Annotated in this window: 49 protein-coding genes, 4 tRNA genes and 1 pseudogene (1 of these 54 only partly in view); 33 read left to right on the forward strand and 21 right to left on the reverse strand. The window is 61.9% G+C overall.

All coding sequences use genetic code 11. The features are described 5' to 3' along the window. Positions 1–127 precede the first annotated feature (127 nt). Together PG887_RS10315 and PG887_RS10320 are read left to right on the forward strand one after the other, a co-directional pair. Positions 128–799: pseudogene (locus PG887_RS10315) on the forward strand (hypothetical protein); the annotation flags it as partial. 14 nt (positions 800–813) lie between these two features. Then, positions 814–1,488, forward strand: coding sequence for a fimbria/pilus periplasmic chaperone (locus tag PG887_RS10320; protein ID WP_234916892.1), 675 nt, complete (start codon positions 814–816; stop codon positions 1,486–1,488). Positions 1,489–1,522: 34 nt separating this feature from the next. On the opposite strand, the gene leuE is transcribed toward PG887_RS10320, so the two are convergent. Then, positions 1,523–2,161, reverse strand: coding sequence for a leucine efflux protein LeuE (gene leuE, locus PG887_RS10325; protein WP_010672336.1), 639 nt, complete (start codon positions 2,159–2,161; stop codon positions 1,523–1,525). A gap of 211 nt (positions 2,162–2,372) precedes the next feature. On the opposite strand from leuE, the gene PG887_RS10330 reads away from it, so the two are divergent. After that, positions 2,373–3,593 (forward strand): MFS transporter, encoded by a 1,221-nt coding sequence (locus PG887_RS10330; RefSeq protein WP_041214206.1) that lies wholly within the window; start codon positions 2,373–2,375, stop codon positions 3,591–3,593. A gap of 228 nt (positions 3,594–3,821) precedes the next feature. On the opposite strand, the gene PG887_RS10335 is transcribed toward PG887_RS10330, so the two are convergent. After that, a complete protein-coding gene (locus tag PG887_RS10335) occupies positions 3,822–5,006 on the reverse strand; it encodes an NAD(P)/FAD-dependent oxidoreductase (protein ID WP_053287975.1) in 1,185 nt (394 codons plus the stop codon). Positions 5,007–5,168: 162 nt separating this feature from the next. Then, positions 5,169–5,693 carry a non-heme ferritin gene (ftnA, locus tag PG887_RS10340; protein ID WP_010672333.1) on the reverse strand — a complete coding sequence of 175 codons (525 nt, stop codon included), beginning with the start codon at positions 5,691–5,693 and terminating at the stop codon, positions 5,169–5,171. A gap of 209 nt (positions 5,694–5,902) precedes the next feature. Between ftnA and PG887_RS10345 the strand changes: the two genes are divergently transcribed. Beyond that, positions 5,903–7,687, forward strand: a complete 1,785-nt coding sequence (locus PG887_RS10345) for a diguanylate cyclase domain-containing protein (RefSeq protein WP_319882320.1) — start codon at positions 5,903–5,905, stop codon at positions 7,685–7,687. Between the two features lie 18 nt (positions 7,688–7,705). On the opposite strand, the gene fabV is transcribed toward PG887_RS10345, so the two are convergent. Beyond that, entirely contained in the window at positions 7,706–8,893 is a 1,188-nt protein-coding gene (gene fabV, locus PG887_RS10350) for an enoyl-ACP reductase FabV (protein ID WP_270821627.1), read from the reverse strand. 452 nt (positions 8,894–9,345) lie between these two features. On the opposite strand from fabV, the gene PG887_RS10355 reads away from it, so the two are divergent. Together PG887_RS10355 and trpS are read left to right on the forward strand one after the other, a co-directional pair. Next, entirely contained in the window at positions 9,346–9,780 is a 435-nt protein-coding gene (locus tag PG887_RS10355) for a universal stress protein (protein ID WP_010672329.1), read from the forward strand. Between the two features lie 191 nt (positions 9,781–9,971). Continuing rightward, positions 9,972–10,985 carry a tryptophan--tRNA ligase gene (gene trpS, locus PG887_RS10360; protein ID WP_039040673.1) on the forward strand — a complete coding sequence of 338 codons (1,014 nt, stop codon included), beginning with the start codon at positions 9,972–9,974 and terminating at the stop codon, positions 10,983–10,985. Here trpS and PG887_RS10365 read toward each other — a convergent pair. Beyond that, entirely contained in the window at positions 10,964–11,938 is a 975-nt protein-coding gene (locus PG887_RS10365) for a LysR family transcriptional regulator (RefSeq protein WP_109422380.1), read from the reverse strand. The genes trpS and PG887_RS10365 overlap by 22 nt on opposite strands. A 91-nt stretch (positions 11,939–12,029) precedes the next feature. Here PG887_RS10365 and PG887_RS10370 point away from each other — a divergent pair, with 91 nt between their 5' ends. Then, a complete protein-coding gene (locus PG887_RS10370; protein WP_202041633.1) occupies positions 12,030–12,929 on the forward strand; it encodes a DMT family transporter in 900 nt (299 codons plus the stop codon). Next, positions 12,914–13,075 carry a hypothetical protein gene (locus PG887_RS10375; RefSeq protein ID WP_010672325.1) on the forward strand — a complete coding sequence of 54 codons (162 nt, stop codon included), beginning with the start codon at positions 12,914–12,916 and terminating at the stop codon, positions 13,073–13,075. The genes PG887_RS10370 and PG887_RS10375 overlap by 16 nt, the downstream gene beginning before the upstream one ends. Positions 13,076–13,180: 105 nt before the next feature. On the opposite strand, the gene PG887_RS10380 is transcribed toward PG887_RS10375, so the two are convergent. Continuing rightward, positions 13,181–13,651 carry a DUF6314 family protein gene (locus tag PG887_RS10380; RefSeq protein ID WP_102949270.1) on the reverse strand — a complete coding sequence of 157 codons (471 nt, stop codon included), beginning with the start codon at positions 13,649–13,651 and terminating at the stop codon, positions 13,181–13,183. 42 nt (positions 13,652–13,693) lie between these two features. Here PG887_RS10380 and PG887_RS10385 point away from each other — a divergent pair, with 42 nt between their 5' ends. Beyond that, complete coding sequence (locus PG887_RS10385; RefSeq protein WP_042016171.1) at positions 13,694–14,548, forward strand: DMT family transporter; 855 nt, start codon at positions 13,694–13,696, stop codon at positions 14,546–14,548. Positions 14,549–14,611: 63 nt separating this feature from the next. Here the strand turns inward: PG887_RS10385 and PG887_RS10390 are convergent, their stop codons facing one another. Both PG887_RS10390 and PG887_RS10395 read right to left on the reverse strand, forming a co-directional pair. Continuing rightward, positions 14,612–15,475 (reverse strand): GGDEF domain-containing protein, encoded by an 864-nt coding sequence (locus PG887_RS10390; RefSeq protein ID WP_270821628.1) that lies wholly within the window; start codon positions 15,473–15,475, stop codon positions 14,612–14,614. 169 nt (positions 15,476–15,644) lie between these two features. Then, positions 15,645–16,358, reverse strand: coding sequence for a 3-deoxy-D-manno-octulosonic acid kinase (locus PG887_RS10395; RefSeq protein ID WP_010672321.1), 714 nt, complete (start codon positions 16,356–16,358; stop codon positions 15,645–15,647). 138 nt (positions 16,359–16,496) lie between these two features. Between PG887_RS10395 and PG887_RS10400 the strand changes: the two genes are divergently transcribed. From PG887_RS10400 to PG887_RS10430, 7 genes are all read left to right on the forward strand, one after another. Then, on the forward strand, positions 16,497–17,597 hold the full coding sequence (locus PG887_RS10400; RefSeq protein ID WP_270821629.1) for a glycosyltransferase family 9 protein: 1,101 nt from the start codon (positions 16,497–16,499) through the stop codon (positions 17,595–17,597). A gap of 256 nt (positions 17,598–17,853) precedes the next feature. Further along, entirely contained in the window at positions 17,854–18,480 is a 627-nt protein-coding gene (gmk, locus tag PG887_RS10405; protein ID WP_270821630.1) for a guanylate kinase, read from the forward strand. Between the two features lie 79 nt (positions 18,481–18,559). Further along, positions 18,560–18,835 (forward strand): DNA-directed RNA polymerase subunit omega, encoded by a 276-nt coding sequence (gene rpoZ / locus PG887_RS10410; RefSeq protein ID WP_005307060.1) that lies wholly within the window; start codon positions 18,560–18,562, stop codon positions 18,833–18,835. Positions 18,836–18,970: 135 nt separating this feature from the next. Beyond that, positions 18,971–21,088: a bifunctional GTP diphosphokinase/guanosine-3',5'-bis pyrophosphate 3'-pyrophosphohydrolase gene (gene spoT, locus PG887_RS10415; RefSeq protein WP_270821632.1), complete on the forward strand. Its 2,118-nt coding sequence runs from the start codon at positions 18,971–18,973 to the stop codon at positions 21,086–21,088. A 107-nt stretch (positions 21,089–21,195) separates the two neighbouring features. After that, entirely contained in the window at positions 21,196–21,939 is a 744-nt protein-coding gene (gene trmH, locus PG887_RS10420) for a tRNA (guanosine(18)-2'-O)-methyltransferase TrmH (RefSeq protein WP_162540507.1), read from the forward strand. Continuing rightward, complete coding sequence (locus PG887_RS10425) at positions 21,929–22,969, forward strand: alpha/beta fold hydrolase (RefSeq protein WP_270821635.1); 1,041 nt, start codon at positions 21,929–21,931, stop codon at positions 22,967–22,969. The genes trmH and PG887_RS10425 overlap by 11 nt, the downstream gene beginning before the upstream one ends. Before the next feature lie 103 nt (positions 22,970–23,072). Continuing rightward, positions 23,073–23,876: a Cof-type HAD-IIB family hydrolase gene (locus PG887_RS10430; protein ID WP_270821636.1), complete on the forward strand. Its 804-nt coding sequence runs from the start codon at positions 23,073–23,075 to the stop codon at positions 23,874–23,876. A gap of 70 nt (positions 23,877–23,946) precedes the next feature. Here the strand turns inward: PG887_RS10430 and PG887_RS10435 are convergent, their stop codons facing one another. The 5 genes from PG887_RS10435 to PG887_RS10455 form a co-directional block, all read right to left on the reverse strand. After that, positions 23,947–24,465: an RICIN domain-containing protein gene (locus PG887_RS10435; protein ID WP_268452417.1), complete on the reverse strand. Its 519-nt coding sequence runs from the start codon at positions 24,463–24,465 to the stop codon at positions 23,947–23,949. Between the two features lie 170 nt (positions 24,466–24,635). Continuing rightward, positions 24,636–24,712, reverse strand: a tRNA-Pro gene (locus PG887_RS10440). Positions 24,713–24,771: 59 nt separating this feature from the next. Further along, positions 24,772–24,857, reverse strand: a tRNA-Leu gene (locus PG887_RS10445). A 20-nt stretch (positions 24,858–24,877) separates the two neighbouring features. Beyond that, positions 24,878–24,953: transfer RNA gene (locus PG887_RS10450), tRNA-His, on the reverse strand. 50 nt (positions 24,954–25,003) lie between these two features. Further along, positions 25,004–25,080: transfer RNA gene (locus PG887_RS10455), tRNA-Arg, on the reverse strand. 263 nt (positions 25,081–25,343) lie between these two features. On the opposite strand from PG887_RS10455, the gene PG887_RS10460 reads away from it, so the two are divergent. The 10 genes from PG887_RS10460 to PG887_RS10505 all read left to right on the forward strand — a co-directional run bounded on the left by PG887_RS10460 (position 25,344) and on the right by PG887_RS10505 (position 41,879). Further along, a complete protein-coding gene (locus PG887_RS10460) occupies positions 25,344–25,934 on the forward strand; it encodes a TetR/AcrR family transcriptional regulator (protein WP_042864666.1) in 591 nt (196 codons plus the stop codon). Then, on the forward strand, positions 25,931–27,037 hold the full coding sequence (locus tag PG887_RS10465; RefSeq protein WP_270821639.1) for an efflux RND transporter periplasmic adaptor subunit: 1,107 nt from the start codon (positions 25,931–25,933) through the stop codon (positions 27,035–27,037). The genes PG887_RS10460 and PG887_RS10465 overlap by 4 nt, the downstream gene beginning before the upstream one ends. A gap of 15 nt (positions 27,038–27,052) precedes the next feature. Further along, positions 27,053–30,133 (forward strand): multidrug efflux RND transporter permease subunit, encoded by a 3,081-nt coding sequence (locus PG887_RS10470; protein ID WP_182976214.1) that lies wholly within the window; start codon positions 27,053–27,055, stop codon positions 30,131–30,133. A gap of 120 nt (positions 30,134–30,253) precedes the next feature. Next, complete coding sequence (locus PG887_RS10475) at positions 30,254–32,212, forward strand: ATP-binding protein (RefSeq protein WP_010672308.1); 1,959 nt, start codon at positions 30,254–30,256, stop codon at positions 32,210–32,212. Between the two features lie 76 nt (positions 32,213–32,288). Continuing rightward, positions 32,289–33,638, forward strand: coding sequence for a glutathione-disulfide reductase (gene gorA / locus PG887_RS10480; RefSeq protein WP_201956202.1), 1,350 nt, complete (start codon positions 32,289–32,291; stop codon positions 33,636–33,638). A gap of 348 nt (positions 33,639–33,986) precedes the next feature. Next, a complete protein-coding gene (gene kdpA / locus PG887_RS10485) occupies positions 33,987–35,669 on the forward strand; it encodes a potassium-transporting ATPase subunit KdpA (protein ID WP_270821641.1) in 1,683 nt (560 codons plus the stop codon). 55 nt (positions 35,670–35,724) lie between these two features. Beyond that, positions 35,725–37,782, forward strand: a complete 2,058-nt coding sequence (gene kdpB, locus PG887_RS10490; protein WP_270821643.1) for a potassium-transporting ATPase subunit KdpB — start codon at positions 35,725–35,727, stop codon at positions 37,780–37,782. Between the two features lie 155 nt (positions 37,783–37,937). Further along, entirely contained in the window at positions 37,938–38,465 is a 528-nt protein-coding gene (gene kdpC / locus PG887_RS10495; protein WP_270821645.1) for a K(+)-transporting ATPase subunit C, read from the forward strand. A gap of 103 nt (positions 38,466–38,568) precedes the next feature. After that, the gene (locus tag PG887_RS10500) at positions 38,569–41,157 is read left to right on the forward strand and encodes a sensor histidine kinase (RefSeq protein WP_270821647.1); all 2,589 of its coding nucleotides are present in this window, start codon (positions 38,569–38,571) and stop codon (positions 41,155–41,157) included. A gap of 38 nt (positions 41,158–41,195) precedes the next feature. After that, complete coding sequence (locus PG887_RS10505; protein ID WP_010672297.1) at positions 41,196–41,879, forward strand: response regulator; 684 nt, start codon at positions 41,196–41,198, stop codon at positions 41,877–41,879. A gap of 4 nt (positions 41,880–41,883) precedes the next feature. Here PG887_RS10505 and PG887_RS10510 read toward each other — a convergent pair whose 3' ends face one another. Further along, positions 41,884–43,011, reverse strand: coding sequence for a multidrug effflux MFS transporter (locus PG887_RS10510; RefSeq protein ID WP_103243946.1), 1,128 nt, complete (start codon positions 43,009–43,011; stop codon positions 41,884–41,886). Positions 43,012–43,103: 92 nt separating this feature from the next. Between PG887_RS10510 and PG887_RS10515 the strand changes: the two genes are divergently transcribed. Beyond that, positions 43,104–43,928, forward strand: coding sequence for an AraC family transcriptional regulator (locus PG887_RS10515; RefSeq protein ID WP_103243947.1), 825 nt, complete (start codon positions 43,104–43,106; stop codon positions 43,926–43,928). On the opposite strand, the gene PG887_RS10520 is transcribed toward PG887_RS10515, so the two are convergent. Further along, positions 43,858–44,091 (reverse strand): hypothetical protein, encoded by a 234-nt coding sequence (locus PG887_RS10520; protein WP_041214189.1) that lies wholly within the window; start codon positions 44,089–44,091, stop codon positions 43,858–43,860. The two genes, PG887_RS10515 and PG887_RS10520, sit on opposite strands and share 71 nt — an antisense overlap. A gap of 283 nt (positions 44,092–44,374) precedes the next feature. Between PG887_RS10520 and PG887_RS10525 the strand changes: the two genes are divergently transcribed. Further along, entirely contained in the window at positions 44,375–45,625 is a 1,251-nt protein-coding gene (locus PG887_RS10525; protein WP_042864675.1) for a valine--pyruvate transaminase, read from the forward strand. 72 nt (positions 45,626–45,697) lie between these two features. Here the strand turns inward: PG887_RS10525 and PG887_RS10530 are convergent, their stop codons facing one another. Next, positions 45,698–46,138, reverse strand: coding sequence for an Hsp20 family protein (locus PG887_RS10530; protein ID WP_270821650.1), 441 nt, complete (start codon positions 46,136–46,138; stop codon positions 45,698–45,700). Positions 46,139–46,230: 92 nt separating this feature from the next. After that, positions 46,231–46,644 carry an Hsp20 family protein gene (locus PG887_RS10535; RefSeq protein WP_010672291.1) on the reverse strand — a complete coding sequence of 138 codons (414 nt, stop codon included), beginning with the start codon at positions 46,642–46,644 and terminating at the stop codon, positions 46,231–46,233. Between the two features lie 234 nt (positions 46,645–46,878). Here PG887_RS10535 and PG887_RS10540 point away from each other — a divergent pair, with 234 nt between their 5' ends. Together PG887_RS10540 and PG887_RS10545 are read left to right on the forward strand one after the other, a co-directional pair. After that, the gene (locus PG887_RS10540; protein ID WP_041212071.1) at positions 46,879–47,583 is read left to right on the forward strand and encodes a helix-turn-helix transcriptional regulator; all 705 of its coding nucleotides are present in this window, start codon (positions 46,879–46,881) and stop codon (positions 47,581–47,583) included. A gap of 66 nt (positions 47,584–47,649) precedes the next feature. Then, complete coding sequence (locus PG887_RS10545) at positions 47,650–48,027, forward strand: VOC family protein (RefSeq protein ID WP_041212070.1); 378 nt, start codon at positions 47,650–47,652, stop codon at positions 48,025–48,027. Between the two features lie 113 nt (positions 48,028–48,140). Here the strand turns inward: PG887_RS10545 and gyrB are convergent, their stop codons facing one another. The 4 genes from gyrB to dnaA form a co-directional block, all read right to left on the reverse strand. Beyond that, entirely contained in the window at positions 48,141–50,552 is a 2,412-nt protein-coding gene (gene gyrB / locus PG887_RS10550; RefSeq protein ID WP_041212069.1) for a DNA topoisomerase (ATP-hydrolyzing) subunit B, read from the reverse strand. Next, positions 50,549–51,652: a DNA replication/repair protein RecF gene (gene recF / locus PG887_RS10555; protein ID WP_010672287.1), complete on the reverse strand. Its 1,104-nt coding sequence runs from the start codon at positions 51,650–51,652 to the stop codon at positions 50,549–50,551. The genes gyrB and recF overlap by 4 nt, the downstream gene beginning before the upstream one ends. A 2-nt stretch (positions 51,653–51,654) precedes the next feature. Further along, positions 51,655–52,758, reverse strand: coding sequence for a DNA polymerase III subunit beta (gene dnaN, locus PG887_RS10560; protein WP_039040646.1), 1,104 nt, complete (start codon positions 52,756–52,758; stop codon positions 51,655–51,657). An 83-nt stretch (positions 52,759–52,841) separates the two neighbouring features. Then, a complete protein-coding gene (gene dnaA, locus PG887_RS10565; RefSeq protein ID WP_010672285.1) occupies positions 52,842–54,212 on the reverse strand; it encodes a chromosomal replication initiator protein DnaA in 1,371 nt (456 codons plus the stop codon). Between the two features lie 311 nt (positions 54,213–54,523). On the opposite strand from dnaA, the gene PG887_RS10570 reads away from it, so the two are divergent. The 3 genes in view from PG887_RS10570 to PG887_RS10580 are tightly spaced (at most 12 nt apart) and all read left to right on the forward strand, a layout consistent with a single transcriptional unit that may run on beyond the window. Then, positions 54,524–55,282 (forward strand): amino acid ABC transporter substrate-binding protein, encoded by a 759-nt coding sequence (locus PG887_RS10570; protein WP_010672284.1) that lies wholly within the window; start codon positions 54,524–54,526, stop codon positions 55,280–55,282. Beyond that, positions 55,283–55,951 carry an amino acid ABC transporter permease gene (locus PG887_RS10575; RefSeq protein ID WP_010672283.1) on the forward strand — a complete coding sequence of 223 codons (669 nt, stop codon included), beginning with the start codon at positions 55,283–55,285 and terminating at the stop codon, positions 55,949–55,951. It abuts the gene before it with no gap. Between the two features lie 12 nt (positions 55,952–55,963). Then, positions 55,964–56,607 carry the 5' portion of an amino acid ABC transporter ATP-binding protein gene (locus PG887_RS10580; RefSeq protein WP_010672282.1) on the forward strand. It continues 91 nt past the right edge of the window, so 644 of the gene's 735 nt are visible here — the first part of the coding sequence; the start codon lies at positions 55,964–55,966; its stop codon lies beyond the right edge, outside the window.

A 56,607-nucleotide genomic window follows, 5' to 3' on the forward strand; every position in this document is an offset into this window, starting at 1 on the left:
TCTCTTTTCTGGTCTGACGGCGCTTACTGCTGAATTCACTGTCGGCGAAGGTAAGTTGATGACTCATGATGAACCCTTTTTCATGGCTCCAGATGACAAACATGATCTCATATCAGGGACTTGTTCGCACCTTCCCTTGTCCAGCAATTTCTTCAAACAAGTTGTAAGGCTGGGACTGCAAGATCAACTGACTCGCAGTCTGATCAACTTCAATATGAAGAATGGATATGCTCCCGAGAGTGGATACTATGAATTCAGCGGCACAACCGAAATTCATATAAAGCCACGGGACTTCAGCGTATCCATCTTGTCTTCGGAGGGCGTCAGCAATCCTTACAGGGAGGGGCAGGTCGGAAAAGACATTCTGAGCTTCTCATACAATATCTCTGATAGCGGCCCCATCAGTGCCGATATGCTGGAAATTTCTATTTCACAGGACAGGGGGTCGCCTTATCGGGGATATTGCACTTTCTATCCGGCAGGCACCTTCGCACCTGAACAGGCCGTCCCCATCCCTACCAGGCTGGTATTCGATTCGGTGGCTCATGGAGCGGGTTCACGGCACGCCATTCGCTGCGATCGCACACCGGTGGATATTCGCACCCTCGGAATACAGGACAATCAACCACCACAGGAGTGGAATGATCCCGTCAACGGCCAGGGCATCACCCGGTTTTACAAGCTGGCGCTGGAATTCGACCTGACCGATCCCATGGTGCAGCGCACCATGGGCGACGAGATGTGGGAAGGCGAGGTGGAACAAAGCGGCACCATCACCATCAAGGGGACCTGGCGCTGACCATGGAGTACAACATGCATCGTCTACTTTGGCCCTTGCTGGGCGGCTTGCTGGCCTCACAGGCCGCCGCCCTCGACATCGGCGCCATGACTCTTGCCATGGTGCCAGAGCAGGAGTTCATTACCAGAACCCTGACCAACAACAGTGCTTCACCCAAGCTGTACGACATACAAATGGAAAAAATCAGCGACCCCACGGCCAGAGGCAGGACACTGCCCACCGTCCCCGGTGAGCTGCTGTTTGCCCCCAGGCGCTTCACCCTGCACGCCAGACATGCCCAGAACGTCAAGTTCTACTACAAGGGGCCCGCCGATGACCATGAGCGTTACTACCGCATCACCTTCACCGAGTCACCGGCAGCCCAGGTGGATGAAGGCAGCCAGACGCAGCACCGGGGAACCGTCGAGGTGAAGCTGGCCCTGCAGTCCATCCTGGTGGTGCGCCCGCGTCAGTCACGTTTTGCATACCAGCTGGACCCGGTACAGAGCGCCATCACCAATACCGGCAACACCTATTTCGAGTTCATGGTGAAACAGGGCTGCCAGCAGGCGGACAGCGAGGCGGACAGCAAGTACCTGCTGCCCGGGGAGACCTACCACAATCCCGGGATCAATCAGCCGGGCAACCAGAAGCTCATCGTCTACCAGTCCCGCTTCATCCCGGTGGGCAAGGATTGCTGGCCAGACTAGGTGCCCGACACCGGACGGTCAGCAATCCCCAGGGTCAGGAGGAGAGCGTCGCCAGCCTGGCCGCAAACCCCATGAAGAAGAGGCCGATAAGGCCGTTGCCGAGACGGGCCGCCGTCTGGCGCTGACGGAAAAAGCGGGCCATCAGGGTACCGCCGAAGATCAGCAGGGTCAGGTAGACGAAGCTCATCGCTTCCAGCATGCCAGCCAGCACCAGGTAGGAGATCCAGGTGTGGGCATAGCTGAAGTCGATGAACTGCACGAAGAAAGAGACGTAGAACAGGATCGCCTTGGGATTGGTGAGGCTCAGGGTGAGGGCCTTGGTAAAATAGCGCTCACCGGGATCCATCTCGGACGCCGGTCCCGCCTTTTTGGCGATGAAGTTCGCGTGCAGGATCTTCACCCCCAGATAAAGCAGATAGATGGCGCCCAGATAGCGCACCAGGGTAAAGAGCAATGGGGTGGTGCGAATGAGGGACGCGATCCCCAGATAGGCGCAGAAAATGAGAATGGCATCGCCGACGAAGACGCCGAGGGCGGCGCGATAACCCGGGCCTATGCCGCGCACGGCACCGGTTCGCAGCACATAGAGGGAGTTCGGGCCCGGGGCGATGATGATGAAGAAGAGACCGACCAGATAGGTCCAGACGTTGATGACACCCAGGCTTTCGAACATGTTCCCTCCATGGCGGGTGATGAGCCGGATAACGGCGGCAGGCCTTCTATACTAATCCGCCCCGCGCCAAGCACAAGATCTGACCAGCCATCCACACGCCGTCAGCATGAACGGCCTGCGCGCCACGCGAACGCAATCCGGGCGTTCGCCCACTTTGGTTATGTCCAGATACGCCGGGATAGGGCATGGTAGAGGGAGTGATACCCCAGCCATGGACAAGACCTTGAGTACCGACACCCCGATCACCGCCCCGCCCGCGGTTGACAACCCGACTACCACCGCTTATCCGGTGATCGCCGCCATCAGCTTCTCGCACCTGTTGAACGACATGATGCAGTCGGTACTGCTGGCCATCTATCCCCTCCTGAAGCTGGGGCTCGATCTGTCGTTCACCCAGATAGGTCTCATCACCCTCACCTACCAGTTCACGGCCTCGCTGCTGCAACCCCTGATCGGCCTCTATACCGACCGCAGACCCATGCCCTACTCCCTGCCTCTGGGCATGGGCTTCACGCTGGTGGGGCTGCTCTACCTGTCGCAGGCAGGCAGCTTTGGCGCCGTGCTGTTGTCGGCCATGCTGATCGGCATGGGCTCCTCCGTCTTCCACCCGGAATCCTCCCGGGTCGCCCGCATGGCGGCCGGCAACCAGCCCGGTCTGGCCCAGTCTCTGTTCCAGATCGGCGGCAATCTGGGATCGGCCATCGGCCCCCTGCTCGCGGCGCTCATCATCGTGCCGAAGGGACAGGGTAGTGCGGCCTGGTTCTCGTTGTTCGCACTCATCGGGGTCATCGTGCTCAGCTTCGTCGGCCGCTGGTCCAGCCACCATGCTGCCAGCTTCCATCGGCGGATGAGGGCCCATGCCGGCACCGGCCTGAGCCGCCGCCAGATTGGCTGGTCACTGGCCATCCTCGGTCTGCTGATGTTCTCCAAGTTCTTCTACATGGCCAGCCTGAGCAGCTATTACACCTTCTACCTGATGGACAAGTTCCACCTGTCGCTGGAGAGCGCCCAGCTCTATCTGTTCGCCTTCCTGTTTGCCGTCGCGGCTGGGACAGTGCTCGGCGGGCCGCTCGGCGATCGCATCGGGCGCAAGCGGGTGATCTGGATCTCCATCCTCGGCGTCGCTCCCTTCACCCTGCTGCTGCCCCACGTCGACCTGTTCTGGACCTCGGTGCTGTCGATCGTCATCGGCCTCATCCTGGCGTCGGCCTTCTCCGCCATCCTGGTCTACGCCCAGGATCTGGTACCCGGCAAGGTCGGCACCATTTCCGGCCTCTTCTTCGGCTTCGCCTTCGGCATGGGAGGGATAGGGGCCGCCCTGCTGGGCAGATTGGCCGATGCCACCAGCATCGAAACCGTCTATCAGGTCTGCGCCTATCTGCCCCTTATTGGCCTGCTGACCGCCTTCCTGCCCAATATCAGGAGAGGCTAGAGGCCAAGCGGCCGCCAGCGTCGACGGACGAGTCGACCGACCATAAAAAACGCGGCCTGAGCAGGCCGCGTCTGGTTCCATCACTCGGGCCGCCTGACACGGCCCGATCCGCTCGGACTCATCCGCCGAGCCTCTTTGTCAGCACCCCAGCCCGACGACCGGGCCCACTGGAAGTTGTCACCCGAGAGGCCGCTGACGGGACCATTCACCGCAGGGCCGCGGCATCCCTCAGCAGTACTGGCCTGCCACCCAGCCCGACGACCAGGCCCACTGGAAGTTGTAACCACCGAGCCAGCCGGTCACATCCACCACTTCGCCGATGAAGTAGAGGCCGGGCACGGTGCGCGCCTCCATGGTCTTGGAGGAGAGCTCGTTGGTATCCACTCCCCCCAGGGTCACTTCGGCGGTGCGATACCCTTCGGTGCCGTTGGGCAGGATCTGCCAATCCCCCAGCAGGGTGGCCACCGCCTCCAGCTCCCGTTCGTTGTACTGGCGCATCGGCTTGCTCACCAGCCATCCCAGCTCCACCAGCTTGTCGACGAAGCGCTTGGGCAGCTCGCGCCCCAGCACGGTTTTCAGCTCCTGGGCAGGATGGGCCTGGGCCCAGGTCTTGAGGGTCTCTGGAATGTCGAGATCCGGCAGCAGGTTGATGTGGATCTTCTCCCCCGCCAGCCAGAAAGAGGAGATCTGCAGGATGGCGGGGCCGGAGAGGCCGCGATGGGTGAACAGCATGGCCTCCTTGAAGCGGGTGCCGTCCTCGGCGGTCACTGCCACCGGCAGGCTGACCCCCGCCAGATCGGCGAAGGCCTCCTTGTCGGCCTGATGCAGGGTAAAGGGCACCAGCCCGGCGCGAGTCGGCAACACGGTGAGGCCGAACTGCTCCGCCAGCTTGAAGCCGTAAGGAGTAGCACCGAGTTTCGGCATGGAGAGGCCGCCGGTGGCGACCACCAGCGACGAGCAGGCGATCTCCCCCTTGCTGGTGTCGAGCACGAAGCCTTCATCTGTCTTGCTGACGGTGAGGATCTCGGTCTGGAACTGCAGGGTCACGCCAGCCCAGTCGCACTCGGTCAGCAGGATGTCGACGATATCCTTGGCGCTGTCGTCGCAGAAGAGCTGGCCCAGCGTCTTCTCGTGGTAGTTCAGGCCGTGCCTGTCCACCAGATCGATGAAATCCTGCTGGGTATAGCGCGCCAGCGCCGATTTGCAGAAGTGGGGGTTGGCCGAAAGGAAGGCATGGGGACCCGCCTGATGATTGGTGAAGTTGCAGCGACCGCCGCCGCTGATGAGGATCTTGCGGCCCGGCTTCTTGGCATTGTCGAGCACCAGCACGGAGCGACCCCGGTAGCCAGCCTGGGCCGCACACATCAATCCGGCCGCCCCGGCACCGATCACCACCACATCCACCTGTTTCATCGTCACTCACCCATCAAAAGAAAAACGGCCCCTTTACCTTAAAGGACCGTCATTGTACCCGGCAGACACCAGCACAGCGGTACAAGGACACCTGCAAATAGAAAACGGCCCCTTTACAAGGGGCCGTCATTGTACTGACTGAACAATAAGTGTCCACGACTATCAGGCGTTGCCGTCCATGATGCTGGCCGGGGCGCCCTTGGCCAGCTCGGCCAGCTCCTTGTCGATGAAATAGAGGCCCTTGCCATCCTCGCCCACCAGGCTCAGACGGTCGACGATGCTCTTGAACAGCTTCTCTTCTTCGTGCTGCTCGGCCACGTACCACTGCAGGAAGTTGAAGGTGGAGTAATCCTGGGTGGTGAAGGCGACGTGGGCCAGACCGTTGATGCACTTGGTGATGTGATACTCGTGCTCCAGGGTGGTGCGGAAGATGTCACCCAGGGACTTGAATTCGTGGGGAGGCGCTTCGATGGCCCCCAGCACCGGCATGGCGCCGGTCTCGCTCACGTAGGTGAACAGGCGCTCCATGTGCTGGCGCTCCTCGACCGCATGCTGGCGCAGGAAGGTGGCGGCCCCCTCGAAGCCCTTGTCCTCGCACCAGGCGCTCATCTGCAGGTAGAGGTTGGAGGAATAGAATTCAAGATTAATCTGCTCGTTCAACTTCTCGATCATGGCTTTGGCCAACATGATGATTCTCCACTGTGATTTGCCCACGATTGTCGCCACTGTTGCATCCTGACGCAACCAGAGACAACCGACGCACCCCGCAGTTGCGACGACTTTTCACCTCATCCTCCCCCCCATACGGTTATAGAGAAGCAAAGAAACATGGTGTAGGTGACATCAGCCATTATGATGGCGCCATTGGTCGGGGAAAGGATTCAATGAGATTCATAATGGCACTGGCGCTGCTCTGGATGACCCAGTTGCAGGCAGCTCCCTCCTTGCTGAAAGAGGCTGAATTGCAGGCGGCGCGCGATCCCGTCGGCTATCTGCAGCGCCTCGACGCCAGTCCCCAGCAGGATATGGAACTGTTCTACGCCAGGTCCCTGGCCCAGGCAGCCCTTGGCCGCTATCCCCAGGCACAGCGCGACAATGCCCGCGCCCGCGGTCTGGCCAATGCCCAGCAGGAGACCCTTCGCCTGCTCGACTTCCGGTTGCAGCAGATTGCCCTGACCCTGGATGCCGATACGCCGGATCAGGCGCTCGAGCTGCTCACCCAGCTCTGGCCAGCGGTCCGGCATCACCCCAGGCAGGTCTCGGAGTGGCATGCCCTCAACGGGCTCGCCCTCTACCGTACCCAGCAGATGAAAGAGGCGATCCTTGAGCTCAAGACCGCCTATCACCTCAAGCAGAAAGAGCCGGGTTCCATCCTCTCCACCTTGCAGTGCGGCCGTCTGCTGATGACCCTCGGCAACCTCTATGCGGACCTCAATCTCTACCGTGAGGCCGAGACCTATTATCAGGATGCCCTCGGCCAGATGGTGCAGCTCAACGAGCCCAACAGCCAGGCCATCATCCGGGCCAACATGGCCAGGCTCTACATCGACATGGGCCAGCCTGCCAGAGCCAGCCAGTTGCTCGATACCCTGCTGGCCACGCCGAGCCTGTCACCCCACTATCGTGCCATCGTCCTCGGCTACCAAGCCATGGTGTTCAACGCACGGGCGGACTGGCACTCAGCCTGGCGCAGCCTGGAGGAGGCACAAGCCATCTATGACAGGCTGGATAGCCCGCAGGCGGCCTCCCGTCTGACCGAGATCCGGGCAAGAACCCTGCTGGGTCGTGGCGAGAAGCAGCTGGCCCTGCAACTGCTGATGGAGCACACCGCCCCTCTCTCCATGGATGGTCGGGCGATGCAGGCCAGGTTGCTGGCCGATCTGGGCCGCTACCCCGAGGCCTACGGGGCCATGACCCGCTACATGCAGTACTACAAGCAGCACTTCAACCAGACCCTGAGCCAGCACGCGGCCGCCTTCCAGGTCGAGATGGATCTGGCTCGCAGCGAGGCCAGCAATCGCGCGCTGCAGCAGGAGAACGAGAACAAGCGCCAGCAACTGCTCTACCAGCAGAGTGCCCGCTACTACCAATTGCTGCTGCTGGTGCTGCTGGCCGTCGCCCTGATCCTGCTCGGGCTCACCACCCGCAGGCTCCACCGCAGCTCGCGCCACCTCTACAAGCTCGCCACCTTCGATCAGCTGACCGGGCTGCCCAACCGACGCGCCCTGCTGGAGAGACTGGGCCAGCAGTGGCTGCACGAAACGCCCCTGACCCTGCTCATCATCGACATCGATCACTTCAAGCAGATCAACGACAAGCATGGTCACCAGGCGGGGGATCAGGCTATCCGGCAGTTGGCCAGGGAGCTCAAGAGCTGGGCGCCGGACCAGCAGTTGATCGGGCGCTGGGGCGGGGAAGAATTTCTGGTGGCCATGACCCAGGACGGGGCCACCTGCTGGCGGCTGGCGGAGCAGCTGAGAAGCCGGATCGCCTACCTGGCCGCCCCCCACATGACCATCAGCATCGGAGTGGCGGAACGCTCGACGCAGGATGACAGCCTGAGCCAGCTCATCCATCGGGCCGACATGGCCATGTATCAGGCGAAGCGCCAGGGGCGCAACCAGACCGTGCTGGCCCAGTCTCCCAATCTTTCCCCTGAACTGGCCTGCAACGTCGCCTGATGGCCCCTCGTGCGGGTGTCAGGGCGCCAGCTCAGTGAGTGACGCCACGTTCACCGGCGCACCGTAATCCACCCCCGGCAGCTCGAAGCCGTTGAGCTGCATGAACTCCTGGCGCAACCCGGCAAAATCCCCCAGGGTGCGGAAGTTCTCCGGCGTCACCTTGGGCCAGAGCGCCGAGACGGCGGCCTGCACCGCTGGCTCAAGCTCGTGGTCATCCATCCGGATCAGCCGGTTGCCATCGGCGACGACTCCTCTGGGCCCGTACATCTTGTCGGCAAACAGCCGCTGCATCTGCTCGATGCAGCCCTCGTGGACACCACGCTCCTTCATCACCCCCATCAACAGGCCCAGATAGACAGGCAGCACCGGAATAAACACGCTCGCCTTGGTCACCAGCGCCTTGCAAACCGACACCCAGGCATGACCGCCAATCCCGGCAAGTTGCAGGTTGATGGTCTCGGCGGTGGCGTGCAGGTGCTCCTTGGCATAGCCGATGGTGCCGTCCCGATAGAGGGGATAGGTGGACTCGGGGCCGATATAGGAGTAGGCAACGGTCCGGGCGCCGGGGGCCAGGCAATCCGCCTGCTGCAATGCCTGCATCCAGCGCTGCCAGTCCTCGCCCCCCATCACGGTGACGGTGTCGCGGATCTCCTCCGGGGTGGCTGGCACCAGCGACTGCTGCACCAGCGCATCGTGCTCCAGATCCAGCCCCCAGCCTTGCAGCGGCTGGCCTGTGGTCTTGAGCACCGAGCGTACCTGTGTGCCATCCGGCATCACCCTGACTCCGCTCGCCAGTGAATAGACCACCAGATCCACCTGCCCGAGCTGCTGGCGGATGACGTCGATGGCCTGCTGGCGCATGGTGTCGGAGAAGGCATCCCCGATCAGGTTGACGGCGATGCGACCGGTTTGCTCCGCCGCCTGACGAAACCAGATGTTGTTGTACCAGCCAGCACTGCCGAGCCCCTTGTCGGAGGGACCCCTCTCGAACGAGACGCCCAGGGTATCGGCCCCGGCGCCGAAGGTGAGCGCGATCCGGGACGCCAGCCCGAAACCGGACGATGCCCCCAGCACCAGCACCCGTTTCGGCCCGTTGAACGGCCCCGCCGCCCGCACCTGTTCGATCTGTTGCAGCACGGCGGCGCGACAACCCATTGGGTGGCAATTGCGGGCAACACAACCCTGGATCTGGGGATGAATGATCATGAAGGACTCTCCGGTGCATCGGTGGGACATGAGAAACGGCCATGACAGCGTCACCCGGTTGCAGGTGAGGAGCCCTGGCCGTTTTGCCAAGGGAACTGGCTACAGCATAACCAAGAGGGGCAGGATTACCTTGATGTCGGACGGGATATGGGCTGGAAGAGGGCAGAAAAACAAAAGGGAGCGCGAGGCTCCCCAAAGCGGTATTCAGATGCTTTTTGTTGTTTTGTGTTCATTGCGAAGCACGGGCACATCCTATTCCCCCACCTTCCCGAGGGCAATAGCACGCCTGTGACCGGCGTCAAACTCCTGTTCAAAATATGCACTCCCCGGCCACCTGCACCTCTACGCCTTCCGGTTCGGGGTCAGGCAAATCCTGAAACTGTGGCGACGATGCCGTTTTAGTTTCAGCAGACATTGGTATAGTGGACCCAGGATCAGTGAGGAGAACTCCCATGAATGGAACCTATTACAAACACGTACTGGCCGCGATCGACCTGTCGGAAGACAACCGCAAGGTGATAGAGAAGGCGGTCGACCGGGCCCGCTCCAACGGCGCCAAGCTGTCGGTGATCCATGTGGATGTGGACCTCAAGGATCTCTACACCGAGATGATCGACATCGACATCGACAACGTGCAGGACCAGGTGATCGCCGAAGCGAAGGAGAAGCTGGAAGCCTTCCTCGCCTCGGTGGACTACCCCATCGAGAAGAAATTGGTGATCTGCGGCGATCTGAGCGAGCGGGTCAACCAGGCGGTCAAGGACTACCAGATCGACCTGCTGGTGTGCGGCCATCGCCAGAGCTTCTGGAGCCTGCTCACCTCGAGCGCACGCCAGCTGATGAATACCGTGCCCTGCGACATGCTGGTCGTGCCCTTGCAGAAGTGATCGAACAGGCGTAGTGTGATTTGCCATGAATATGACCTCATTCAATCACAACTACTGGTGGTGCTGTTTCTAAACAGGCGGCACTGCTTTTCTATGTAAAATTTACCAAAGAAAACACCGTGACCGCCGAGAGGCGGTCATTGTTTTCATCCCTTTGTCGCCTCCCGGCTCACCCAACTGGAGAGAGTGACATGCACAACCCCGTGATCCTGACCGGCGACCGCCCCACCGGCAAACTGCACATCGGCCACTACGTCGGCTCCCTGCGCCAGCGCGTGGCCGCCCAGCACCATTACCGCCAGTTCGTCATGATCGCCGATCTGCAGGCGCTGACCGACAACGGCCACAACCCGGCCAAGGTGACCGACCACGTGCTGGAGGTGATGGCCGACTACCTGGCCGCCGGCCTCGACCCGGCCAAGACCACTTTCTGCCTGCAGAGCGCCCTGCCCGCCCTCGCCGAACTCACGACCTACTACCTCAACCTGGTCAGCGTCGCCCGGCTGGAGCGCAACCCCACGGTGAAGGCCGAGATCCAGCAAAAAGGGTTCGAGCGCAGCCTGCCCGCCGGCTTCCTCGTCTATCCGGTCAGCCAGGCCGCCGACATCACCGCCTTTCGTGCCACTCACGTGCCGGTGGGCGAGGATCAGCTGCCCATGCTGGAGCAGACCAACGAGATAGTGCGCCGCTTCAACACTCTGGTTGGCAAAGAGGTGCTGACCGAGTGCCAGCCCATCCTGAGCGACACCGGCCGCCTGCCCGGCATCGACGGCAAGGCCAAGATGTCCAAGTCCCTTGGCAACACCATCGAACTCGGCATGTCGAGCGGCGAGATCAAGCAGGCGGTGTTCGCCATGTATACCGACCCCAATCACCTCAAGGTGAGCGATCCAGGTCAGGTGGAGGGCAATACGGTGTTCGCCTATCTGGATGCCTTCCACCCCGACAAGGCCCTGGTGGCCGAGATGAAGGCCCACTACCAGCGTGGTGGTCTGGGGGACATGCGCTGCAAGCAGGTACTCAACGACTGCCTGCAGACCCTGCTTGCTCCGATGCGGGAGCGGCGCGAGGCAGCCATCGCCGACAAGCGCCAGCTGCTGCGCCTGTTGCAGCAGGGTACCGAGCAGGCCCGGGCCCTCACCGACGAGGTGCTGGCCGAGGTGAAGGGGGCGATGGGGCTGGACTACTTCTCCGGATTGGCGTGATCTGCCCCCTGCGGCGCGGGATGGCCGAGCGCATCCGCGCCGTAGCGCTCCTTCGCCAGCCGGTGCAACAACCCCTTGAACCAGCCGATCGCCTCGTCATGGGCACTGAGCGGGTGGCCCGCCATCAGGTAGACGATGGGGATGGCGGGTTCCAGCTGGTGCAGGCGCAACGGATAGTGGCGACAGAAGTGGCGCCCGATCATCTCGGGCACCACCACCAGGTAGCGGCCGGTCGCCATCAGCGGCGGTACCGCCATAAAGCTCGGCAGCCTGACCCCCAGCTCCCGCTCCACCCCGAAACGGGCCAGCCAGAGATCCACCATGGCCTGGCTGTGGCCCCAGCTGGAGGTATGGATATGGGGGCGGCTGACCAGTTCTCCCGGCCCCAGCATGTCGGGCAGGGCGCTGCCGAGGGGCGACAAACAGACCAGCGGATTGCTGAACCACTCCTCGCGCCACAACCGGGGCGAGAGGTGGTTGGCACCGGCAAACCCGATCACCAAATCCAGTTCCCCCTTCTCCAGCTCCCGCTCGTAGTCGCTGTCCGCCAGCTCGCACACTTCCAGTCGGCAGTGGGGAGCCTGCTGCACCATCCACTCCACCAGCACCGGCACCAGGCCGTGCTCCACCGAGCCCGGGGTGGCGATGCGAAAGATCCGCCGGGCACTTGCCGGGTCGAATCCCTTGGCCTGACGCAGCCCCTGCTCCAGCATGGCCAGTGCCTGGCGCACCGGGCTCGCCAGCGCCTTGGCCCGTTCGGTCGGCATCATCTCGCGCCGACTCATCACGAACAGCGGGTCATCCAGCGCCGTTCGCAGCCGCCCCAGCGCATGGCTGACGGTGGACTGGGAGAGGTGCAGCCGTTCGGCGGCACGGGTGACGTTGCGCTCCTGCATCAGCATGTCGAACACGGTGAGCAGGTTGAGGTCGAGGCGGGAGAGGGGCAGTTCCATCGATATTGGCCATAGTTGAATGACGACAATTCATTTTTGGCATAGTAGCAGATTGCATAGAATGCGCAGGCGAATTACATCGGAGATTCAAATGCGTAGCTATCTATTGTTGCTGGCGATCGGCCTGTTATGGGGCTCCCAGTTCATTTTCATGCACCAGGCCGTGGCTGAACTGCCCCCCATCATGGTGGCCGCCGGACGCGCCCTGTGCGGCAGCCTGACCCTGGGTCTGCTCTGCCTGTTCATGCGCCTCAAGAGTGAACACACACCCTGGCGAACCTATATGCTGATCGCCCTGCTCGACGCCACCATCCCCTTCATCATGGTGGCCTGGGGACAACAGTACGTGGACAGCGCCATCGCGGCCGTGGTCATGGGTTGTATCCCCTTTGTGACCATTCTGGCGGCTCCCTTGTTTATTTCTGGTGAAAGAATCACCAAGGGCGGCCTCGTCTCCGTGATCATCGGCTTCATCGGCGTGCTGATACTGTTCTGGCCCAAGCTGACCAGCGGCATGAATGCCGGCCTGCTCGGTGCCATGGCCATCCTGTTCGGTGCCAGCTGCTTCGCCATCGGCCTGCTGATGATCAAGCGCTTCGCCAAGGACCATCCTGTGGTCGTGGCCCGCAACATCCTGATCTCCTCGGCCATCCAACTGCTGCTGGCCGCACCCTTCGTGGCCGACCTGAGCAACCTCACCCTGCCGAGCCAGCAGGCCATGGGCGCCGTCGCCATGCTGGGGATCTTCTGTACCGGCCTGGTCTACTTCCTCTACATGGCGCTGATCCAGAAGGCGGGCCCGACCTTCGCCTCCTTCAGCAACTACCTGGTGCCGCTGTTCGGCGTCATGCTGGGAGCCCTGTTCCTCGGCGAGCAGATCCAGTCCACCACGGGCGTGGCGCTGGCCCTGATCCTGGGTTCGGTCGCCCTCAACCAGTGGGCACAGCAGCGCCGCCAACAGCGGGAGGCTGCCCTATGTCAGGCATCCTGACCACCCTCTGCGGCGGTCTGGTACTGATAGCCGGCTGGCAGTATCGCCACCGGCTGGCCGGGGTGCTGGGTCTGCTGATGGTGCTGCTGCCCTGGTTCTTCGACAGCAAGCTGCAAGCCATGCTGAACTATGCACTGAATGCCTGAAGACCCTCTCTGCGTGTGTGACGAGAGTGTATCTCTCCTGTTTTTGGGACCGTTTTAACAAAACCTCCGATTTGTCCCCTCTACCGGCGCCCTGCGCCGGTTTTTTTATCTCTGCGCCTCTGGTCCGTAGCGATAACTCAACCGCTCGTTCTTGCGCGGCCCCGTTATCTGCCAGGCGAGCAGGAAGCCCCCGCCGGTTTCGGTCAGCTCGGCGCTGTAGTGATCCTGCCCGCACAGGTGAGGCTCGGCCGTGACCCAGTGCCCGTCCCCCCGGGGCAACAGCTCGAACAGCATCACCGGCTGCTCGTAGCGCAGGTGGGAGAGCATGATCCCCCGTGCGGTGCGCTGCCACCAGAAGCGATTGTGCATGGTCAGCTCCCGGCCATGGGGCGTGGTGTAGCGACCCGTCTCGGCATACAGCCACCCCCCATGGTGATCGGTCACCACCACGGCCCCCTCCCCGCGACCGCACCAGTCGGTGGCGGATCCGGCCCCGTTGCTCGCCTCGAAGGCAAATGCTCCGATCTGTGACAACCCTTCCCATAAACGCTGGATCGCGCCTTCCAACTCGGCCATCATAGCGCCCTCCAAATTGACAACTGACGACAATTCAATCACATGAACTACTTGATAGGGGTTACCCTGCTCTGGTCCTTCTCCTTCAGCCTGATCGGGGTCTACCTTGCCGGTCAGGTGGATGCCTACTTCTCGGTACTGACCCGCATCGTGCTCGCCAGCCTGGTGTTTCTGCCCTTCCTGCGCCGTCGCTGGCTGCGCCCCGATCTGGTGGCCAAGCTGATGGCCCTCGGTGCCATCCAGCTCGGCATCATGTATCTCTTCTACTACCACTCCTTCCTGCTCTTGACGGTACCGGAAGTGCTGGTGTTCACCATCTTCACCCCCATCTATGTCACCCTGATCCACGACCTGCTGGAAGGGCGCTTCAAGCCTGTCTATCTGTGGGGGGCCCTGCTGGCGGTGCTGGGGGCGGCCGTCATCCGTTTCGACGGCCTGACCGAAAGCTATGTACTGGGATTCCTGGTGGTGCAGGGCGCCAACGTCTGCTTCGCCCTGGGTCAGGTAGGCTACAAGGTGCTGCTGGCCCGGGAGGCTGAGCAGCCGCCCCAGCTGGCGGTGTTCGGCTGCTTCTATCTGGGCGCCCTGGTGATCGCCCTGCCCGCCTGGTGGCTGCTGGGCAAACCTCAATATCCCACCAGCCCCCTGCAATGGGGCATCCTCTTCTGGCTGGGGGTCGGGGCATCCGGGCTCGGCTACTTCCTGTGGAACAAGGGGGCGACCCTGGTCAGCAGCGGCGTGCTGGCCATCATGAACAACGCCTTGATCCCCGCGGGTCTGCTGGTCAATCTGGTGCTCTGGGGAAAGGATACCGACCTGCTCAGGCTCGGTCTGGGCGCCCTGCTGATGCTGGCTTCTCTCTGGGTCTGCCAGCGTCAGCAGGTCAGTGAGCGCTGACTGAAAACCATTGACGCTGATGGGTCCATCGGCGTCAATGGGCTCGCGGACAGTGACCGGCCGTCAGCCGACCACGGCGTTGTGTTCCCGCTTCGCCTGACCGTGGCAGGAGGCCAACCGGGCCAGCAGGTGATCGAGCTGCTCGGCACTCTGGCTCTGCACCAGGCCGATGCTCACGGTCACCGGACGCTCGGGCAGCAGGCTGGCGTCGGCGATCTCAAGACGCAGCCGCTCGGCAATCTCCAGGCCGCTCAACCGATCGGTCTGGGAGAGCATCAGGATGAAGCCGCCTTCGTCCCAACGGGCGAAGGGATCTTCCCGGCGCAACTCGCGGCGCACGATGCGGGCCAGCTTGGCCAGCATGGCGTCGCAGGCCGCCTCCCCGAACAACTGCAGGATCTTGCTGCGGTGATCCACGCTGAACTGCAGCAGACAGAAACTGCCGCTCTCGCTGGCCAGCCGTTCATCCAGCAACAGCTCGAAGTGGCTGCGGCTCTCGAGGCCGGTGAGGGGATCCGTGTCGTGGCGATCCTCCAGGGGCGCCATGGCGGCATCCAGATGGCGAACCACCCCCAGCAGTTGACCTCCTTCGTCGCGACGGACCCGCTCCTCCAGCCGGATGTAATGGCCCTGATGGTGCAGGATACGGTACTCGAGTCGAAGTCCGTTGCTGCGCCCTTGCTGGCAGGCCTCCAGGGCCTCTGCCAGACGGGGAGCATCATCCGGATGTACCCGATCCAGCCAGCCGAGATCTCCCAGCTCGCCCCCCTCCAGACCCAGCAGTTGCAGACAGGAAGGGTCCCGCCTCAGACCCTGCCCGGCCGACCAGGTCCAGATCCCGGCCTCCAACATCGCCATGGCCTGTGCCATCAGCGTCACCTCAAGGGGAGTGGTGACCTCAACCCCGGGAGTCTCATACCTTTCCATCACGCGCCTCGAAACCGGATCTGAATATCTGTCCAAGCAATCACACTCAATAAGTAACATTGGTGCTGGCGCCGAGCAACCGCGCCAGCATCGCTGGCCTCGCACCTCTCGCCTCTGGTGGTCCGCCATCAGGGCTTGCCAGCCTCCAGATACGAAGTGAAGCTCGACGTCACGCCACCTTGCCCTGATAGCCTGCCATCAGGGCCTGCCAGTTTTCCGGCACGAAGTGGAAGCTGGTGTGCAGTTGCGACTCCTTGTTGAAGGAGCGCAGCAACCGCTCCAGGTTGGCCTGCTGCCAGTTGCCGGGGGAGCGGATGGCTCCTTTGTCGAAGTCGATCACCCACACCTTGCCCTCCTTGTCGAGCAGCAGGTTGTGGCTGTTGAGATCCGCATGATAGACCCCTGCATCGTGCAACTGGCGCACCGTTTTGCCTATCTTGTGCCACACCTCACCGGCGATCGGCCCCTGCTTGAGCAGGGCCACCAGATCCTTGGCGCCGCGAATGCGCTCGATCAGGATGTCGGCCCGATAGAAGGGCCCCTGCTTGACCATGCGGGCCGCAAAGGGGCGCGGCACCGGCAGCCCCTGTTCACTCAAGGTCGCCAGCAGACGATATTCAGCCATGGCCCGGCTGCTCTCCACCCCTTCAAACCAGAACCGGTCACGCACCAGCTTGCCCACCATGCCGCCACGGTAGTAGTGACGCAGCACCAAGTGACGGGACTCATCCTTCACGAACCAGGTCACCCCGCGACCGATGGAAGAGCCCACCACCTGGCGATGGGTCTGCCACCAGACAGGATCGAACAAGGCAGGGGAAGGGTCGCGGAAGACTCCGTCGGCATACCAGCAGACCTGGTTGTGGGTGGTGTGTGTCAGCATGATGAGAATTCCGGTCGATAGTGGGTGCAGGGCATCCATTCAGAAAGCCGTGCCGGTCGGGCAACCGGCGCAATTTTACAATCCACAGGGGAGTTTGCATAATGCCATCCATCCATTTTGCCATCGTTGCGCCACATCATGCCGCTGTTCCAAACGCCGCCCTCCTCCATCTGCATCCTGCGGCTCTCCGCCATCGGAGATTGCTGCCACGCGCTGGCGCTGGTACGCGTCATCCAGCGGGAGTGGCCCCAGACCCGCATCACCTGGATCACCGGCAAGATTGAGGCGACCCTGTTCGCCGATCTGCCGGGGGTCGAGGTCATTCCCTTCGACAAGAGCAAGGGGTGGCGCGGCTATCGCGATCTCTGGCAGACCCTCAAGGGGCGCAGGTTCGATGCCCTGCTCCACCTGCAGGCCGCCATGCGCGCCAGCATCGCCACCCTCGGCATCAAGGCCAAGGTCAAACTCGGGTTTGATCGGGAGCGCGCCAGCGACGGTCAGTGGCTGTTCACCAACCATCGAGTTCCCTCACCCGCCTCCCCCCACGTGCTGGACGGCTTTCTCGCCTTCGCCAAAGAGCTCGGGATAAAGGATCTGACCCCGGACTGGCAACCGCCCATCAGCGCCGAGCACCAGGCCTGGGCGAAGGAGAAAATTGGCGGCAAGCCGACCCTGCTCATCTGCGCCGCTGCCAGCAAGGCATTCAAGAATTGGACTGCCGCCGGCTATGCCGCGCTGGCGGATCACGCCGCAGACAAGGGCTTTCAGGTCTATCTGTGCGGCGGACCGGCCAGGCTGGAGCGGGATCTCGCCGCCGAGATCCAGCGCCTCAGCCAGAGCAAGCCGGAAGATTTGGTGGGGCAAACCAGCCTCAAGCAATTGCTGGCGCTGATTGGCGAGGCGAGCCTGGTGCTGGCCCCGGATACCGGCCCGGCCCACATGGCCACCTTGGTGGGGACACCCGTGATCGGCCTCTACGCCCACCACAACCCCGCCCGTACCGGCCCCTATCTGTGCCGGGATTATCTGGTCAGCGTCTATCAGGAACTGATTGAGCAGGAGACCGGCAAGCCGCTGGCCGAGCTCGGCTGGCGCACCCGCCTCAAGGATCCAGACGCCATGGCCAAGATAAGCCGCGAGCGGGTCATCGCCGCCTTCGACCGCCTCTGTACCGACAAGCATCTTCTACCGACCCAGGGCAACTCGGAAATTCCGAGCCCTGGCGCAGGGATAATCTGATGGCCCGGCCCCGGCTCCGTGGGCAGAATGGCCCTCTATGCGGGTAACGCCCGCACAGCAAGCTACGGATATTTTGATCGGTTGGAATATGATTCCGGCCGTTTTTTTATCCGCCCCCATCTGCTAACATTCGCCGCCTTTACATCCTCCTGACTCTGATTCCTCCGCGCATTGCGAGCAACCGTCTCCCTTATCGGGCACAAGACGGCGGCCTCTGCTACAACCAAAGCGCGGATCATCGCTTAAAGGTACAGACATGGCGCAACAAGGCACTCTCTATATCATCTCTTCCCCGAGCGGGGCCGGTAAGTCCAGCCTGCTCAATGCCTTGCTGACCCAGCACAACGCCGCCGGCAAGATGCAGCTGTCGGTTTCCCACACCACCCGCGCCACCCGTCCCGGTGAAGAGCACGGGGTGCACTACCACTTCGTCAAGGTGGAAGAGTTCAAGGCGCTGATCGAGCGCGGTGACTTTCTGGAGTGGGCAGAAGTCTTCGGCAACTACTACGGCACTTCCCGCGCCACCATCGAGGCCTGCCTGGCGCAGGGCATCGACGTCTTCCTCGACATCGACTGGCAGGGCGCCCGCCAGATCCGCGAACAGATGCCGACCAAGTCCATCTTCATCCTGCCTCCCAGCCGCGAGGAGCTGGAGCGCCGCCTGATCGGCCGCGGCCAGGACAGCGCCGAGGTGATCAAGGGCCGGATGGAGAAAGCCATTGCCGAAATGGTGCACTATGACGAGTATGACTATGTCATCATCAATGAAGACTTTGAGCTGGCACTGTTCCAGCTCAGGGCCATCATCGAGTGCCAGCGCCTGGAAATGCGTCAGCAACAGCAGGCCCAGCAAAACTTGCTGAAACAGCTACTGGCAGAGTAAGCCAAAAACAAGTAAACTTTTGCGTCATTTTTAAACACTGCTTTTTCAATCACAGAAAGCCCAAACACTGGAGTCCCGCATGGCCCGCGTTACTGTAGAAGATGCTGTAAAACAGGTAGGTAACCGTTTTGACCTGGTGCTGGTCGCCGCGCGCCGCGCTCGTCAAATCGCGGTACAAGGCAAGGATCCCCTGGTCGACGAAGAGAACGACAAGCCGACCGTGATCGCCCTGCGCGAGATCGAACTGGGTCTGGTCAACAACCAGGTGATGGATACTCAGGACCGCTACGAGCAGCAAGAGCAGGAAGCCGCCGAGCTGGCTGCCGTTGCTGCCATCGCAGAAGGTCGCGGCTAAGTCAGTCGCTTCCCATAGTCGGCGCCCGCCCGGGTGCCGGCTGTTCTCCCCATTTACAACCGCTCGAAAACCTCGCAAACTCGAGGGCATACCCTCAATTTCACGGATTGCCGTTTAACCGCTGCGGGGACTGTCTTGTATTTATTTGAAAATCTTAAAGAAATAGCCAGTTCCTACCTGCCACCCGAGCAGGTTGAGAAGCTCAGGCAAGCCTATGTGGTAGCCCGTGATGCTCACCAGGGACAGATGCGTTCCAGTGGTGAACCCTACATCACTCATCCCGTTGCCGTGGCCCGCATCCTGGGCGACATGCGCCTCGATCACGAGACCCTGATGGCTGCCGTGCTGCACGACGTCATCGAAGATACCCCTGTCAGCAAGGACGATCTTGCCGAGCAGTTTGGCAACGCCGTCGCCGAGCTGGTCTCCGGTGTCTCCAAGCTCGACAAGCTGAAGTTCCGCGATCGCAAGGAAGCCCAGGTCGAGAACTTCCGCAAGATGATGATGGCCATGACCCAGGACATCCGGGTCATCCTGATCAAGCTGGCCGACCGCACTCACAACATGCGTACCCTCGGCTCCTTGCGACCGGACAAGCGCCGCCGCATCGCCCGGGAAACCCTCGAGATTTTCGCCCCCATCGCCAACCGCCTCGGTATTCACACCATGAAGAACGAGCTGGAAGAGCTCGGCTTCGAGGCGCTCTACCCCATGCGCTCCCGGGTACTGCGGGAATCGGTACGCCGCGCCCGTGGCAACCGGCGCGAGATCATCGACTCCATCCAGAGCGAGATTGAGGGGCGTCTGCGGGAAGCCGGCATCGATGCCCAGGTGAGCGGACGCGAGAAGAACCTGTTCTCCATCTACAACAAGATGGAGAAGAAAGAACTGCAATTCCACGAAGTGATGGATATCTATGCTTTCAGAGTGAGAGTGAAAGACATAGACACCTGCTACCGGGTGCTTGGGCAGATGCACAGCCTCTACAAGCCGCGCCCCGGTCGCTTCAAGGATTACATCGCCATCCCCAAGACCAACGGCTACCAGTCCCTGCACACCTCCCTGGTGGGGCCCCACGGGGTACCGGTAGAGGTGCAGATCCGCACCGAGTTCATGGACCAGATGGCCGACAAGGGCGTCGCCGCCCACTGGGCCTACAAGCAGGATGGGGACAGCTCGGGCACCACGGCCCAGATCCGCGCCCAGCGCTGGATGCAGAGCCTGCTGGAGCTGCAACAGAGCGCCGGCAGCTCCTTCGAGTTCATCGAAGGGGTCAAGACCGACCTCTTCCCCGACGAGATCTACGTCTTCACACCGGAAGGCCGCATCATGGAGCTGCCCGCCGGCGCCACCCCGGTGGACTTCGCCTACACGGTGCACACCGACATCGGTCACGCCTGCGTCGGTTCCCGGGTCGACCGCCACCCCTATCCGCTGAGCAGCCCGCTGCACTCCGGTCAGACGGTGGAGATCATCACGGCCCCCGGCGCCCGCCCGAACGCGGCCTGGCTCAACTTCGTGGTGACCACCAAGGCGCGCTCCAAGATACGTCAGTTCCTCAAGAATCTGCGCACCGAGGAGTCCGTGGTGCTGGGCCGCCGCCTGCTCAACCATGCCCTCGGCGCCAAGAACATCGAAGACATCCCGGAAGCCCGCGTCAAGCAGGTGCTGGCCGACACCAAACACGAGAACCTGCAGGGGCTGCTGGCCGACGTGGGCCTTGGCAACGCCATGAGCGTCATGGTGGCACGCCGCATGCTCGGGGATGAGCTGCCGCCGGAAGAGCAGCCCAAATCCACCAGCAAAAAAATGCCGATCAAGGGGGCCGACGGCATGCTGGTCACCTTCGCCAACTGCTGCCGCCCCATCCCGGGGGATGCCATCATCGCCCACATCAGCCCGGGCAAGGGACTGGTGATCCATCAGGAGTCCTGCCGCAACATCAAGGGCTACAGCCGCGAACCGGACAAATACCTGCCGGTGCAGTGGGAGGTGGACAAGGAGCAGGAGCAGGAATTCCGCACCGGCATCAGCATCGAGATCGTCAACCACCAGGGCGCCCTGGCGGAGCTGGCCAACGTGATTGCCGCCACCGGCGCCAACATCCACGCCATCAGCACCGAGGAGAAAGATGGCCGGGTCTATGTGGTCACCCTGCTCATCACCACCAAGAGCCGGATCCACCTCGCCAACATCATGCGCAAGATCCGGGTCATGCCCAACGTGCTCAGGGTGAGCCGACAGAAAAACTGAACACAGGCGGCGCAAGCCGCCTGCTGCTTTTCAAGAGATACCCAGGGCCCCATGCCGCAGGCCACCAGCCTTGTTGCATGCACCGGCCTCACGACATAGAAACCGACATGACTCCTGAACGCTTCAAACGCATTTCCGACATGCTGGCCCAGCGCCAGCTCGACCTGACCGTCTGCATGGAAGAGGTTCATAAACCTCACAACCTGGCCGCCATCGTGCGCACCGCCGATGCCATCGGCATCCACCGGGTGCACGCGGTCTGGCCCAAGAGCTGGATCCACAAGCGCAAGGGCACCGCCCGCGGCAGCCAGAACTGGGTGGACGTGAAGCTGCACCCGGACATCGGCAGTGCCGTGACCGAACTCAAAGCCTCCGGCATGCAGATCCTGGCGACCCACCTCTCCGATAGCTCCGTGGACTTTCGCGCCATCGACTACACCAAACCCACCGCCATCCTGGTGGGCCAGGAGAAGCACGGCATCGGCGAAGAGGCGCTGGCCCTGGCCGATCACCATATCGTCATCCCCATGGTGGGCATGGTGCAGTCCCTCAACGTCTCGGTGGCCGCCGCCGCCATCCTCTACGAGGCCCAGCGCCAGCGCGAACTGGCCGGCTGTTATCAGCGCGGCTGCCCACTCAGCCTGGAAGAGCAGAACACCATCTTGTTCGAGGGGGGCTATCCCGTCTATGCCCAGCTCTGCAAGGAGAAAGAGATGCCCTACCCCCAGCTCGGTCCGGCCGGCGAGATCCTGGCGGACGAACGCTGGTGGCAGCAGATGCAGCTGACCCGCAAGGGCTGGGCCGCCCAGCAATCGGATGATCCTTCGGAAGAGTACACTGATGAAGCTTAACCACCTGCCCCTGCTGGCCCTGACCCTGTTTTCTGCCGGAGCCCTTGCCGTGAGCAATCCTTACCAGCTGACCACTGAAGCCGACGTTCCCGCCCTCTATCAGCAGACCCTGCCCGACTTCTGGCGCCAGCATGCCGTCGAGGGGGAGTTCAAGGGCAAGGACGGGGTCACCCTCCGCTATGCCGCCCTGCGCCAGCCCAAGATCGATCGCGCCATCCTCATCGTCAACGGCCGGGTCGAGAGCTACCTCAAGTATCAGGAGCTGGCCTGGGATCTCTGGCGCCAGGGTTACAGCCTCTACCTCATCGATCATCGCGGCCAGGGAATGTCAGACCGCATGCTGGCCGACAAAGAGAAGGGATATGTCGACCAGTTCGACGACTATGTCGCCGATCTCAAACAGTTTCATGATGAAGTGATCGCCCAGGACCAACCCGCCAAGCTGTTCCTGCTGGCCCACTCCATGGGGGGGGCCATCTCGGCCCGCTATCTGGAACGCTGGCCGAACGACATCCAGGCGGCGGTGCTCTCCTCCCCCATGATGGGCATCAACCTCGGCGGCCTGCCCAAGTGGCTGGCCAAGGGGTTGGCGGCCACCATCGGCACGGTCGGCGGCTGGGTGGGCGAGCCCCCCTACGGCCCGGGTCAGGGACCCTATGAGGATCACGGCTTTGCCGACAACGAGCTGACCCACAGCACGACGCGTTATCAGGCCTTCCGCCAGATCTACGCACAGCATCCCCAGGTCAGGCTGGGGGGCGCCACCGCCCACTGGATCCATCAGGCCATCACAGGATCGGATGCGGCCGTAGCCGACGCAGGCGCCATCAAGACGCCGCTGCTGCTGCTGCAGGCCGGTGAGGACAGCGTGGTGGACAACGCCGCCCAAGAGGCCTTCTGCGCCAAGGCCCAATGTGAAGGGAGCAAGCCGCTGCGCATCGACGGGGCCTGGCACGAGCTCTTCATCGAGGCGGATCCCCAGCGCCAGGCCGCGCTCAATGCAACCCTGGCCTTCTTCGCGCGCTACTGACGCGACCAGAAGGGGCTGGTTATTTTTTGGATCCCTAAATAAATGGGGTGACGGCAGACGCTGGGGTACACTCCCCCGGCGTTCAATTGAAGTCGAGGTAATGATGTTCAAGGTAGTTGTGTCCGATCTCGATGGTACCCTGCTCAACGGGCAGCACCAGATCTCCTCCCGCACCCGGGATACCCTGCACCGTCTGGTCGATCAGGGCGTCAAATTCGTGGTCGCCACCGGCCGCCATCACGTGGACGTGCGCAGCATCCGCGATGCGCTGGGGCTGGATATCTACCTCATCACCTCCAATGGCGCCGTGGTGCACGACAAGCAGGACCAGCTGGTCTACAACCAGGCACTGCCGGCCACAGTGGCGGCCGAACTGATCGCCCTCGAGCGCGACCCCTCCATCCACATCAACGTCTACTACGGCGACGAGTGGCTGGTGGAAGAGGAGCTGCCCTGGTTGCTGCAGTTCCATCACGACTCCGGCTTCAGCTACCGCCTGGCGGATCTGGCCAACCACCCGAAGGACAGGGTCAACAAGGTGTTCTACATCGGCGACCACGACAAGCTGCTGAAGATAGAGGCGCACCTCAACCAGCAATATGGTGATCGACTCAACGTCACCTTCTCCCTGCCTGACTGCCTCGAGGTGATGCACGCCGGCGTGCACAAGGGCAATGCCGTGCGCGCCGTGCTGGAGCAGCACGGGCTGGAGATGTCCCAGGCAGTGGCCTTTGGCGATGGCATGAACGACTTCGAGATGCTGAGCATGGTGGGCCGTGGCGTGGTCATGGGCAACGCCCACGATCGCCTCAAACAGGCCCTGCCAGAGCACGAACAGACCCTCACTTCCGATGAAGATGGCGTTGCCGTCTATCTGGAGAAACTGTTCGCCTCCCAGACCCGCTGATAAGGCATCCTCATCGCGGATCGAAAAAGGGTGGCCCATGTGGCCACCCTTTTTGTTTCTCGCTCTCTTGTCACCACGCCAGTGCCGGGTGCATCAGACGGTTCAACAGCGTGCCGGATGGCGTCCACTCAAAGCTCTGGTTGGCGCCGCCATAGCATTCGGCGAGGCGCAAGGGGACGGCCGGCTTGTGACGGCGACCCGCCACATCCAGGCACAGCGACACCTGCCGATTGAACAGACGATCCCCCTGCCACTGCCATTGATGGCTCTCCTCCCGGCACGCCTCCATCCCCAGACCATCTTCCCCTTTGGCGACCAGGCAATCCCCGGCCAGTTGCAGGGCACCGACATCCCAGCTGAATGACTGGTTCGAGTGCTGATCGCAGGGCTGGGTCAGCAGACGGCCCTGCTCGCTCAGGGTCACGCAGAAGCCACCACTGGTCACCAAGGTGGCCTCGAGTTCGGCCTTTGGCTTGGGGGCGGCGCCCATCAGAAGATCTTCCGGTTTCGGCTGCAGGGCGCAACCACCCAGCAGCAGTGCGGCCATGGCCAGCACGGAGAGTTGAAGAGAAGTGATATGGTGATGCATAGGCCTTGTATCTGGTCCGTGCCCGAGCGTCCCCTGTCTCGCGGCTCCGGGCCCAGCATACCGAACTCGTGGCGAACAGGCGCCTGAAGAAGTGTAAAAAGACGTGACAGGAAAAAGCGGAAGAGAAACACCAAAAAGCAAAAACCCCGCCTGAGCGGGGTTTTCAAATGTGGTCGGTGATAAAGGATTCGAACCTTTGACCCTCTGGTCCCAAACCAGATGCGCTACCGGGCTGCGCTAATCACCGATGGGGTATTCTAAAAACACAAAGATGACCATCTGGTCATCCTCGTCATACAGCAAGTATGGTGCGAAGAGAGGGACTCGAACCCTCACACCCGGGGGGCACTAACACCTGAAGCTAGCGCGTCTACCAATTCCGCCACCTTCGCGTACCTGACAAGCTGTAAAATGGGGTGGCTGATGGGGCTCGAACCCACGACAACCGGAATCACAATCCGGGACTCTACCAACTGAGCTACAGCCACCACAGCTGTTTTCGTTCTTCAACACGCCCGTTTAACCGGCGCACTTTTGATGGTGCGCCCGACAGGATTCGAACCTGTGACCTCTGCCTCCGGAGGGCAGCGCTCTATCCAGCTGAGCTACGGGCGCTACGCTGTCGAACGGGGCGCATTATTGATGATGATGCCGACCTTGTCTACTCTTTTTTTGACACAAAGAATCAAGTGTCTGTTTTTCAATCACTTCCGACCCTTTTCAACTATTTTTGTTTTGTTCAGGCTGGATCCAGCAATTCCCCACTACTTTTTGAATCCCTCACCCCATAGGGTCAGAGATGATGGGCAATGCTTGACTTGCCTTTGCGCCCACCTAGAATGAATGAACGTTCATTCAGTCGTTGACCTCTGATAACCATGGATAAGAAAGAACGCATTTTCGAAGCAGCTCACGAGATCCTCGGTGAGCAGGGCTTCTACGGCCTTTCCATTGCCGTGGTCGCCAAGAAAGCCAAGGTGGCGGCAGGCACCATCTATCGCTATTTCAGCGACAAGGATGACCTGATCCGCCAGCTCTATCAGCACACTATCCTCAAGTGTCATCCTCTGGTCATGGAAGGTGTGCAGATAGAAGAGGTGTCCTATGAGCAGTATCGACGCCTCTGGCTCAACATCGATGCCATCTTCACCAGCTACCCCAATGCACTCAAGTGCAAATTGCAGTACGAAAGTTCTCCATTGGGGGCTGAATTGGAGCGGGATCCGGTCATAATGGCGACGTGGGCGCCACTTGAGCGCTTCTTTGAGCAAGGACGCCAACAGGGACTCTTCATCGATCTCCCCATTCTGGTGTTGCAAGCATTGAGTCTGGATTGCGTGGCCAACCTGGCACAGCAGCGCCGGGTTCACGATTTCGAATTGACGCAGGAACAGCTGGAGACGGTCATCCGGGCCAGCTGGAATGCCATTTTAAACCCTAATGTTTCCATCACAGGAGCCTGTTCATGAAAAAGTGGATGGCCATCATGTTGCTGATAGCACTCGCCCTGTTTGGCAGTGTCATCGGCTTCAATATGTTCAAGCAGAAGAAGATTGCAGAGTTCATGGCCAATCGGCCCGAGCCCGAGTTCCCGGTCACCGCCATGGTCACCAAGGCGCAGGACTGGGTCCCCACCATTGAAGCCATCGGCTTCATCGAGCCGAACCAGGGGGTCACCCTCTCCAGCGAGCTGTCAGGCACCATCGACAGCATCCGGTTCGAATCCGGGGCACATGTCAAAGCGGATCAACTGCTGCTGAGCCTGGACTCCAGTGTGGAAAAAGCCAATCTGAACTCTTCCCAGGCCAGACTGCCGGCAGCCAGGGCCAAGTTCGAGCGCTACAAGAACCTCTATCAGAAGAACTCCATCTCCCGGGACCAGCTGGATGATGCCGAGGCAAGCTACCGCTCCCTCGAGGCGGACATCGACAGTCTGAAGGCCACCATCGCCCGTCGTGAGGTGCGTGCCCCCTTCAGCGGCGCCGTGGGCCTGCGCAACGTCTTCCTCGGCCAGTATCTGGAGCCCGGTACCGAGATCGTGCGCCTGGAAGACACCAGCGTGATGCGCCTGCGCTTCACCGTGCCCCAGACCGACATCTCCAAAATCACCTTGGGACAAACCATCAAGATCAACGTGGATGCCTATCCCCAGACCCAGTTTGACGGCCAGATCACAGCCATCGAGCCCGCGGTCAACTATCAGAGCGGCCTGATCCAGGTGCAGGCAGACATTCCGAACAACGACGGCCAGCTCCGTTCCGGCATGTTCGCCCGCGCCAGCATCATACTGCCCACGGTGAAAGACCAGATCGTGATCCCGCAGTCCGCCATCTCCTTCACCCTCTATGGCGAGAACGTCTACATCATTCACGAGGCTGACGGCGTGAAACGCGCCAAGCAGGTGGTGGTCAAGGCAGGTGAGCGTCGCGGCAACGATGTCCATGTGCTGTCCGGCATCAAGGCTGGCGATCAAATCGTGCTGTCGGGTCAGGTTCGCCTGAGCAACGATACCAAGGTGCACGTGGTCGAGAACGATGCCCTTGCCGTTCCGGCACAAACCCCGATGCTGTAAGCGCGGAGAGCTGCGATGCGATTTACTGACATATTCATAAAACGGCCTGTGCTGGCGATCTCGCTCAGCTTCCTGATAGCCCTGCTGGGCTTCCAGGCCATCTTCAAGATGCAGGTGCGTGAATACCCCGAGGTGATCAATACCGTCATCACGGTCAACACCAGCTACTATGGCGCCAGTGCGGACCTGATCCAGGGCTTCATCACCCAGCCCCTGGAGCAGGCGGTCGCCCAGGCCGACAACATCGACTTCATGACCTCCTCGAGCCAGCTGGGCAGTTCCACGGTGACGGCGTACATGAAGCTCAACACCGATCCGAACGCCGCGCTGTCCGACATCCTGGCCAAGGTCAACTCGGTGCGTTCCCAGTTGCCCAAAGAGGCGGAAGACCCTTCGGTCACCTCCTCCACCGGCTCCACCACGGCGGTGCTCTACATGGGCTTCACCAGCCCGGAGCTCAACTCCAGCCAGATCACCGACTACCTGGAGCGGGTCATCAAGCCCCAGCTGTTTACCGTGGGCGGGGTCTCCAAGGTGGATCTGTATGGCGGGGTCGAATTCGCCCTGCGGGTGTGGCTGGATCCGGCCAAGATGGCCGCCTTTGACCTGACCTCAAGCGACGTGATGACGGTGCTCAACAGCAACAACTATCAGTCCGCGACCGGCCAGGCCACCGGCTATTTCACCCTGTTCAACGGCAACGCCGAAACCCAGGTCAGCAACATCGAAGAGCTCAAGCGTCTGGTGGTCGCCACCCGCGACAGCAAGGTGATCCGTCTCTCCGACATCGCCAAGGTCTCCCTGGAGAAGAGCCACGACATCTATCGCGCCAGCGCCAACGGCCGCGAGGCCGTGGTTCTGGCCATCAACGCAGCCCCGACAGCCAACCCCATCAACATCGCCCACGATGTGCTGGAGCTGCTGCCGAGCCTGAAGCGCAACATGCCGAGCACCATGCAGGTGAACGTCCTGTATGACTCCACCATCGCCATCAACGAATCCATCCACGAGGTCATCAAGACCATACTGGAGGCGGCCGCCATCGTACTGGTGGTGATCACCCTGTTCCTCGGTTCGTTCCGGGCGGTCATCATCCCCATCATCACCATTCCCCTGAGCCTCATCGGCGTGGTGATGATGATGGACATGTTCGGCTTCTCCATAAACCTCATGACCCTGCTGGCGATGGTGCTGGCCATCGGTCTGGTGGTGGATGACGCCATCGTGGTGCTGGAGAACGTCGATCGTCACATCAAGGAAGGGGAAGAGCCGTTCCGGGCCGCCATCATAGGTACCCGGGAGATCGCCGTGCCCGTCATCGCCATGACGGTCACCCTGGCGGCGGTGTATGCGCCCATCGCCCTGATGGGGGGCATCACCGGCTCCCTGTTCAAGGAGTTCGCGCTGACCCTGGCGGGCGCCGTGTTCGTCTCGGGCATCATCGCCCTGACCCTGTCGCCCATGATGTGCGCCAAGATGCTCAGGGCCAACGAGGAGCCCGGCAAGTTCGAGCGTACCGTACACGATCTGCTGGACCGCATGACGGCCCGCTACGACGCCATGCTCCATGCCGTGATGCAAAAGCGCATCGTGGTCATCCTGTTTGCCGTCATCGTGTTCGCCAGCCTGCCGCTGCTGTTCAAGTTCATTCCGAGCGAGCTGGCCCCGTCCGAGGACAAAGGCGTCATGGCGGTGCTGGGGACGGCGCCTTCCAACGCCAACCTGGACTACATCGAAAATACCATGGCGGACGTGAACAAAGTCCTGGACGACCAGCCGGAGATCGCTTACTCCCAGGTCTTCTCGGGGGTGTTCAACTCCAATCAGGCGTTCGGTATCGCCTCCATGGTGCCCTGGAGCCAGCGTGAAGCGAGCCAGAAAGAGGTGCTGGATCGGGTCGCCGGTCTGGTGAAGGACATCCCCGGGATGGCCATCACCACGTTCCAGTTCCCGGAACTGCCGGGGGCCTCGAGCGGTCTGCCCATCCAGTTCGTCATCACCACCCCGAACAGCTTCGAGAGCCTGTTCCTGATCGCGGGTGAGATGCTGGCGGCAACCCAGGCCAACGGCCAGTTCGTCTATTCGGATCTCGATCTGAACTACGACTCGGCCACCATGAAGATCAGCATCGACAAGGACAAGGCGGGTGCCTACGGCATCACCATGCAGGACATCGGCATCACCATGGGCACCATGATGGCGGACGGTTACGTCAACCGTATCGACCTGGATGGCCGCTCCTACGAGGTGATCCCGCAGGTGGAGCGCAAGTTCCGTCTCAACCCCGAGTCCATCAAGGGCTACTACGTGCGTGCCGCCGACGGCAAGTCGATCCCGCTGGGCAGCCTGATCAAGATTGAAGTGAAGGGTGAGCCCCGTGCCCTGCCCCACTTCAACCAGCTGAACTCCGCCACCATCGGCGCCGTGCCGGCACCTGGCGTGGCCATGGGGGATGCGATCAACTGGTTCAAGGCGACCGCGGAAGAGAAGCTGCCCCAAGGCTATCGTTACGACTTCATGGGGGAAGCCCGCCAGTTCGTGACCGAAGGGAATGCGCTCTACGCCACCTTCGCCCTGGCCCTGGCCATCATCTTCCTGGTGCTGGCGATCCAGTTCGAATCCGTGCGTGACCCGCTGGTCATCATGGTGTCGGTGCCGCTGGCCATCAGTGGCGCGCTGATCGCCCTGGCGTGGGGCATGGCCACCATGAACATCTACTCCCAGGTCGGTCTCATCACCCTCGTCGGTCTGATTACCAAGCACGGTATTCTGATCTGCGAGGTGGCGAAGGAGGAGCAGCTGCTCCATGGTCTGAACCGGATGCAAGCCGTGATGCAGGCAGCCAAGGTCCGTCTGCGCCCCATCCTGATGACCACGGCGGCGATGATCGCAGGCCTTATCCCGCTGCTCTATGCCTCGGGTGCGGGGGCGGCACAGCGCTTCAGCATCGGCATCGTCATCGTGGCGGGTCTGGCCATCGGCACCCTGTTCACCCTGTTCGTGCTGCCGGTCATCTACACCTTCCTGGCATCCGAGCACAAGCCGCTGCCGGAATTCGACGAATCCATCCCGGCAAAAGCCAAGGGCGGCCACTGATCCCAGCCCACACAAAAAAGGCCCCGAAAGGGGCCTTGTTTTTATCCATTGGATGACACACGACATAAGTCCATGAAGCAGTTAAACTAAACCGCACTCAATCCAGACCGCAAGGACGCCATGTCAGGAATCTTCTCCAAGGCCGTCGGCCTTAACGGACTCTCTTATCGTCTGCTTTCCTACATTCTGATCTGCAGTACGGTGCTGGCACTGCTCATCACCGTGCTTCAGCTCGCCTGGGACTACAACAAGGATGTGACCGTCATCGAGGCCAGCATCGGCCAGATCGAGGCCTCCTTCCTGCAACCCATCTCGGCCAGTCTCTGGAATCTGGATGAAGAGCAGGTGAAGGTGCAGATCGAGGGCATCATGAACCTGCCCAACATGCAGTTCGTCATGGTCAAGGAGATGCTGGGCAATTCGGAAGTGCCCCTGCTCACCCAGGGAGTGGAGCAGCCCCAATACGACATCTCCCGCGAGTTCACCCTGAGCTATCAGGGGGAAGTGGTCGGCAAGCTGTTCGTCGCCGCCTCCCTGGAGCAGGTCTACCAGCGCCTCATCGAGAAATCCGTGCTGATCCTGGTCAGCCAGACCATCAAGACCCTGGTCGTCTCGTTCTGCATCCTGGTCATCATTTACTATCTGGTGATCCGTCATATCAACCGCATCGTCAGCTATGCCCAGAAACTGAGCCTGGATCGCCTCGCGGTGGAGCTGACCCTGGAGGGTCGCCCCCTGCCCCGCAAGTCCCCTGACGAATTCGATACCCTGGCCGCCACCCTCAACCAGATGCGCACCCGGCTGAACGACGAGTTCACGGCCCGCCATCAGGCCGCCGATCAGCTCCAGCAGGAGCGGGACTTCTCCGCCACCCTGATCAACTCCGCCAACATGGTCATCTGCTGCATGGAGCCGGATCTCAACATCGCCAGCATCAACCCGGCAGCCATCCTGCTCACCGGCTATCACCACCAGGAGCTGTTGCAGCACAACTGGCTGGATCTCTTCGTCAGCAAGGAGCAGCGTGACGAGCTGGCCGCCACCCTGGCCGATCAGGGCGCCCTGGAGGACAGGGAGATCACCATGCACGACCAGCAGGGCAACGAGCTGGTACTGCAGTGGACCTTCGCTCCCTTCTACGAGGGGCCCAACCTCAAGTACCTGATCGGCTTTGGCTATGACATCACCCCCCTCAAGAAGGTGGAGCGGGAGATCACCCTGTTCAACGAGCAGCTGGAAGGTAAGGTGGCGGAACGCACCCGCAGCCTGAGCGATGCCAACGACCAGCTGGGCAAGGCCTATGACGATCTCAAGCAGGCCCAGCAGACCCTGGTGGAGTCGGAGAAAATGGCCTCCCTCGGTTCCCTGGTTGCCGGCGTGGCCCACGAGATCAACACCCCCATCGGCATCAGCGTCACCGCCTCCTCCTACCTGCAGGAGCGGGTGGCCGACTTCAAGCAGCATATCGAGGCCAAGCAGCTCTCCCGCACCTACCTCAACGAATTCACCCAGAATCTCGACGAGTCGATGCAACTGCTGCAAGGCAACCTGCGCCGCGCTTCCGAGCTCATCGCCAGCTTCAAGCAGGTAGCGGTCGATCAGTCCTCCGAGGCCCGCTACAACTTCAGCCTCGCCGACAACCTGCATCAGGTGGTGGTCTCCCTCGGCTACAAGCTCAAGAAGGCCCAGTGCGAGGTGGACATCCAGTGCGATCCCAAGCTGAGCATCTACTCCTTCCCGGGCAGCTTCACCCAGATCTATTCCAACCTGATCCTCAACTCCATCCATCACGGTTTCGATGGCTGGGACAGGCCCAGAAAGATCACCATCCAGGTGGCGCAGCAGGGAGACGAGCTGGTCATCGACTACAGTGACAACGGCCGCGGCATCCCCCCGGAGATACTGCCGCGCATCTTCGATCCCTTCGTCACCTCCAAGCGGGGCCAGGGTGGCAGCGGGCTCGGCACTCACATCATCTACAACCTGGTGGTCCAGCTGCTGCGCGGCCGCATCCACTGCGCCAGCGAACCGGGCCAGGGCGCCCAGTTCCACATTCGCCTGCCCATCCAGCAGAACTGAGCACCGGCTCTTGTGGGCCGGCCGCTTTGTCCCCATCATGCTGTGACTGCATTCTTAACGAGCGGAGAACCTCGCAATGGCACAGCATTTTGACTACATCGCCATCGGTGGCGGCAGCGGCGGCATCGCCTCGGCCAACCGGGCAGCCATGTACGGCAAGAAAGTCGCCCTGATCGAAGCCAAAGAGCTGGGTGGCACCTGCGTCAACGTCGGCTGCGTACCGAAGAAGGCCATGTGGTATGCAGGCCAGATCGCCGATGCCCTGAAATATGGCGCCGACTACGGCTTCGACACCACGCTCAACCACTTCAGCTGGGCCAAGCTGGTCGAATCCCGTCAGGCCTATATCGGGCGCATTCACCAGTCCTACCAGAACGTGCTGGGCAAGAACCAGATCACCGTCATCAAGGGCTTCGCCCGCTTCGTCGACAGCCATACCGTCGAGGTGAACGGCGAGCACTACAGCGCCGATCACATCCTGATTGCCACCGGCGGCCGCCCCGAGGTCCCGACCATTCCGGGCGCCGAACTGGGTATCGACTCCGACGGTTTCTTCGACCTGCAAAGCCAGCCCAAACGGGTTGCCGTGGTGGGTGCCGGCTATATCGCCGTGGAGATCGCAGGCGTGATGCAGGCCCTTGGCTCCGAGACCCATCTGGTGGTGCGCAAGCATGCGCCGCTGCGCAACTTCGACCCCATGATCCACGAGACCCTGGTGGAGATCATGGCGCAGGAAGGGCCCAAGCTGCACACCCACGCAATTCCCAAGGCCGTCATCAAGAACGCAGACGACAGCCTGACCCTGCAACTGGAAGATGGTCGCCACCTCACCGTGGACTGCCTCATCTGGGCCATCGGTCGCGAGCCTGCCACCGACAACCTCAATCTGGCTGCCACCGGCATCACCCTGGACGAGAAGGGCTTCATCCCCACCGACAAGTTCCAGAACACCGCCGTCGCCAACCTCTATGCCGTCGGTGACAACACCGGCCGCATCCAGCTCACCCCAGTGGCTGTCGCGGCAGGCCGCCGCCTCTCGGAGCGGCTGTTCAACAACAAGCCGGGCGAGCACCTCAACTACGATCTGGTGCCGACCGTGGTGTTCAGCCACCCGCCCATCGGCACCATCGGCCTGACCGAGCCGGAAGCCGTCGCCGAATACGGTGAAGATCAGGTGAAGGTCTACCGCAGCCAGTTCACCGCCATGTATTCGGCACTGACCCAGCATCGCCAGCCCACCCGGATGAAACTGGTCTGCGTCGGGCCGGAAGAGAAGGTGGTCGGCCTGCACGGCATCGGCTTCGCCATGGACGAGATCCTGCAAGGCTTCGGCGTCGCCATGAAGATGGGCGCCACCAAGGCGGACTTCGACAACTGCGTTGCCATTCATCCAACCAGTGCGGAAGAGTTTGTGACCATGCGATAAGCGGGGTTGAAGCTGGCCTCATCACCATCGGGTCAGCTTCCACCACTTGCTACCAAACCCGGCCCAGGCCGGGTTTTTTGTGCCTTGCCCGTCCACCAGCCAACAAAACCTGCCTTCTTTACGCCGATTTTACGCCAGCCAAATCGGGCTTTATGGCGCCTTTACGCCCGTTCTACATACCCTTTCAGCGTCAATGAGACCTATGGGATCGACACGGATATGCATCGATCCCTGACGCTAATTACCTCAACGGAGTCGTTATGAATTGGCTATATCTGCTGCTGGTCCTCGCCCTCGCGGGTTATCTGCTGCGCGCCCTCGCGCGTACCCATGAGTGAGGAACCGGATATGTGGCAAGAGATCATCTATCCCGTCGCGTTCGTGCTGCTGGTGCTGCTGCCGGCGCCTCTGCTTGGCAACTACCTGTATCGGGTGTTTGAAGGCAAGAGTCGCTGGCTGGCCCCGCTTGAGCGCGCCACCCTGGCCTGCTGCGGCACGGACGGGCGCGAGCAGGACTGGAAGTCCTACGCCCTCAGCCTGCTGGCTTTCAACGGCGCCGGTTTCGGCCTGCTGTTCCTGATCCTGATGGCGCAGGGGCTGCTGCCCCTCAACCCGCAGCAACTGCCAGGGCTGAACTGGCAACTCGCCTTCAACACCGCGGTCAGCTTCATGACCAACACCAACTGGCAGGCCTACTCCGGCGAAGCCAGCCTCTCCTACTTCAGCCAGATGGTGGGGCTCACCACCCAGAACTTCGTCTCCGCCGCCACCGGCGCCGCCGTCGCCATCGCCCTGTTTCGCGGCATCGCCCGCCAGCAGACCACCCACCTTGGCAACTTCTGGCAGGATCTGGTGCGTTTCTGTCTCTACGTGCTGCTGCCGATGGCGCTGATCCTGGCGCTGCTGCTGGTATGGCAGGGGGTGCCCCAGAGCCTGTCGGCCTACCTGTCGTTCCACGCCCTGGAAGGCCAGGAGCAGCTGCTGCCGCTCGGCCCGGCCGCCTCCCAGATCGCCATCAAGCAGCTCGGCTCCAACGGCGGCGGCTTCTTCGGCATCAACTCGGCCCATCCGTTCGAAAACCCCACCGCCCTCTCCAACTGGCTGGAGATGGTCGCCCTGCTGACCCTGGCCGCCGCCATGGTCTGCACCCTGGGTCGCTACGTGAAGGATCTGGCTCACAGTCGCGCCATCCTCATCGCCATGACCATCATGCTGGTGCTGGGGCTCTGCCTCGCCATCGGTCAGGAGCTGAAACCGGATCCGGCCCTCGCCCACCTCACCAGCGAAGCCGGCAACTGGGAAGGCAAGGAGAGCCGCTTCGGCCCCGTGCTGTCCAGCATCTGGGAAGTGGCCACCACCGCTGCCTCTAACGGCTCGGTCAACGCCATGCACGACAGCTTCGCCCCGCTCGGCGGCATGGTCGGCATGATCAACATGCTGCTGGGTGAAGTGGTGTTCGGCGGCGTCGGTGCCGGCATCTACGGCATGATGCTGTTCGTGCTGCTCACCGTGTTCCTGTGCGGCCTGATGGTGGGGCGCACTCCGACCTATCTGGGCAAACGGCTCGGCATCACCGAGATGAAGTGGGTGGTCGCCAGCATGCTGGTGATGCCGGTCGGGGTATTGGTGATCGGCGGCATTACCCTGCTGATGCCGAACTCCGCCACCGTCATCGGTCACGATGGCCCCCACGGTCTGTCACGGCTGATCTATGACTACGCCTCGGCCGCCGGCAACAACGGCTCCGCCTTCGCCGGCTTTGCCGCCGCCGACAGCTGGCAGTGCATCGCCATCGGGCTGGCCATGCTGCTCGGTCGCTTCGGCTACATCATCCCCGTGCTGGCCATCGCCGGCCAGCTGGCCCGCGCCCCTCGTCAGGAGCGAAGTGAAGGGGACTTCCCCGTCAGCGGCCCGCTCTTCATCACCCTGCTGATCGTCACCGTGCTGCTGATGGGGGGTCTCTCCTTCCTGCCGGTGCTGGCGCTGGGCCCGGTGGCGGAACACCTGAGCCTGCTGGGAGGTGCCTTCTGATGCTGCACACCCGACTGATCTGCGTGACCAACTATTCGATGCTGGGAGCTTTCCAATGAGCAAGTCCGCTTCAATGAGCACCGACACCCTCAAGGTGAAGGGCAAGAAACAGAAATCACAGATCCTGCAGGCCATGGTGGAAGCCCTCTATCGCTTCAACCCCAGGGCACTGCTGGGCAGCCCCATCCTGTTCACTCTCTGGCTGGCGGCCGTGATGGCGACCCTGGAGTCGCTGCTGGGGCAACCGCTCTCCGGCGTCGCTCCTTCGCTGGCCTGGCAGCTCACCGCCTGGCTCTGGCTCACCCTCTGGTTTGCCAACTTCGCCGAGACCCTGGCCGAGGGGCGCGGCAAGGCGCGGGCCGACAGCCTGAAGGCGGGTCTGAGCCAGCTCAAGGCACGTCGTGTCACAGACCCCAGGGATGGGCAAGGGGAATGGGTGCCGGCCACCAGCCTGCTCAAGGGCGATCTGGTGCTGGTACGCAGCGGCGAGATGATCCCGGCAGACGGTGAGGTCATCGCCGGCATCGCCTCGGTCAACGAGGCGGCCATCACCGGGGAATCCGCCCCGGTGATCCGCGAGTCGGGCACCGACCGCAGCGGCGTGACCGGCAACACCACAGTCGTCTCCGACGAAATCTGGATCCGGGTCAGCAACAACCCGGGTGAAAGCACCCTGGATCGCATGATCGCCCTGGTGGAAGGGGCCAAGCGCCAGAAGACGCCGAACGAGATGGCGCTGGACGCCCTGCTGGTGGGGTTGACCCTGATCTTCCTGCTGGTGGTGGCCACCCTGCCCTGGTTCCTCGACTACAACGGCACCCAGGTGCCCAGGCTCTATCTGCTGGCGCTGTTCATCACCCTGATCCCGACCACCATAGGCGGCCTGCTCTCCGCCATCGGCATCGCCGGCATGGACCGGCTGGTGAAGCTCAACGTCATCGCCAAGTCGGGCCGGGCGGTGGAGGCCGCCGGCGACGTGCGCACCCTGCTGCTGGACAAGACCGGCACCATCACCTTCGGCAACCGGATGGCGGACGAGTTGATCCCGGCCCCCGGGGTGGACCCCTCCCTGCTGGCCCAGGCCGCCATGCTGGCCTCCCTGGGTGACAACACCCCGGAAGGCAAATCCATCCTGACCCTGGCGGGCAAGAGCCACACCAGACCGAGCCAGCTGGAGAGCGACAAGGTGATCCCCTTCAGTGCCGAGACCCGGTTGAGCGGGCTGGATCGCAACGGTCATCACTATCGCAAGGGGGCGGTGGACGCGGTGCTGCGCTACCTCTCCCTCGATCGCAAGGGGGTGCCCGAGCTCATCCTCAAATCGGTGGACAACATCGCCCGCCAGGGGGGTACCCCGCTGCTGGTCTGCACCCACGAGAAGCTGCTGGGGGTGGTGTTCCTCAAGGACATCATCAAGCCAGGCATCAAGGCCCGCTTCCAGACCCTGCGCCACATGGGGATCCGCACCGTGATGATCACCGGTGACAACCCGCTGACCGCCGCCGCCATCGCCGCCGAGGCCGGGGTGGATGACTTCATCGCCGAGGCGACGCCGGAGAAGAAGCTGGCCTACATCCGTCAGGAGCAGGCCGACGGCCGGCTGGTCGCCATGTGCGGGGACGGCGCCAACGACGCACCAGCCCTGGCCCAGGCCGACGTGGGCCTGGCCATGAACGAGGGGACCCAGGCCGCCAAGGAGGCGGGCAACCTGGTGGATCTCGACTCCAACCCTACCAAGCTGCTGGACGTGGTGCTGGTGGGCAAGCAGCTGCTGGTGACCCGCGGCGCCCTGACCACCTTCTCCATCGCCAACGACGTGGCCAAGTACTTCGCCATCCTGCCGGCCCTGTTCATCGCCGCCTATCCGCAGCTGGGGGCGCTGAACCTGATGCAGCTGGGCAGCCCGGAGAGCGCCATCCTGTCGGCCATCATCTTCAACGCCCTGATCATCGTCGCGCTGGTGCCGCTGGCCCTGCGCGGGGTCAGCCTGAAGGGAACGGCGGCCAGCCTGCTGCGCCGCAACCTGCTGATCTATGGTCTCGGTGGCCTGGTCGTGCCCTTCGTCGGCATCAAGTTGATCGATCTGGTCATCACAGGCCTGGGGCTGGTGTGATGAAAACGCCGCACTATGGTATCCACGGCCAGATCGTGCCCCCATACATGGGCATCAAGCTGACCGATCTGGTCATCACCGGCCTCGGTCTGGTGTAACGACATAACGGGTGCAAGCCTGGCTTGTACCCCATCAATCTTTTGGAGCAAAAAATCATGATAGCAATCAGAACCCTGCTGACCCTGACCCTGCTGCTGGGGGTGGCATATCCGCTGGCCGTCACCGGGCTGGCCCAGCTGCTCTTCCCCTGGCAGGCCAACGGCAGCCTGCTCACCAACACCAAGCAGCAGGTGGTCGGCAGCGCCCTGCTGGCCCAGAAATTCGAGCGGGCCGACTACTTCCACTCCCGCCCCTCCGCCAGCGATTTCGCCACCATAGGTGGCGGCGGAAGCAACCTGGGGATGAGCTCGCCGCTACGGGCCGAGTTTGCCGCAGCTGCGGCCAGGGCGCAGCCGGAAGCCAGGGTCCCCGCCCTGCTGACCCGCTCCGCCTCCGGCCTCGATCCCCATCTGCCACTCGCTGCAGCGCTGGCCCAGGTGGACAGGGTCGCCGAGCAACGGGGGCTGGATCCCGTTCAGTTGACGGAGCAGGTCAAGTCGGCGGCACAAGCTGGTATCCTTGGCCCGCAGGTGGTCAACATTCTCCAGTTGAACCTGCAACTCGATCATCAAAAGGGCGCCTGAGGGCGCTCCTTGCCGTTCGGGACAGGCTCCCTTTCGACAACGGGGACAAGCATGAGCAATGAGGTCACGGCCGCAGTTCGGCCGATGCAACGGGAGCACGGGGATGCGTGATGAGGTGAGGGCAGACGCCCTGCTGGCGAGCCTGGAGCAGGAGCATAGGGGCAAGCTGAAGGTGTTTCTCGGCGCGGCCCCCGGCGTCGGCAAGACCTACGCCATGCTGCAGGCGGTGCGGGAGCAGGCCAGGGAGGGGGTCGACATCCTGATCGGGGTGGTGGAGACCCACGGCCGCCAGGAGACCCTGGCCCTGCTCGACAAGCTCGCCATCCAGCCGCGCAAGCTGCACCTGCACCGCCAGCAGCGACTGGAGGAGATGGATCTGGACGGTCTGCTGGCGCGAAAACCCGCCATCGCCGTGGTGGACGAGCTGGCCCACAGCAACGCCCCCGGCAGCCGCCACGAGAAGCGCTGGCAGGATGTAGAGGAGCTGCTGGGCGCCGGCATCGATGTCTACACCACCCTCAACGTGCAGCACCTGGAGAGCCTCAACGATCTGGTGTGGCAGCTGACCGGGGTCAGGGTCAAGGAGACCCTGCCGGATCAAGTGCTGCTGGAGGCCGACAGCCTGGTACTGATCGACCTCCCCCCCAAGGAGCTGCTCGGCCGCCTCAAGGAGGGCAAGGTCTATGTGCCACACCAGGCCAAGGCCGCCCTGCAATCCTTTTTCTCTCTGAACAACCTGACCGCTCTGCGCGAGCTGGCGATGCAGACCGCCGCCAGCCACGTGGAGGGAGACCTGCAGTTGCAGTGGCAGGCGGCTGGCAAGACCACACTGCCGCTGCGGGGCAAGCTGATGGTCTGCATCGGGGATGAGCACGGTGCCGCCCTGGTGCGTTACGGCCACCGCTTCGCCCAGCGCAGGCAACTGCCCTGGCTGGTGGTGCACATCGACAGCAGGGGGCAGCGCTCCCCTGAGCTGGAGCAGGCGCTGGCCCTCGCCTCCCAGCTGGGGGCCAGAGTGCTGACCCTCTCCAGCCCGGCCGTGGCCGATGCCCTGCTGGAGACCGCTGAACAGCAGCAGGTCTCCCAATTGCTGCTCGGCAAATCCCGCAATCCGCCCTGGCGCCGATCCCTGGTACAGCACCTGCTCAAACAGGCGCAGGGATTCGAGATCACGCTGGTGGATACCGAGAAGCGCAAGCCCGGCCTGACCCTGCCAACGGCAGGCCCGGGTGAGCTTCGCCAGAGCCTGCTCGCGGTGGCCATCATGGGGGGGACCTCGGCCGCGGTCTGGGCCCTCTCCCACTGGCTGCCCCCCGCCTCCCTGCCCATGCTGTTCGTGCTGGGGGTACTGGCCACCGCGCTCACCACCAGCCTGGTCCCCGCCATCCTGGCTGCGGTGCTGGGCTTCGTCGGCCACAATCTGCTGTTCACCTTCCCCTACTTCTCCCTGAGCGTGGCCAGCCACAGCGACCTGCTCACCCTGTTCGTGCTGCTCATCGTCGGCATCGCGGCCGGGCGCCTCGCCTCCCGCCAGCGTCAGCAACTGGTCAGTCTGCGCGAGACCCAGCAGCTGGGTAGCGCCCTGCTCTCCCTGAGCCAGGGACTGGCCACCGCCAGCAGCCCGGTGGACGTGCTGAGACAGGGAACCCAGGCCATCGCCCTCGCCCTTGGGCAGCCCGTGTTCGCACTCGATGGGGATTACCAGTACCGGGCCGGTGATACCCAGACCGGGCCGGGCCAGACCGACAAGGCCGCCATTGACTGGTGTCTGGCCCAGAAGCAGAGCGCCGGTGCCCATACCGCCACCCTCAACGCCGCCGAGGCTCAGTATCATCACCTCGGCGATGACCTGGTGCTGGGCATCCGGCTGGCCAGCCCGCTCACCTCCGCCGCCGAGCACCAGCTGCAGGCCCTGCTCACCGATATCCGCGCCGCCCTGGCGCGGATCGATCTCAACGAGCGGCTGGCCGACAGCCAGTTGCAGGCGGAGACCGACCGGATGCGCGCCGCCCTGCTCTCCTCGGTCTCCCACGACCTGAAGACGCCGCTGGCCACCATCATGGGGGCCGGCAGCACCCTGCTGGAATACGGGGACCGGATAAGTGCGGAGGACCGCATCGAACTGCTGCACTCGGTGCAGGACGAAGCGCGCCGCCTGCACGGCTATGTCCAGAACCTGCTGGACATGACTCGCATCGGCTCACCGGACTTCCAGTTGAAACGGGACTGGGTTGACCTGGCTGACCTGGTGGAGAGCGCCCGCCGCAGACTCGACTCCTCCTGGCGCCAGCACAAGCTGCTGGTGCACTTCGATCAGCAGATCCCCCGGCTCTATGTGCACGGTGCCCTGATCGAGCAGGTGCTGGTCAACATCCTCGACAACGCCTCCCGCTACTCGCCGGCCGGCACCCCCATCGAGTTCAAGGTGATGCTGGCGGACCCCGACCTCATCATCGACATCATCGATATCGGGGTCGGCATCGCCGAGTCGGATCGGGACAAGATCTTCAATCTGTTCTACACCCAGCCGGTCGGCGACTGCGGCAGCCGCGGCACCGGGCTTGGCCTCGCCATTTCCCGCGCTATGATAGAGGTCCACGGCGGCCGCATCTGGGCATTCGCCGGCCCCAACGGCAACGGCACCTGCATGCGCATCTCCCTGCCGCTGGCCCTCAACGCACCGGCGGCCTGATGGTCGCCGCCCTTTTCAATCAGCAAACGGGAGGCTGAATGGCTCACATACTGGTCATCGACGACGAGGCGGCCATCCGCCGTTTTTTGCGGATCAGCCTGATCGCCGAAGGACATCAGGTGAGTGAGGCGGTCGGTGTCACCGAGGGGATGGCGCAGTATCGCCACCTCAACCCCGACCTGGTGATCCTGGATCTGGGCCTGCCGGACGGTGATGGCATCCAAATCCTGCACGCCATCCGCGAGCATCACGCCAATCCCGTGCTGGTGCTCTCGGCGCGGGACTCCGAGCAGGAGAAGGTGCGGCTGCTGGATGCGGGGGCCAACGACTACATGAGCAAGCCGTTCGGCGTCGGGGAGATGATGGCCCGTATCCGGGTGCTGCTGCGCCAGCGGGTCGGTGCCACCAGCGGCGAGTGTCGACACTTCCCCCACTGTGGCCTGACCCTGGACAGCAGCAGCCACAAAGTCACCCTGCAGGGCGAGGAGATCCCCCTCTCCCGCAAGGAGTTCGCCCTGTTGCAGGCGCTGGTGTGCCACCCCGGCAAGCTGGTGCAACAGACCCAGCTGCTCATCGACATCTGGGGGCCAAGCCACAAGGAAGATACCCACTACCTGCGCATCGTCATCGCCAGTCTGCGCAAGAAGCTGGGAGATAACCCCCAGCAACCCACGCTGATCGAGACCGAATCCGGCATCGGCTACCGCTTTATCGGCAGCTGATGTTTCACGTGGAACGACGCCAACCGCAGCACAAGGCCAGCAGACCGCAACCACCGAGCAGCAGACCGAGATCCTGCAAGCTGGCTGCAACCGCCAGCCCCAGGCTGAGCAACAGGTAGTAGCCAAGCCCGAACAGGGCACCGGCACTACCCGCCACCTCCCGATAGGCCAGCAGCGCCTGGCTCAGCACATTGGGGATCGCCAGTCCGAACGCCACCACCACCACCATCATGGGCAACAGGAACCAGAGCGATGCCTGACTGGCCCACACCAGCCAACTCGAACCCGACGCCAGCACGGCGGCGAGCCGTATTAACGAGGCAGGCGTCCAGCCACGGCCCAGCAGGCACTTGTTGAGCAGGCTGCCCACCAGGGTCGCCAGCGCCAGCACGATGCCGGAGTAACCAAACTCCCCCGCGCTCAGCCCCAGACCGGCAAACAGAAACGGCGCCAGGCTGTAGTAGCCGAACAGCATGGTGTTGAACAGCGCCACCAGGGCGGCGCTGCGCCACAAGCCGGTATCACGCACCATCCGGCAGGCCAGCGGCCAGAGTGCGACCCTTTGGGTGGTGGCCGGGCGGGTTTCCGGCAGTTGCCAGCAAGCCATCAGCAACAAGCCGATTGCCAGCGCCAGCAGGGCGCCGAATACACCGAGATAACCCAAGCCATCAGCCAGCAGGCCACCGCTCACCAGCCCCAGCACAGGACTCAGGGAGAGCGCGATGCCCATCACCGAAAAGACCCGCGCCAGATCGCTGCCCTGATAGCTGTCGCGCAGCATGGTCTGGGTCACCACGGAACCCACGGCGGCGCCGAAGGCCGCGATGACCCGGGCCAGCAGCAGGGTTTCAAATTGAGTGGCCAGCAACGCCAGCAGGGTGCCGGCGCCATAGGTCAGCAGCCCCGCCAGCATGGCGGGACGCCGCCCGATGAGATCGCACAACCTGCCCCAGCAGACCACGCCCGCCGCAAACGCCAGAAAATAGACCGACAGGGTCTGGGACGCCTGCCCCTCGCTCACCCGAAACTCAGTGGCGATATGGGTCAGCACCGGGCTGTAGATGGTCTCCACTATCTGGGGAAACATCATCAATCCGACCACCAGCCAGCGCGGTGGCAACCTGTTGTTCATGACACACCTCCTTCACAAGAGGTCGCCATTCTAGAGAGGGATAACATGTCCGATTACAATAAGGCGGACTATAAACAGCAAGAATAGGACACATGGCCTTTATTCTTCCCGATCACCCCTTTGATCCGGACCAGCACGACGGTAGCGCCATCGGTATTGCCGCCGCCCTCGGCTGGCACGACTCCGGCCGCCATCAGCACCAGCGCCACCAGCTGCTGTTCGCCCAGGCAGGCTGCATGACCATAGAGCTGGACGATCAGGTCTGCCTGCTGCCGCCGACGCGAGCGGCCTGGTTGCCAGCAGGTCTGCCCCACCGGGTGTTGATGCGCGGGGTAGTGGCCTATCGCTCCCTCTACTTCCAGCCGGAGCCCGCGTTGCCAAACGAGATGGCGGTGCTGGCCGTCAACCCGCTGCTGCGGGAGATCATCGAGCGGATGGCGCTCTGGCCCTGGGACAAGCCGGAAGCAGAGCAAACCTGCACACTGGCATTATTGAAAGAAGAGCTGGCGCAAGCGCCGCGGGAATCCTGGCAGTTGCCGCTGCCGTCAGACGGGCGTCTGATCGGCTGGCTGCAGGAGATAAAGCGGGGTGACACCCTGCCCGATCGGCTCAACCGGCTGGCCGAGCGGGTGGGTGCCAGTGACAAGACCATAGGCCGCATCTTCATGCGAGAGACCGGCATGAGCTACCAGGCCTGGCGCCAGCAGTGGCGACTGCTGCGGGCCATGGAACTGCTGGCCGAAGCCGAGCCCATCAGCCGGGTGGCCGCTGCCCTGGAGTTCGCCAGCGACAGCGCCTTCATCGCCTTCTTCAGGCAGCACACGGGGCAGACCCCCTTGCGCTACCTCAACTCTCGGGATGAGTCGCATCGGCAGAACTCGCCTCCACCACCAGGGTCTCCAGGGCCAGCGGCTTGAGGTTGTGGATGGCCTCTGCCACCACATCATGGGAGGCCTGCTGCTGCAAGGCCAGCATCTCCTGTTGCAGGGCGGCGCTGTCCAGCTCGGGTCTGGGGTTCTCGGCGGCCATGGCATTCAGGCTCAGGCTGCTGGCAATCAGGGTAGCGATCAGGATCTTCATCTGGCGTGCTCCGGTGTGGTTGAGATGACCAGATAGCTATTCCAATAGTTGTGCCAGATTTGTAACAGCATGATTTTATTGATATAAATAATTTTTTGATGCTGTCACACCCCTTCCTGAATCGAATGTTGGTTATTTTAAAACCTATAAATGGTTTTTTTTACCACCTCCATCATGGCAACCCTGTTCCACGTGAAACGCCCCGTTTTTTTGATCGACACCCGCTTTTGAAGTGAGCTATGGTGCTAGCTCCCCCCTTAACTGACTCTGGATTTGCCACCGAATGGAATTCTCCTTGTTCGGCGAGAAGTTCACTCGCCACGCCGGTATTACCCAACTCATGGACGACCTCAATCAAGGGCTGCTGAATCCCGACGCCATCATGCTGGGAGGCGGCAATCCGGCCCCCATCCCCGCCATGCTGGAACGCTTTCAGGCCGAGGCCAATACCCTGCTCGACAACGGCGAACTGATCAAGGCCATGGCCAACTACGATGGCCCCCAGGGCAAGGACAGGTTTACCAAGGCGCTGGCCGCCCTGCTCAGCAAGGAGCTGGGCTGGGAGATCTCCGCCCGCAACATCGCCCTGACCAACGGCAGCCAGAACGCCTTCTTCTATCTGTTCAACCTGCTGGCCGGCGAGTTCGCCGACGGTCGCAAGAAGAAGGTGCTGTTCCCCCTGGCCCCCGAATACATCGGCTATGCCGACTCGGCACTCTCGGACGATCATTTCGTCGCCTACAAGCCCACCATCGAGAAGCTGCCCGACGGCCAGTTCAAATACCACGTGGATTTCGAGAGCCTGCAGGTGGGCGACGACATCGGGGTGATCTGTGTCTCCCGGCCGACCAACCCCACCGGCAACGTGCTCACCGACGAGGAGATCGAGCACCTCGATCAGATCGCCCGTGACAAGGGGATCCCGCTGCTCATCGACAATGCCTACGGCGTGCCCTTCCCCGGCATCATCTTCAGCGACGCCAAGCCGTTCTGGAACGCCAACACCATCCTCTGCATGAGCCTCTCCAAGCTCGGCCTGCCGGGCACCCGTTGCGGCATCGTCATCGCCGACGAGAAGATCATCCGGGCCATCACCAACCTGAGCGGCATCATCAATCTGGCGCCGGGCAGCCTGGGTCCGGCCATCACCATTCCGATGATCGAGAGCGGTGACATCATCACCCTGAGCGAACAGGTGGTGAAACCCTTCTACCAGCAGAAAGCCACCTTCGCGGTCCAGCTGCTGCGCGAGGCCATTCCGGATCCGCGCTTCCACATCCACAAGCCGGAGGGTGCCCTCTTCCTCTGGCTCTGGTTCGAAGACCTGCCGATCCACTGCCAGGAGCTGTATGAGCGACTGAAGGCGAAGAACCTGCTGATCGTGCCCGGCCACTACTTCTTCCCCGGCATCGACGACCCCGAGTGGCGCCACAGCCAGGAGTGCATCCGCCTCAACTATGCCCAGAGCGAAGATCTGGTGCGTCGTGGCATCGCCATCCTGGCCGACGAGATCAACGCCCTCTACGCCGGTTGATTCCCCCTTCGGCATGAAAAAAGAGGCCTGCAGATGCAGGCCTCTTTTCTATCAGGTGGTCAGCGATGTTGTTTAACCGGGCAGTGCCAGCTGATCGGGTTTGCCGATGGGGATGGCGCGGGGCTTGAGCGCTTCCGGCAGCTCCCAGGCCAGCTCTATGGTCAGCAGACCGTGCTCCAGCCTGGCCCCCTGCACTTCCACGTTCTGGCTCAGCTTGAAAGCGAGCTCGAAGTCCCGCTCGGCGATCCCCTGATGGAGGAATTGGCGCTCGCCCATGGTGGCGACCTTGCGCCCCTTCACCTTGAGGGTGCCATTTTCGATCTCCAGCTCCAGCTCATTGCGATCGAAACCGGCCACGGCAACCGTGATGAGGTAGCTGTCGTGATCCCGCTTTTCGATGTTGTACGGGGGGTAGGCCGAGGTCTTCTGATCGAACAGGCCTTCCAGCTCGCGGGCCATCCGCTCGAAGCCGACGGCATTGGAATAGAGATGAGAAAAATCGAGGTTACGCATGATCCTATCCTTCTATAAAGCAACAGGGTTTACTCTCCGCGGGCCCGCCATCGGCACCCGGGAAACATCAGCAATGCAACGAGGTCAGGCTGTCAGCCGTTGATCTCGATCTTGCGGGGCTTCATCGCCTCGGGCACTTCGCGCACCAAGTCGATGTGCAGCAGACCGTTCTTCAGGTCGGCCCCCTTCACCCGCACATAGTCGGCCAACTGGAAGCGACGCTCGAAGCCGCGTTCGGCAATGCCTTGGTAGAGGTAGTTGCGCTCGGTATCGGCCTGCTTGCTGCCCTTCACCGTCAGCAGATTTTCCTGGAAGCTCAGCTCCAGCTCTTCCTGGGTAAAGCCCGCCACCGCCATGCTGATGCGGTAGTCGCTGTCACCCAGCTGCTCGATATTGTAGGGGGGATAGCCGGCATTGCCATTGCTGGCCGCAGATTCGATGAGAGTGGCCAGACGATCGAAGCCGATGGCAGAACGATAGAGCGGAGAAAAGTCGATAGAACGCATAGTATTACCCTCTTGTGAGCGATAACGGATTGTTTACCCTCCTGATGGACGGGCGCCTGGTCGAAACCTCTGTCGAGCGTTCCGGCCTTGTTATCTATATAGGGGCCTGCTTTCGGCTTTCAAGGGCTCTGCTCGAAAAATCTTCTCGCCGCCCGTGGCAGGCCTTTTCCACATTCAGCTTTCTCCCCCAGTCACAACATGGCACCCTGAGCGGAGATCTTGAGGAGCCATATCATGTCCCGTTCCGAACGCCTGCTGGCCCTGCTGCAACTGCTGCGCGGCCACCGCTACGCCATCACCGGCAGCGAGCTGGCCAGCCAGCTTGGCATCAGCCTGCGCACCCTCTATCGGGATATCGCTACCCTGCAGGCACAGGGCGCCCACATCGAGGGGGAAGCGGGCATCGGCTATGTGCTGCGCCCCGGCTTCATGTTGCCGCCGCTGATGTTCAGTGAAGAGGAGCTGGATGCGCTGGTGCTGGGCTCACGCTGGGTGGCGGCCCATGCCGATCATGCACTCAGCACCGCCGCCAGCAGCGCGCTGGCCAAGATAGAGGCCGTACTGCCCGCCGACTACCGCCAACAGCTGCATGCCAATGCCCTGCTGATCGGCACCTCTCGCGGTGACTGCCCTGTCGACGAGGCTCCGCTGCGCAGCGCCATCCGCCAGCAGCGCAAGGTGAGCCTGAGCTATCGGGATCTCAAGGAGGAGAGTTCGGAGCGCACCGTCTGGCCCTGTGCCCTCGGTTACTTCGATCAGGTGCGGGTACTGGTTGCCTGGTGCGAGCTGCGCCAGGCCTTTCGTCACTTTCGGGTAGACAGGATCAGCGCGATGCGGCTGGAAGCGGAACCTTATCCGGGCAGTCGGGAGCGGCTGCTCAAGGAGTGGCGCGACAGCCAGCAGATCCCGCAGCCCAGATTCATTGCTGACAGAAACTGACAGCAGGCAGCGCCATGCTGACGGAGTCGGCGCCGATGCGCCATCTCATCAGCAAGGAGCATCACCATGTTAATCCCCCAGTTCACCATCCTCTACGTTGCCAACCCGGCTCACAGCACGCTCTTCTATCGCGAGCTGTTCGGACGCCCACCGGTGGAGGAGTCCCCCACCTTTGCCATGTTCGTGTTCGAATCGGGCGCCAGACTGGCCCTCTGGTCCAGCGCCACGGTCGAGCCCGCCGTGACCCAAACGGCCGGGGCCATGGAGCTGGCCTTCGCCCTCCCCGATGATGCCGCGGTCGATAGACAGTCTGCCGAGTGGCAGGCGCGCGGGCTCACCCTGATCCAGGCACCGACCCGGATGGAGTTTGGCTACACCTGCATGGCCCTCGATCCGGATGGCCATCGTCTGCGCCTCTACTGCCCGGCCCCCGAACTGGGCTGAGCCGGCACCATCAAGACGGAGTCATGTTTCACGTGGAACGCGCCCTTTTCCTTGCCCCAGAAAACAAAAAGCCGCTCACGAGGAGCGGCTTTTGATGGTTGTCGGACCGTCTATTAGACGTCGAGGTTGGCAACCCGCAGGGCGTTGGTCTCGATAAAGTCGCGACGGGGCTCAACGGCATCCCCCATCAGGGTGGAGAAGAGCTGGTCGGCGCCGACCGCGTCGTCGATGGTGACGCGCAGCATGCGACGGGCTTCCGGATCCATGGTGGTTTCCCACAGCTGCTCCGGGTTCATCTCCCCCAGCCCTTTATAGCGCTGGATGTAGATGCCACGCTTGCCTTCGCCCATCAGCCACTCGACCGCTTCCACGAAGCTGGCGACCGGTTTCACCTTCTCGCCACGCTTGATGTAACCGCCTTCCTCGATCAGGTTGGCGATCTCCTTGCCCAGGGAGACCAGCTGACGGTACTCGGAGGATTGCAGGAAGTCGTAGCTGAGCGGGTATTCACGGTCGACCCCGTGCTGGCGTACCACGGCGTGGGGCACGAACAGGCTGCGCTCCTCGTCGCGGCGTACCTGCATCTGGTACTGGATGCCGTGGTTGCTCTCGTTGAGCACGGCTTCCATGCTCTGGCACCAGGCCTGCAGATCGCTCTCGCTGGCCAGCAGGGTTTCGTTCAACTCAGGCTGATAGATCAGCTGGGTCAGCACGGCTTCCGGGGCGCGACGGGACATGCGGGTGATGAGGTGAGTCACGGCGCGATGCTGGTTGACCAGACGCTCCAGCGCCTCGCCACCGATGGCCGGGGCAGATTCGTTGACATGCAGGGTCGCACCGTCCAGCGCCATGGCGGTCTGGTACTGCAACAATGCGTCTTCGTCTTTCAGGTACTGCTCCTGCTTGCCCTTCTTCACCTTGTAGAGCGGCGGCTGGGCGATGAAGACATAGCCACGCTCGATGATTTCCGGCATCTGACGATAGAAGAAGGTCAGCAGCAGGGTACGGATGTGCGCACCATCGACGTCCGCATCCGTCATGATGATGATGTTGTGATAGCGCAGCTTGTCCGGGTTGTACTCGTCGCGACCGATGCCACAGCCCAGGGCGGTGATCAGGGTGCCCACCTCCTGGGAGGAGATCATCTTGTCGAAACGGGCCTTCTCCACGTTCAGGATTTTACCCTTGAGGGGCAGGATGGCCTGGTTCTTCCGGTTGCGACCCTGCTTGGCGGAACCGCCAGCAGAGTCCCCTTCCACGATGTAGAGTTCGGAGAGCGCCGGGTCTTTCTCCTGACAGTCCGCCAGCTTGCCGGGCAGACCGGCGATATCCAGCGCGCCCTTGCGGCGGGTCAGTTCGCGGGCCTTGCGGGCCGCTTCACGGGCACGGGCCGCATCGATGATCTTGTTGACCACGATCTTGGCGTCGCCCGGGTTTTCCAGCAGGAAGTCGGCCAGCTTCTCACCCATGGCCTGTTCCACGGCGGTCTTCACTTCGGAAGAGACCAGCTTGTCCTTGGTCTGGGAGGAGAACTTAGGGTCAGGCACCTTGACGGAGATAACGGCAATCAGACCTTCACGGACGTCGTCACCACTGGCGGCGGACTTGGCCTTCTTGCTGTAGTCCTCCTTGTCCATGTAGTTGTTCAGCGTCCGGGTCAGCGCGGTACGGAAGCCCACCAGGTGGGTACCACCATCCCGCTGCGGAATGTTGTTGGTGAAGCAGTAGACCCCTTCCTGATAGGCGTCGTTCCACTGCATGGCGACTTCGACACCGATTCCGTCCTGCTCTGTGGTGAAGTGGAACACCTTGGGGTGGATCGGGGTCTTGTTCTGGTTCAGGTACTCGACGAAGGCCTTGATGCCCCCTTCGTAGCAGAAGTGCGCCTCGCGCCCATCACGCTCGTCCATCAGACGGATGGAGACGCCGGAGTTGAGGAAGGAGAGCTCGCGCAGACGCTTGGCCAGGATCTCGTAGTGGAACAGGGTGTCACTGAAGATGGTCGGGCTCGGCCAGAAGCGAACTTCGGTCCCGGTGCCGGTGCTGTCACCAATCTGCTTGAGGGGTGCCTGCGGCTCGCCCAGGTGATAGGTCTGCTCGTAGACATGACCGTTGCGGCGGATGGTCAGCAGCAGCTTGTCGGAAAGCGCGTTCACCACGGAAACGCCCACACCGTGCAGACCGCCGGACACCTTGTAGGAGTTGTCATCGAATTTGCCGCCGGCGTGCAGCACGGTCATGATGACTTCGGCGGCCGAACGACCCTCTTCCGGGTGGATGTCCACCGGAATGCCGCGACCGTTGTCGCGCACGGAGACGGAGCCGTCGGAATGGATCTTGACCTGGATATCGGAGCAGTAGCCAGCCAGAGCCTCGTCGATGGAGTTGTCGACGACCTCGAACACCATGTGGTGCAGGCCCGATCCATCGTCCGTATCGCCGATATACATCCCCGGGCGCTTGCGGACCGCATCCAGGCCCTTGAGCACCTTGATATTCGAGGAGTCGTAAGTATTTTCACTCATAGCTTACTCTCTGCCTTCTCTAACGTTTCGGAGATCTTGCCTTGTTCCACGTGGAACAGCTTGCAGTCACTCGCATCCATCATGTCTGCGAGCTGACCGGTATCGATGGCGGTGATGAACACCTGGGACGCGCACTGCTTCAGCCTTGCGGCCAGCAGACGACGTTTGTCGACATCCAGTTCAGAGGCAAAATCATCAATTAAAAAAATACAGCCGCGGCTGCTATGTTGATTCAAATAGAGCCCTTGGGCCAGCCGCATGGCACAGACCAGCAACTTCAGCTGACCCCTGGACAAAATATCCTGCGCGGGCACGCCGTTCGCCTTGAGCCGCACGTCCGCCTTCTGCGGACCAACCCCAGTGTACCCCAGCGAACGATCCCGTTCGAACCCCGCCTCCAGCAATGCATCGAGGGGAGTGTCTTTTTCCCAGCCTCGATAGAATCCAAGACTGATATCGAACTCCGGCAGAAAATCTGCCGTCATCTCCTTGATCAGGGGCGTAATGGCCTGACAATAACTGGCGCGAAACCCCGCCAGCTCGCCACCCAGTCGCACCAGCTCCTGATCCCAGAATGCCAGTTGACGATACTGGGTGCTCTGGCGCAGCAAGGCATTGCGCTGCTTCAACAGCCGACGCACCCGCCCCCAGAGGGAGAAGAAGGTCGGCTCCTGATGGAAAACACCCCAGTCCAGCCAGGCCCGGCGAGCCTGGGGCCCACCGGTCAGCAGGCTGAAACCATCGGGGTGGATCAACTGTACCGGCAACAGCTCCGCCAGATCGGCCAGGCGCTGGGCCTGGGCACCGGCGATCTTGAGCTGGGTTTCGCCCCCCTTGTCCTTGGCAAGCCCGATGGGCACCTGACGCCCCTCCAGCTCGCACTGGGCAAACAGGGTAAAGGCCCGCTCGCCCTGGCGGATGACCCGCCCGGTCAAATGGGTACGAAACGAGCGGCCGAGACCAAGGTAATGAATGGCTTCCAGCACGCTGGTCTTGCCGCTGCCGTTGCTCCCGACCAGGATATTGAGGCCGGGAGACAGCGCGAGACTGGCGTGCTGAATGTTGCGAAAGTCGCTGAGCTGGAGTTTGACCAGGGACACGACTAGATCCGCATCGGCATCACCACGTACTGGGCATCTTGGTTCTCAAAATCCTCAATAATGGCGCTGCTGATGGAATCGCTCAGGCTGATCCGGATTTGGTCACATTTTAACGTATTCAACACGTCCAGCACATAGGAGACGTTGAAGCCGATCTCCATCTCGCCAGCGGCGTATTGTACGTCAAGCAGCTCTTCGGCTTCTTCCTGTTCCGGGTTGTTGGCGGTGATGCGCAGCAGGTTTTCCTGCAGATTGAGACGCACCCCACGGAATTTCTCGTTGGAGAGGATGGCGGCACGAGCAAAGGCCTGGCGCAGATCCTCGCGACCGGCGATCAGGGCCTTATCACTCCCTCTCGGGATGACGCGGCGCCAGTCCGGGAAACGGCCATCCACCAGCTTGGAGGTGAAGATGAAGCCATCCAGGGCGGCGCGCAGGTTGCTACGGCCCACTTGCAGCCGTACCGGCTTGTCTTCTGCTTCCAGCAGGCGCACCAGCTCCAGCACCCCTTTGCGCGGCAGGATGACCTGATGATCGGGCAACGATTCCCCCACCACCTCGCGGCGGCAGGTGGCCAGCCGGTGACCGTCCGTCGCCACGGTACGCAGGCCGTGTCCTTCGCTCTCGAACAGCATGCCGTTCAGGTAGTAGCGCACGTCCTGGCTCGCCATGGAGAACTGGGTCGCGTCGATGAGTTTTTTCAGCTCCAGCTGGCTGATGTCGAACTCGAGCACGGATTCCCAATCCTCGATGTTCGGGTATTCGGTCGCCGGCAGGGTCGACAGGTTGAAGCGGGAGCGACCGGAACGGATGATGAGGCGCTCTCCCTCGGTGCTGAGGCGGATCTCCGCCCCCTCCGGCAGACCGCGACAGATGTCCAGCAGCTTGCGCGCCGGCACAGTGGTGCGGCCATCCTGGCTGTCGCTGTTGAGATAGACCTGTCCGATCATCTCCACCTCGAGATCGGTCCCGGTCAGCGACAGCAGGCCATTGCTGACATCGAGCAGGACGTTGCCGAGGATGGGCAGGGTCGGCCGGCCACCCAGGGCACCGGACACCAGTTGCAGGGGACGTAACAGGGCCTCACGGCTAATTTCGAGCTGCATCTGTGCTCTCCGTTGTTATTGGGAGGAAAGGATTCGGATCAGGCTGGAACATGCAATCTGCATCTGTGCACTCCGTTCCGTTATCAGGAAGAAAGGGTACGGATCAGGTTGGAATAGTCTTCCTTGATGTCGTGACTCTCTTCCTTCAGCTGCTCGATCTTGCGGCAGGCATGAAGAACCGTGGTGTGGTCACGGCCACCAAAGGCATCCCCTATCTCAGGCAAGCTGTGGTTGGTCAGCTCCTTGGCCAGCGCCATCGCCAGCTGGCGCGGGCGAGCAACGGAGCGGGAGCGACGCTTGGAGAGCAGATCCGCCAGCTTGATCTTGTAATACTCCGCCACCGTCTTCTGGATGTTGTCGATGGTGACCAGCTTCTCCTGCAAGGCCAGGAGATCGCGCAGCGCCTCGCGCACGAAGTCGATGTTGATGGCGCGGCCGGTGAAGTTGGCATTGGCGATCACCCGGTTGAGGGCGCCTTCCAGTTCACGGACGTTGGAGCGAAGTCGTTTGGCGATGAAGAAGGCCACTTCGTCCGGCAGATGGATCTGGTTCTCGTCCGCCTTGCGCATCAGGATGGCAACCCGGGTCTCCAGCTCGGGCGGCTCGATCGCCACCGTGAGTCCCCAGCCGAAGCGGGACTTGAGACGATCTTCCACCCCGTTGATCTCTTTCGGATAGCGGTCCGAGGTCAGAATGATCTGCTGGTTGCCTTCAAGCAGGGCATTGAAGGTGTGGAAGAACTCCTCCTGGGAGCGCTCCTTGTTGGCGAAGAACTGGATGTCATCGATGAGCAGGGCATCGACGCTACGGTAATAACGCTTGAACTCTTCAATGGCGTTATTCTGCAGCGCCTTCACCATGTCCTGCACGAACCGTTCGGAGTGCATGTAGATGACTTTGGCGTCTTTCTTGCGATCCTTGATGGCATTGCCAACGGCGTGCAACAGGTGGGTCTTGCCAAGGCCGGTGCCGCCATAGAGGAACAGCGGGTTGTAGGCACCACCCGGATTGTCGGCCACCTGACGGGCGGCCGCACGGGCCAGCTGGTTGGACTTACCCTCGACGAAATTCTCGAAGGTATAGTTCACGTTGGTGTTGCTCTTGTGGTTTGGCTCGGGCTTGTTTTCTGCCTTGTTTTCCCAGCTCTTGGGAGAGTTATTCACAGGATCGACACCACGGGCCGGCACCCTGGCGACCGCGACGGGATGAGGGCGATTGCCGATATCAAAACGCAGGGTGGGAGCGTCGGCTCCGCACAGCTCGTTGATGATGCCGTTGACCCGGAGCAGGTACTTGTCGCGTACCCAGTCCAGAACAAAGCGGTTCGGTGCATACAGGGTCAGAGTATTGTCACTCAACTCCGCTTGAAGCGGCCGGATCCACATGCTGAATTCTGCCGAGGGCAACTCATCTTGCAGCCGGTTAAGGCACTGCTGCCATAGCGAAGCAGTCACTCTAGACTCCCGTCAATTGATTAAGTAAAGACCGGCTATTCTACGTTTTTAGTGGCCGGATCTCCAGTTGCTGCCGCACGGATCCAGCAAATAAGATCCTTGACTTTCAAGGATCCAACGCCCCAGGATCCCATTTCATCCCCAAAGTTACCCACAGCCGGATATCGTCAATGTGGACAGAATGGCGCGCTGCGACCATAGTTATTTTATATAACCAAATATCATTTATTTTTTTATATTTTATTCCAATAACATCAGCACCAACCCGTGATTACAACTAAAAATACAGCACTACAGAGAGAGGAATCCCCATGAAAACCACCATCAAGCTGATTTCCGGCGCCGCCATTCTGCTGGCCAGCCTGTCCGGCCAGGCCATCGCCCAGGAAACCATCAAGGTCGGCATGTCCGGCAAATATTTCCCGTTCACCTTCGTCAAGCAGGACAAGCTGCAGGGCTTCGAGGTGGACATGTGGAACCAGATCGGTGAGCGCACCGGCTACAAGGTCGAGTTCGTGACCGCCAGCTTCTCCGGCCTGTTCGGCATGCTGGAAACCGGCCGCGTCGACACCATCTCCAACCAGATCACCATTACCGACGAGCGCAAGGCCAAGTACGCCTTCTCCCAGCCCTATGTCTATGACGGTGCCCAGATCGTGGTCCGCAAGGGCAACAACACCATCCACGGCATCAAAGACCTGGAAGGCAAGAAAGTCGCCGTCAACCTGGGCTCCAACTTCGAAGAGCTGCTGCGCAAGAACGACCCCAACAAGAAGATCGATATCCGTACCTATGACTCCGCCTTCGAGCAGGATGTCGCCCTGGGCCGCATCGACGCCTTCGTGATGGACCGCGTCTCCACCGCCCAGCTGATCAAGGAATCCAAGCTGCCGCTGCAACAGGCCGGTGCACCGTTCGAAACCATCGAGAACGCCCTGCCCTTCCTGAAGACCCCGGAAAAGCAGGCCGTGCTGAAGAAGGTTGACGATGCCCTCACCGCCATGCGCAAAGACGGCACCCTGACCAAAATCTCCGAAAAATGGTTCGCAGCGGACATCACCAGCAAATAAATGATGGAATTTGACCTCGAGTACACGCTAGGGCTGTTTCCCATCCTGCTCAAATACCTGGGCACCACGATGGAAATGGCCCTGTGGGGATTCGTATTGGCACTCGTACTGTCGCTGATCCTGGCGATAGTACGGGTGTTTCGCGTTCCCGCACTTCACTGGCTGGCGATGCTGTATATCTCGTTCTTCCGGGGTACACCGCTGCTCGTCCAGCTGTTCCTGCTCTATTACGGGCTGCCGCAGCTCTTCCCCATCTTCGTGGGGATGGATGCCTTTACCGCCGCCATCATCGGCCTGACCCTGCACTTTGCCGCCTACATGGCCGAGTCGATCCGGGCAGCCATTCTCGGCATCCACAAGAGCCAGATGGAAGCCGCCCTCAGCATCGGCATGAGCCGGCTGCAGGCGATGCAGCGGATCATCCTGCCCCAGGCGGCCCGCATCGCGACACCATCGCTGATGAACTACTTCATCGACATGATCAAGAGCACCTCCCTGGCGTTTACCCTGGGAGTGGCGGAGATCATGGGCAAGGCCCAGATGGAAGCGGCCTCCTCCTTCAAGTTCTTCGAGAGCTTCATGGCGGTGGCGCTGATCTACTGGGTGGTGGTCATCTTCTTCACCCGCTTGCAGCATCTGTTGGAAGTGCGGCTGAACCGTGCTTATTAAAGGAGGCCTGTCATGATCAACCTAACGGGTCTCTCCAAGGCCTATGACGGAAATCAGGTGCTCAACGGCATCGATCTTGAGGTAAAGAAGGGGGAGATTGTCGTCATCATCGGCCCCTCCGGTACCGGCAAGTCGACTCTGCTGCGCTGCCTCAACCTGCTGGAAACCCCGGATGCAGGGCGGCTCGTCATCGATGACCTCGCCGTGGATCTGGCCAAGGCCAGCGACCAGCAGGCCATCGAACTGCGCAAACGCGCCTCTTTCGTGTTCCAAAACTACGCCCTGTTCGCCAACAAAACGGCGCTGGACAACATCGCCGAGGGGCTGATCACCGTCTGGAAGCAGCCGAAGGCGGAGGCTCGTGCCACTGCCCTGGGCATCCTCAAGGACATCGGCCTCGCCGAGAAACAGGATGCCTACCCGGCCTCCCTCTCCGGCGGCCAGCAACAGCGCGTCGGCATCGGCCGGGCCATGGCGGCCCACTCCAAGGTGATCCTGTTTGACGAGCCCACCTCCGCCCTCGATCCCGAGTGGGTCGACGAGGTGCTGGGCCTGATGAAGCAGCTCGCCCGCCAGCACCAGACCATGGTGGTGGTGACCCACGAGATCGAGTTTGCCCGTGATGTCGCCGATCGGGTGATCTTCATGGAAGGAGG

Origin of the sequence: Aeromonas sp. QDB14 (assembly GCF_027707845.1) — a bacterium.
In the GTDB taxonomy this organism is placed as follows: Bacteria; Pseudomonadota; Gammaproteobacteria; order Enterobacterales; family Aeromonadaceae; genus Aeromonas; species Aeromonas caviae.

What these genes read in the sequence shown, in the direction of transcription:
- PG887_RS10320 (WP_234916892.1), top strand. Translation starts at nt 814, where the DNA reads ATGCATCGTCTACTTTGGCCCTTGCTGGGCGGCTTGCTGGCCTCACAG.
- leuE (WP_010672336.1), bottom strand. Translation starts at nt 2,161, where the DNA reads ATGTTCGAAAGCCTGGGTGTCATCAACGTCTGGACCTATCTGGTCGGT.
- PG887_RS10330 (WP_041214206.1), top strand. Translation starts at nt 2,373, where the DNA reads ATGGACAAGACCTTGAGTACCGACACCCCGATCACCGCCCCGCCCGCG.
- PG887_RS10335 (WP_053287975.1), bottom strand. Translation starts at nt 5,006, where the DNA reads ATGAAACAGGTGGATGTGGTGGTGATCGGTGCCGGGGCGGCCGGATTG.
- ftnA (WP_010672333.1), bottom strand. Translation starts at nt 5,693, where the DNA reads ATGTTGGCCAAAGCCATGATCGAGAAGTTGAACGAGCAGATTAATCTT.
- PG887_RS10345 (WP_319882320.1), top strand. Translation starts at nt 5,903, where the DNA reads ATGGCACTGGCGCTGCTCTGGATGACCCAGTTGCAGGCAGCTCCCTCC.
- fabV (WP_270821627.1), bottom strand. Translation starts at nt 8,893, where the DNA reads ATGATCATTCATCCCCAGATCCAGGGTTGTGTTGCCCGCAATTGCCAC.
- PG887_RS10355 (WP_010672329.1), top strand. Translation starts at nt 9,346, where the DNA reads ATGAATGGAACCTATTACAAACACGTACTGGCCGCGATCGACCTGTCG.
- trpS (WP_039040673.1), top strand. Translation starts at nt 9,972, where the DNA reads ATGCACAACCCCGTGATCCTGACCGGCGACCGCCCCACCGGCAAACTG.
- PG887_RS10365 (WP_109422380.1), bottom strand. Translation starts at nt 11,938, where the DNA reads ATGGAACTGCCCCTCTCCCGCCTCGACCTCAACCTGCTCACCGTGTTC.
- PG887_RS10370 (WP_202041633.1), top strand. Translation starts at nt 12,030, where the DNA reads ATGCGTAGCTATCTATTGTTGCTGGCGATCGGCCTGTTATGGGGCTCC.
- PG887_RS10375 (WP_010672325.1), top strand. Translation starts at nt 12,914, where the DNA reads ATGTCAGGCATCCTGACCACCCTCTGCGGCGGTCTGGTACTGATAGCC.
- PG887_RS10380 (WP_102949270.1), bottom strand. Translation starts at nt 13,651, where the DNA reads ATGGCCGAGTTGGAAGGCGCGATCCAGCGTTTATGGGAAGGGTTGTCA.
- PG887_RS10385 (WP_042016171.1), top strand. Translation starts at nt 13,694, where the DNA reads ATGAACTACTTGATAGGGGTTACCCTGCTCTGGTCCTTCTCCTTCAGC.
- PG887_RS10390 (WP_270821628.1), bottom strand. Translation starts at nt 15,475, where the DNA reads ATGGAAAGGTATGAGACTCCCGGGGTTGAGGTCACCACTCCCCTTGAG.
- PG887_RS10395 (WP_010672321.1), bottom strand. Translation starts at nt 16,358, where the DNA reads ATGCTGACACACACCACCCACAACCAGGTCTGCTGGTATGCCGACGGA.
- PG887_RS10400 (WP_270821629.1), top strand. Translation starts at nt 16,497, where the DNA reads ATGCCGCTGTTCCAAACGCCGCCCTCCTCCATCTGCATCCTGCGGCTC.
- gmk (WP_270821630.1), top strand. Translation starts at nt 17,854, where the DNA reads ATGGCGCAACAAGGCACTCTCTATATCATCTCTTCCCCGAGCGGGGCC.
- rpoZ (WP_005307060.1), top strand. Translation starts at nt 18,560, where the DNA reads ATGGCCCGCGTTACTGTAGAAGATGCTGTAAAACAGGTAGGTAACCGT.
- trmH (WP_162540507.1), top strand. Translation starts at nt 21,196, where the DNA reads ATGACTCCTGAACGCTTCAAACGCATTTCCGACATGCTGGCCCAGCGC.
- PG887_RS10425 (WP_270821635.1), top strand. Translation starts at nt 21,929, where the DNA reads ATGAAGCTTAACCACCTGCCCCTGCTGGCCCTGACCCTGTTTTCTGCC.
- PG887_RS10430 (WP_270821636.1), top strand. Translation starts at nt 23,073, where the DNA reads ATGTTCAAGGTAGTTGTGTCCGATCTCGATGGTACCCTGCTCAACGGG.
- PG887_RS10435 (WP_268452417.1), bottom strand. Translation starts at nt 24,465, where the DNA reads ATGCATCACCATATCACTTCTCTTCAACTCTCCGTGCTGGCCATGGCC.
- PG887_RS10460 (WP_042864666.1), top strand. Translation starts at nt 25,344, where the DNA reads ATGGATAAGAAAGAACGCATTTTCGAAGCAGCTCACGAGATCCTCGGT.
- PG887_RS10465 (WP_270821639.1), top strand. Translation starts at nt 25,931, where the DNA reads ATGAAAAAGTGGATGGCCATCATGTTGCTGATAGCACTCGCCCTGTTT.
- PG887_RS10470 (WP_182976214.1), top strand. Translation starts at nt 27,053, where the DNA reads ATGCGATTTACTGACATATTCATAAAACGGCCTGTGCTGGCGATCTCG.
- PG887_RS10475 (WP_010672308.1), top strand. Translation starts at nt 30,254, where the DNA reads ATGTCAGGAATCTTCTCCAAGGCCGTCGGCCTTAACGGACTCTCTTAT.
- gorA (WP_201956202.1), top strand. Translation starts at nt 32,289, where the DNA reads ATGGCACAGCATTTTGACTACATCGCCATCGGTGGCGGCAGCGGCGGC.
- kdpA (WP_270821641.1), top strand. Translation starts at nt 33,987, where the DNA reads ATGTGGCAAGAGATCATCTATCCCGTCGCGTTCGTGCTGCTGGTGCTG.
- kdpB (WP_270821643.1), top strand. Translation starts at nt 35,725, where the DNA reads ATGAGCAAGTCCGCTTCAATGAGCACCGACACCCTCAAGGTGAAGGGC.
- kdpC (WP_270821645.1), top strand. Translation starts at nt 37,938, where the DNA reads ATGATAGCAATCAGAACCCTGCTGACCCTGACCCTGCTGCTGGGGGTG.
- PG887_RS10500 (WP_270821647.1), top strand. Translation starts at nt 38,569, where the DNA reads ATGCGTGATGAGGTGAGGGCAGACGCCCTGCTGGCGAGCCTGGAGCAG.
- PG887_RS10505 (WP_010672297.1), top strand. Translation starts at nt 41,196, where the DNA reads ATGGCTCACATACTGGTCATCGACGACGAGGCGGCCATCCGCCGTTTT.
- PG887_RS10510 (WP_103243946.1), bottom strand. Translation starts at nt 43,011, where the DNA reads ATGAACAACAGGTTGCCACCGCGCTGGCTGGTGGTCGGATTGATGATG.
- PG887_RS10515 (WP_103243947.1), top strand. Translation starts at nt 43,104, where the DNA reads ATGGCCTTTATTCTTCCCGATCACCCCTTTGATCCGGACCAGCACGAC.
- PG887_RS10520 (WP_041214189.1), bottom strand. Translation starts at nt 44,091, where the DNA reads ATGAAGATCCTGATCGCTACCCTGATTGCCAGCAGCCTGAGCCTGAAT.
- PG887_RS10525 (WP_042864675.1), top strand. Translation starts at nt 44,375, where the DNA reads ATGGAATTCTCCTTGTTCGGCGAGAAGTTCACTCGCCACGCCGGTATT.
- PG887_RS10530 (WP_270821650.1), bottom strand. Translation starts at nt 46,138, where the DNA reads ATGCGTAACCTCGATTTTTCTCATCTCTATTCCAATGCCGTCGGCTTC.
- PG887_RS10535 (WP_010672291.1), bottom strand. Translation starts at nt 46,644, where the DNA reads ATGCGTTCTATCGACTTTTCTCCGCTCTATCGTTCTGCCATCGGCTTC.
- PG887_RS10540 (WP_041212071.1), top strand. Translation starts at nt 46,879, where the DNA reads ATGTCCCGTTCCGAACGCCTGCTGGCCCTGCTGCAACTGCTGCGCGGC.
- PG887_RS10545 (WP_041212070.1), top strand. Translation starts at nt 47,650, where the DNA reads ATGTTAATCCCCCAGTTCACCATCCTCTACGTTGCCAACCCGGCTCAC.
- gyrB (WP_041212069.1), bottom strand. Translation starts at nt 50,552, where the DNA reads ATGAGTGAAAATACTTACGACTCCTCGAATATCAAGGTGCTCAAGGGC.
- dnaN (WP_039040646.1), bottom strand. Translation starts at nt 52,758, where the DNA reads ATGCAGCTCGAAATTAGCCGTGAGGCCCTGTTACGTCCCCTGCAACTG.
- PG887_RS10570 (WP_010672284.1), top strand. Translation starts at nt 54,524, where the DNA reads ATGAAAACCACCATCAAGCTGATTTCCGGCGCCGCCATTCTGCTGGCC.
- PG887_RS10575 (WP_010672283.1), top strand. Translation starts at nt 55,283, where the DNA reads ATGATGGAATTTGACCTCGAGTACACGCTAGGGCTGTTTCCCATCCTG.